General features: G+C 72.9%; 47 protein-coding genes and 2 pseudogenes. 32 read left to right on the forward strand and 17 right to left on the reverse strand.

What is annotated here, in order from left to right:
* The first annotated feature begins 379 nt into the window (after nt 1-379).
* The gene (locus ACIRQY_RS00115) at nt 380-1,729 is read left to right on the forward strand and encodes a nucleobase:cation symporter-2 family protein (protein WP_403922243.1); all 1,350 of its coding nucleotides are present in this window, start codon (nt 380-382) and stop codon (nt 1,727-1,729) included.
* Between the two features lie 191 nt (nt 1,730-1,920).
* On the opposite strand, the gene ACIRQY_RS00120 is transcribed toward ACIRQY_RS00115, so the two are convergent.
* Nucleotides 1,921-2,523, reverse strand: coding sequence for a hypothetical protein (locus ACIRQY_RS00120; RefSeq protein ID WP_403920961.1), 603 nt, complete (start codon nt 2,521-2,523; stop codon nt 1,921-1,923).
* A gap of 155 nt (nt 2,524-2,678) precedes the next feature.
* Between ACIRQY_RS00120 and ACIRQY_RS00125 the strand changes: the two genes are divergently transcribed.
* The 3 genes from ACIRQY_RS00125 (at nt 2,679) to ACIRQY_RS00135 (ending at nt 7,320) form a co-directional block, all read left to right on the forward strand.
* A complete protein-coding gene (locus tag ACIRQY_RS00125; RefSeq protein WP_403920964.1) occupies nt 2,679-3,644 on the forward strand; it encodes a fibronectin type III domain-containing protein in 966 nt (321 codons plus the stop codon).
* A 98-nt stretch (nt 3,645-3,742) separates the two neighbouring features.
* Nucleotides 3,743-5,461, forward strand: coding sequence for a hypothetical protein (locus ACIRQY_RS00130; RefSeq protein WP_403920966.1), 1,719 nt, complete (start codon nt 3,743-3,745; stop codon nt 5,459-5,461).
* A gap of 74 nt (nt 5,462-5,535) precedes the next feature.
* Nucleotides 5,536-7,320 carry a hypothetical protein gene (locus ACIRQY_RS00135; RefSeq protein ID WP_403920968.1) on the forward strand — a complete coding sequence of 595 codons (1,785 nt, stop codon included), beginning with the start codon at nt 5,536-5,538 and terminating at the stop codon, nt 7,318-7,320.
* 208 nt (nt 7,321-7,528) lie between these two features.
* Here the strand turns inward: ACIRQY_RS00135 and aceB are convergent, their stop codons facing one another.
* Together aceB and ACIRQY_RS00145 are read right to left on the reverse strand one after the other, a co-directional pair.
* Nucleotides 7,529-9,151 (reverse strand): malate synthase A, encoded by a 1,623-nt coding sequence (gene aceB / locus ACIRQY_RS00140; protein ID WP_403920971.1) that lies wholly within the window; start codon nt 9,149-9,151, stop codon nt 7,529-7,531.
* Nucleotides 9,152-9,377: 226 nt separating this feature from the next.
* The gene (locus ACIRQY_RS00145; RefSeq protein ID WP_403920974.1) at nt 9,378-10,013 is read right to left on the reverse strand and encodes an NTP transferase domain-containing protein; all 636 of its coding nucleotides are present in this window, start codon (nt 10,011-10,013) and stop codon (nt 9,378-9,380) included.
* A 194-nt stretch (nt 10,014-10,207) separates the two neighbouring features.
* On the opposite strand from ACIRQY_RS00145, the gene ACIRQY_RS00150 reads away from it, so the two are divergent.
* Nucleotides 10,208-10,546, forward strand: a complete 339-nt coding sequence (locus ACIRQY_RS00150; protein WP_351780447.1) for a DUF5955 family protein — start codon at nt 10,208-10,210, stop codon at nt 10,544-10,546.
* 271 nt (nt 10,547-10,817) lie between these two features.
* Here ACIRQY_RS00150 and ACIRQY_RS00155 read toward each other — a convergent pair whose 3' ends face one another.
* On the reverse strand, nt 10,818-11,444 hold the full coding sequence (locus ACIRQY_RS00155; protein ID WP_351780445.1) for a response regulator transcription factor: 627 nt from the start codon (nt 11,442-11,444) through the stop codon (nt 10,818-10,820).
* The gene (locus ACIRQY_RS00160; protein WP_403920977.1) at nt 11,441-12,685 is read right to left on the reverse strand and encodes a sensor histidine kinase; all 1,245 of its coding nucleotides are present in this window, start codon (nt 12,683-12,685) and stop codon (nt 11,441-11,443) included. The genes ACIRQY_RS00155 and ACIRQY_RS00160 overlap by 4 nt, the downstream gene beginning before the upstream one ends.
* Before the next feature lie 111 nt (nt 12,686-12,796).
* Here ACIRQY_RS00160 and ACIRQY_RS00165 point away from each other — a divergent pair, with 111 nt between their 5' ends.
* Nucleotides 12,797-13,876, forward strand: coding sequence for an ABC transporter permease (locus tag ACIRQY_RS00165; protein ID WP_403920979.1), 1,080 nt, complete (start codon nt 12,797-12,799; stop codon nt 13,874-13,876).
* On the forward strand, nt 13,873-14,553 hold the full coding sequence (locus tag ACIRQY_RS00170; RefSeq protein WP_403920982.1) for an ABC transporter ATP-binding protein: 681 nt from the start codon (nt 13,873-13,875) through the stop codon (nt 14,551-14,553). The genes ACIRQY_RS00165 and ACIRQY_RS00170 overlap by 4 nt, the downstream gene beginning before the upstream one ends.
* A gap of 209 nt (nt 14,554-14,762) precedes the next feature.
* Here the strand turns inward: ACIRQY_RS00170 and ACIRQY_RS00175 are convergent, their stop codons facing one another.
* Entirely contained in the window at nt 14,763-15,569 is an 807-nt protein-coding gene (locus ACIRQY_RS00175; RefSeq protein ID WP_351780437.1) for an IclR family transcriptional regulator, read from the reverse strand.
* Nucleotides 15,570-15,908: 339 nt separating this feature from the next.
* On the opposite strand from ACIRQY_RS00175, the gene allB reads away from it, so the two are divergent.
* Nucleotides 15,909-17,243, forward strand: coding sequence for an allantoinase AllB (allB, locus tag ACIRQY_RS00180; RefSeq protein WP_403920986.1), 1,335 nt, complete (start codon nt 15,909-15,911; stop codon nt 17,241-17,243).
* A gap of 1 nt (nt 17,244) precedes the next feature.
* Nucleotides 17,245-18,360 carry an allantoicase gene (gene alc, locus ACIRQY_RS00185; RefSeq protein ID WP_403920989.1) on the forward strand — a complete coding sequence of 372 codons (1,116 nt, stop codon included), beginning with the start codon at nt 17,245-17,247 and terminating at the stop codon, nt 18,358-18,360.
* 166 nt (nt 18,361-18,526) lie between these two features.
* On the opposite strand, the gene ACIRQY_RS00190 is transcribed toward alc, so the two are convergent.
* A complete protein-coding gene (locus tag ACIRQY_RS00190) occupies nt 18,527-19,267 on the reverse strand; it encodes an SDR family oxidoreductase (protein WP_351780431.1) in 741 nt (246 codons plus the stop codon).
* A 246-nt stretch (nt 19,268-19,513) separates the two neighbouring features.
* Here ACIRQY_RS00190 and ACIRQY_RS00195 point away from each other — a divergent pair, with 246 nt between their 5' ends.
* From ACIRQY_RS00195 to ACIRQY_RS00205, 3 genes are all read left to right on the forward strand, one after another.
* Nucleotides 19,514-20,122: a dihydrofolate reductase family protein gene (locus ACIRQY_RS00195; RefSeq protein ID WP_403920992.1), complete on the forward strand. Its 609-nt coding sequence runs from the start codon at nt 19,514-19,516 to the stop codon at nt 20,120-20,122.
* 283 nt (nt 20,123-20,405) lie between these two features.
* Entirely contained in the window at nt 20,406-21,341 is a 936-nt protein-coding gene (locus ACIRQY_RS00200; protein WP_403920995.1) for a DMT family transporter, read from the forward strand.
* An 11-nt stretch (nt 21,342-21,352) separates the two neighbouring features.
* Entirely contained in the window at nt 21,353-21,706 is a 354-nt protein-coding gene (locus tag ACIRQY_RS00205; protein WP_351780425.1) for a hypothetical protein, read from the forward strand.
* 143 nt (nt 21,707-21,849) lie between these two features.
* On the opposite strand, the gene ACIRQY_RS00210 is transcribed toward ACIRQY_RS00205, so the two are convergent.
* On the reverse strand, nt 21,850-22,071 hold the full coding sequence (locus ACIRQY_RS00210; RefSeq protein WP_351780424.1) for a hypothetical protein: 222 nt from the start codon (nt 22,069-22,071) through the stop codon (nt 21,850-21,852).
* 144 nt (nt 22,072-22,215) lie between these two features.
* On the opposite strand from ACIRQY_RS00210, the gene ACIRQY_RS00215 reads away from it, so the two are divergent.
* Genes ACIRQY_RS00215 through ACIRQY_RS00225 form a run of 3 tightly spaced genes read left to right on the forward strand, consistent with a single transcriptional unit; the run spans nt 22,216 to nt 25,289 of the window.
* The gene (locus ACIRQY_RS00215) at nt 22,216-23,427 is read left to right on the forward strand and encodes a sensor histidine kinase (protein ID WP_403920998.1); all 1,212 of its coding nucleotides are present in this window, start codon (nt 22,216-22,218) and stop codon (nt 23,425-23,427) included.
* A complete protein-coding gene (locus ACIRQY_RS00220) occupies nt 23,424-24,101 on the forward strand; it encodes a response regulator (RefSeq protein WP_403921002.1) in 678 nt (225 codons plus the stop codon). The genes ACIRQY_RS00215 and ACIRQY_RS00220 overlap by 4 nt, the downstream gene beginning before the upstream one ends.
* 9 nt (nt 24,102-24,110) lie before the next feature.
* Entirely contained in the window at nt 24,111-25,289 is a 1,179-nt protein-coding gene (locus ACIRQY_RS00225) for a cytochrome P450 (RefSeq protein WP_403921005.1), read from the forward strand.
* 248 nt (nt 25,290-25,537) lie between these two features.
* Here the strand turns inward: ACIRQY_RS00225 and ACIRQY_RS00230 are convergent, their stop codons facing one another.
* Nucleotides 25,538-26,533: a Gfo/Idh/MocA family oxidoreductase gene (locus ACIRQY_RS00230; RefSeq protein ID WP_403921008.1), complete on the reverse strand. Its 996-nt coding sequence runs from the start codon at nt 26,531-26,533 to the stop codon at nt 25,538-25,540.
* A 101-nt stretch (nt 26,534-26,634) separates the two neighbouring features.
* On the opposite strand from ACIRQY_RS00230, the gene ACIRQY_RS00235 reads away from it, so the two are divergent.
* From ACIRQY_RS00235 to ACIRQY_RS00270, 8 genes are all read left to right on the forward strand, one after another.
* On the forward strand, nt 26,635-27,390 hold the full coding sequence (locus ACIRQY_RS00235) for a GntR family transcriptional regulator (protein ID WP_403921011.1): 756 nt from the start codon (nt 26,635-26,637) through the stop codon (nt 27,388-27,390).
* A 98-nt stretch (nt 27,391-27,488) separates the two neighbouring features.
* Nucleotides 27,489-28,508, forward strand: a complete 1,020-nt coding sequence (locus ACIRQY_RS00240; RefSeq protein ID WP_351780412.1) for a sugar ABC transporter substrate-binding protein — start codon at nt 27,489-27,491, stop codon at nt 28,506-28,508.
* Nucleotides 28,505-29,557: an ABC transporter permease gene (locus ACIRQY_RS00245; protein WP_351780410.1), complete on the forward strand. Its 1,053-nt coding sequence runs from the start codon at nt 28,505-28,507 to the stop codon at nt 29,555-29,557. Before ACIRQY_RS00240 ends, ACIRQY_RS00245 begins: the two co-directional genes overlap by 4 nt.
* Nucleotides 29,554-30,348 (forward strand): ATP-binding cassette domain-containing protein, encoded by a 795-nt coding sequence (locus ACIRQY_RS00250; RefSeq protein WP_351780408.1) that lies wholly within the window; start codon nt 29,554-29,556, stop codon nt 30,346-30,348. The genes ACIRQY_RS00245 and ACIRQY_RS00250 overlap by 4 nt, the downstream gene beginning before the upstream one ends.
* 37 nt (nt 30,349-30,385) lie before the next feature.
* Nucleotides 30,386-31,561, forward strand: a complete 1,176-nt coding sequence (locus ACIRQY_RS00255) for an ROK family glucokinase (protein ID WP_351780406.1) — start codon at nt 30,386-30,388, stop codon at nt 31,559-31,561.
* Nucleotides 31,558-32,136: a hypothetical protein gene (locus ACIRQY_RS00260; RefSeq protein ID WP_351780405.1), complete on the forward strand. Its 579-nt coding sequence runs from the start codon at nt 31,558-31,560 to the stop codon at nt 32,134-32,136. The genes ACIRQY_RS00255 and ACIRQY_RS00260 overlap by 4 nt, the downstream gene beginning before the upstream one ends.
* 198 nt (nt 32,137-32,334) lie before the next feature.
* Nucleotides 32,335-33,321, forward strand: coding sequence for a proline racemase family protein (locus ACIRQY_RS00265; protein WP_403921016.1), 987 nt, complete (start codon nt 32,335-32,337; stop codon nt 33,319-33,321).
* Nucleotides 33,318-34,253 (forward strand): ornithine cyclodeaminase family protein, encoded by a 936-nt coding sequence (locus ACIRQY_RS00270; RefSeq protein ID WP_403921019.1) that lies wholly within the window; start codon nt 33,318-33,320, stop codon nt 34,251-34,253. Before ACIRQY_RS00265 ends, ACIRQY_RS00270 begins: the two co-directional genes overlap by 4 nt.
* A gap of 56 nt (nt 34,254-34,309) precedes the next feature.
* Here ACIRQY_RS00270 and ACIRQY_RS00275 read toward each other — a convergent pair whose 3' ends face one another.
* From ACIRQY_RS00275 to ACIRQY_RS00295, 5 genes are read right to left on the reverse strand one after another with little or no spacing between them, the layout of a single operon-like run.
* The gene (locus tag ACIRQY_RS00275) at nt 34,310-35,290 is read right to left on the reverse strand and encodes an ABC transporter ATP-binding protein (protein WP_403921021.1); all 981 of its coding nucleotides are present in this window, start codon (nt 35,288-35,290) and stop codon (nt 34,310-34,312) included.
* Entirely contained in the window at nt 35,287-36,291 is a 1,005-nt protein-coding gene (locus ACIRQY_RS00280) for an ABC transporter ATP-binding protein (RefSeq protein ID WP_403921023.1), read from the reverse strand. Before ACIRQY_RS00280 ends, ACIRQY_RS00275 begins: the two co-directional genes overlap by 4 nt.
* Nucleotides 36,291-37,277, reverse strand: coding sequence for an ABC transporter permease (locus ACIRQY_RS00285; protein ID WP_403921026.1), 987 nt, complete (start codon nt 37,275-37,277; stop codon nt 36,291-36,293). The genes ACIRQY_RS00280 and ACIRQY_RS00285 overlap by 1 nt, the downstream gene beginning before the upstream one ends.
* Complete coding sequence (locus tag ACIRQY_RS00290) at nt 37,274-38,200, reverse strand: ABC transporter permease (protein WP_403921028.1); 927 nt, start codon at nt 38,198-38,200, stop codon at nt 37,274-37,276. Before ACIRQY_RS00290 ends, ACIRQY_RS00285 begins: the two co-directional genes overlap by 4 nt.
* A gap of 12 nt (nt 38,201-38,212) precedes the next feature.
* Nucleotides 38,213-39,955 (reverse strand): ABC transporter substrate-binding protein, encoded by a 1,743-nt coding sequence (locus ACIRQY_RS00295; protein ID WP_403921031.1) that lies wholly within the window; start codon nt 39,953-39,955, stop codon nt 38,213-38,215.
* A gap of 224 nt (nt 39,956-40,179) precedes the next feature.
* On the opposite strand from ACIRQY_RS00295, the gene ACIRQY_RS00300 reads away from it, so the two are divergent.
* From ACIRQY_RS00300 to ACIRQY_RS00335, 8 genes and pseudogenes are all read left to right on the forward strand, one after another.
* Entirely contained in the window at nt 40,180-41,337 is a 1,158-nt protein-coding gene (locus ACIRQY_RS00300; protein ID WP_403921034.1) for an NAD(P)/FAD-dependent oxidoreductase, read from the forward strand.
* Between the two features lie 148 nt (nt 41,338-41,485).
* The gene (locus ACIRQY_RS00305) at nt 41,486-41,800 is read left to right on the forward strand and encodes a (2Fe-2S)-binding protein (protein ID WP_403921037.1); all 315 of its coding nucleotides are present in this window, start codon (nt 41,486-41,488) and stop codon (nt 41,798-41,800) included.
* Nucleotides 41,801-41,948: 148 nt separating this feature from the next.
* Nucleotides 41,949-43,430 carry an NAD(P)/FAD-dependent oxidoreductase gene (locus tag ACIRQY_RS00310; RefSeq protein WP_403921038.1) on the forward strand — a complete coding sequence of 494 codons (1,482 nt, stop codon included), beginning with the start codon at nt 41,949-41,951 and terminating at the stop codon, nt 43,428-43,430.
* Between the two features lie 486 nt (nt 43,431-43,916).
* Nucleotides 43,917-44,828, forward strand: a complete 912-nt coding sequence (locus tag ACIRQY_RS00315) for a dihydrodipicolinate synthase family protein (protein ID WP_351780385.1) — start codon at nt 43,917-43,919, stop codon at nt 44,826-44,828.
* An 85-nt stretch (nt 44,829-44,913) separates the two neighbouring features.
* Nucleotides 44,914-45,918 carry a proline racemase family protein gene (locus tag ACIRQY_RS00320; protein WP_403921041.1) on the forward strand — a complete coding sequence of 335 codons (1,005 nt, stop codon included), beginning with the start codon at nt 44,914-44,916 and terminating at the stop codon, nt 45,916-45,918.
* A complete protein-coding gene (locus ACIRQY_RS00325) occupies nt 45,915-47,300 on the forward strand; it encodes an aldehyde dehydrogenase family protein (protein ID WP_403921044.1) in 1,386 nt (461 codons plus the stop codon). The genes ACIRQY_RS00320 and ACIRQY_RS00325 overlap by 4 nt, the downstream gene beginning before the upstream one ends.
* A gap of 47 nt (nt 47,301-47,347) precedes the next feature.
* Nucleotides 47,348-48,028 carry a GntR family transcriptional regulator gene (locus tag ACIRQY_RS00330; protein WP_403921046.1) on the forward strand — a complete coding sequence of 227 codons (681 nt, stop codon included), beginning with the start codon at nt 47,348-47,350 and terminating at the stop codon, nt 48,026-48,028.
* Between the two features lie 140 nt (nt 48,029-48,168).
* A pseudogene (locus ACIRQY_RS00335) lies at nt 48,169-48,923 on the forward strand (transposase family protein).
* Between the two features lie 114 nt (nt 48,924-49,037).
* On the opposite strand, the gene ACIRQY_RS00340 reads toward ACIRQY_RS00335, so the two are convergent.
* The gene (locus ACIRQY_RS00340) at nt 49,038-49,391 is read right to left on the reverse strand and encodes a hypothetical protein (protein WP_403921049.1); all 354 of its coding nucleotides are present in this window, start codon (nt 49,389-49,391) and stop codon (nt 49,038-49,040) included.
* A gap of 494 nt (nt 49,392-49,885) precedes the next feature.
* On the opposite strand from ACIRQY_RS00340, the pseudogene ACIRQY_RS00345 reads away from it, so the two are divergent.
* A pseudogene (locus ACIRQY_RS00345) lies at nt 49,886-50,074 on the forward strand (tyrosine-type recombinase/integrase); the annotation flags it as partial.
* Nucleotides 50,075-50,198: 124 nt separating this feature from the next.
* Here the strand turns inward: ACIRQY_RS00345 and ACIRQY_RS00350 are convergent.
* The gene (locus tag ACIRQY_RS00350; protein WP_403921051.1) at nt 50,199-50,744 is read right to left on the reverse strand and encodes a hypothetical protein; all 546 of its coding nucleotides are present in this window, start codon (nt 50,742-50,744) and stop codon (nt 50,199-50,201) included.
* Nucleotides 50,744-57,490 (reverse strand): RHS repeat-associated core domain-containing protein, encoded by a 6,747-nt coding sequence (locus tag ACIRQY_RS00355; RefSeq protein WP_403921053.1) that lies wholly within the window; start codon nt 57,488-57,490, stop codon nt 50,744-50,746. The genes ACIRQY_RS00350 and ACIRQY_RS00355 overlap by 1 nt, the downstream gene beginning before the upstream one ends.
* Between the last annotated feature and the right edge of the window lie 181 nt (nt 57,491-57,671).

The following is a 57,671-nucleotide window of genomic DNA, read 5'->3' on the forward strand; positions in this document are numbered from 1 at the left end:
CGGGGGGGGGGGCCCCCCCCGGGGCCGGGCCCCCCCCCCCCGGGGGGGGGCCGCGGCGGGGGGCCGCCCGGGGCCGGCCCCCCCCCCCCCCCCCCCCCCCCCCGGGACGGTGACCCACGCCCGCACCCCCCGTCGGGCACCCGTACCCCGCGCCGCACCCCTCCGCGCGCGCACCGCGCCACCCCCGCACCGAGCCGCACCTCGTGCACCCCGCACCGCATCGCACCACCTCCCTGACACCCGCGTCACCGCCGACGCGTACCCGACCGGAGGAACCGCCGTGGCCGCAACGCCCCAGGTTCGCAATGCACAAGACGCAGGCTCCGCCCCCGACGACCACGAGACACATCCGGTCGACGAGAAGCTGCCCCCACTGAAGATGCTCACCAGCGGCCTCCAGCACGTGGCCGCCATGTACGCGGGCGTCGTCGCGCCGCCCCTGATCGTCGGAGCCGCCGTCGGCCTCTCCGGCACCGAACTCACCTTCCTGACCGGCGCCAGCCTGTTCACCGCGGGCCTCGCCACCTTCCTCCAGACCCTCGGCGTCTGGAACATCGGCGCCCGGCTGCCCTTCGTCAACGGCGTCACCTTCGCCGGAGTCGCGCCGATGCTCGCCATCGTCGACACCACCGGCGACAAGACCGACGCCCTCCCCGTGATCTTCGGCGCGGTCATCGTCGCCGGAGTCCTCGGCTTCATCGCCGCCCCCTGGTTCTCCCGGCTGGTGCGGTTCTTCCCGCCGGTCGTCACCGGCACCGTGATCACCCTCATCGGCGTCTCGCTCCTCCCCGTCGCGTTCGGCTGGGCCCAAGGGCCCAACCCCAAGGCCGCCGACTACGGTTCGACCACGTTCCTCTCGCTGGCCGGCATCACCCTGGTCGTCGTCCTGCTGCTGCGCCGCTTCACCCGGGGCTTTCTCAAGCAGATCGCCGTCCTCGTCGGCCTCGTCATCGGCACGCTGATCGCCATACCCTTCGGCGTCACCGACTTCTCCCCGGTGATCGAGGCGGACGTCGTCGGCTTCCCCACGCCGTTCCACTTCGGCGCCCCCCAGTTCGCCCTCGCCGCGATCATCTCCATGTGCGTGGTCATGCTGGTCTCCATGACCGAGTCGACCGCCGACATGCTGGCCCTCGGCGAGATCGTCGAGCGCCCGGCCGACGAGAAGACCATCGCGGCGGGACTGCGCGCCGACACCCTCGGCTCCGCGATCAGCCCCCTCTTCAACGGCTTCATGTGCAGCGCCTTCGCGCAGAACATCGGCCTGGTCGCCATGACCCGCGTCCGCAGCCGCTTCGTCGTCGCCTGCGGCGGCGGCTTCCTGGTCCTGATGGGCCTCTCCCCGGTCGCCGCCTCGCTGATATCGGTCGTCCCCCGGCCGGTCCTCGGCGGCGCGGGCGTCGTCCTCTTCGGCTCGGTCGCCGCCAGCGGCATCCAGACCCTGGTCAAGGCCGGTCTGGAGAAGGACAACAACGTCCTCATCGTCGCCGTGTCGCTGGCCATCGGCATCATCCCGATCACCAAGCCGGACTTCTACCACGCCTTCCCGGAGACCGCCAAGATCATCCTGGACTCCGGCATATCCACCGGCTGTGTCGCCGCCGTCCTGCTCAACGTGGTCTTCAACCACCTGGGCAGGGGCCGCGACGACGACGAGGTCACCGCCCCGATGGAACCGGGCGAGGAGATCTCCGGGGCCCGCACCTCGAAGGCGGCGCACGTCCACTGAACCCGCCCGCTCACCACCCGCCCCGGGTCCCGCGCACCCCGCCGGACCCGGGGCCGGGGTGCGTACGGCTCCGTACGGACCTCCGGTCCCGGAACCCACGCCCCTGGGACCGGCCCGCGCCGCGCACCGCCCCTCCCCGGCCCCGTGCCGCCGCCGCGCGCCGCCCGCCCGCCAGGCACCCGTCCCGCCGCTCACCCCTCCACCGCGATCCGCCGTCGGCACTCCCGGGCCAGCGCCGGATAGGCGGCGGCGATGGCCTCGTACAGCCGCCTCCGGAGCAGCCGTTCGGCCTCGCCGCGTCCCGTCTCCCCGTACAAGCCGTCGAGCAGGGCCTCGTACCGTGACAACGCCTGCCGCAGATAGCTCACCTGCCATCGGGTGAGTGACTCCCGGGACATCGGGGGCGGGGCGGACTCCCCGTCAGGTCCGGGGCTCCGGGCCGTCAGGAGCCGCCGGTGGCGCACCGCCCGCCGCTCCAGCTCGGGCCCCGGCAGCCGGGGCACCTCCACGGGCTCGGCGCGGACGGCGGCCAGGACGGCGGCCCGGCGCCGCTCGGCATGGGCGAGCGCGGCGGCGGACCGTCCGGGGGCGAGGGCCGCACTCCCGGCGAACTCGGGGGTCCGCTCCACTGTCTCGACCCGGGCGAGGAGATAGAGCCGGACCGGGGTGAGGGACCAGCGGCGCGGGTCGCGGCCCTGCACGTCGGGCGTGCCGAGCAGGTCCCGCACCATCGCGTCGCTCCAGCCCCGGCGCCGCACTCCGACATGCGTCACATAGATCGTACGGTCCGTCATGATTCCCCCTGGATCGACTACGGAGAGTGATATTCCCAGTGAAGCGCACCCCACTGACAACGCCCGCGCGCCCGACCCCGCCGACGCCCCCTTGTCGGAGTCGGCCCCCGTGTGCGATATAGGTCTGGACCATTCCGAAGGATGGAGGCCGGCCCGTGCAACGCCCGCTCGCCGCAAGCCTGTTGACGACCCTCGTGCTCAGCCTCGCCCTCGCGGGCTGCTCGGCCGCCGCCGCTCCCGAGGTCAAGGACACCGGACCGCCCACCGCCCCGACCGGCGTCACCGCCACGGCGGGCAGTTCGCGCACGGTCCACGTCATGTGGAGCGCCGCCACCGACGACCGGGCCGTCACCGGCTACACGGTCTACAGCGAGGGCCGCAAGGTCAAGGACCTGCCCGCCACCACCCTGATGACCGATGTCGTCGGGCTCGTCCCCGCCAGCACCCACCGCTTCGCGGTCCGCGCCCGCGACGCGGCGGGCAACGTCTCGCCGCCCAGCGCCACGGTCACCGCCACCACCCTCCCCGCCGCCGCCGAGGACCGCACGGCCCCGACCGCGCCGACCGGACTCCGGGTCGCCGCCGACGGCAGCCGCGCCGCCACCCTCCACTGGCGTCCGGCGAAGGACGACACCCGGGTCACCGCCTACGACGTCTACCAGGCCGACACCCGCATCCACACCGTGCCGGGCACCGCCACCACCGCCCATGTCACCGGGCTCCGGCCCGGCACCGCCTACGCGTTCACGGTCCGCGCCCGCGACGCGGCCGAGAACTCCTCCCCGGACAGCACCCCCGTGGACCTCACCACGGCCCCCTCGCCCGGCGCCCCCGCGAACACCGCCCCCGCCGACCTCGTCGTCACGGCGGCCCGGGGCGAGATCACCGTCACCTGGCTGCCGCCCGTCACCGGAGCCCCCGTCACCCACCACCAGCTGGACCTCGACGGCCGCTTCGCCACCACGATCGTCTGGGGCAACGCCCCGCCCTCCGGCCGGGCCACCTACACCTTCCCGGTCCAGGACCCCCCGGGCACCCGGTACACCCTCACCCTCCGCGCCCAGCTCCCCGACGGCACCTGGGGCGACTTCTCGGCGCCGAGGACGGTCGTCGTGCGCTGACACGGGAGGGCGCACCTGGCCGGAAATGCGCCCTTTCGCTCCGGACCGCCGCCGCGCACCCTGCGAACAGGGGATGCGACGGCCGCTGGGGGGCGCCGATGTCCGAGCCGATGTCCGGATCGCCGAGGAGACACCACGAGGGCCCGCCCTCGGGCACGCCGGACCACCCGTCGACGGAGGCGGACGGCGGCCGCCCGGCAGCGGGCCCCGCCGAGCCGCCGCTCTATGTGCCCGCGCTGCCCGCGCGACCGAGCGCGCTCGACGCGTACGACCTCCTGCCGACCCGGGCACGCGCGTGCGTGACGCCCCTCTGGACCGTGCCGCCCCCGGGCGGCGGGAGCCGCGCCCGCGGCGCCCGGCATCGCCACCCCCGCCCGGCCCCCCGGCCGCACCCCGACCTCAACCCCGACCCCGACCCTGATCTCAACCCCGACCTCAACCCCGACTCCGACCGCCACCCCGCCCCTCGTCCCGGCCGCGTCGACGACCACCTGAGGGCGACCCTGGAGCGCATCGAGGCCGTCCAGCGCGGGCGCCCCGCCTGGGTCGACGCCTTCCACACCGAGGGCGGGACGGGACTTCCGGCCGGAGACCTCCTCCGGTACGGCCGCCCCGGCAGCCCGCTCCGGCCGGTGACGGGTGTCGAGCGTCCCGCCCGGCAGCAGACGGCCACCGCCGAGACCGCTCTCGGGAACGGCGACGGCCTCGGCGTACGCGTCCCCCTGACGGCTCCGCCCGGCGAGGCCCTCCGGGACGCGGCCCGGCGCCTCCTGCGGCGCGTCGCCTTCGCGCACTGCCCGGTGGACCTGCTCCTGGACCTGCGTTCCGTCCTCGACGAGCACCATCCGGCGGAGAAGTGGGCGCTGCGGGCCCTGGACCTCCTCGTCCCGCTCCACCCCTGGCGGACCGTCGTCCTGCTCGCCGGGTCCTTCCCGCACGCGTACCCCGGGGCGTACGGGGCTCCGCTGGCGGAGGCCCACCGGTTCGACTGGGACCTCTGGCACATGGTCGTGGACGGGCCCGAACGCCCGGCCGTCCCCGTGGTGTACGGCGACTACGGCGCCGACCACGCGGGGAGCGCCGACCGGCCGCCGAGGGCCGACGGCGGCGCCCCGTGGGGGACCGTGCGCTACACGATGGAACGCACCTTCGTCCTGGCCCGGGTGCCGACCCGGGGACCGGACCACGCGGACGCGGTCCGCGCCTCGGCCCGGGAGATCGTCTGCGCGGAGGGCTTCCGGGGCGGCCAGTTCAGCCGGGGCGAACGCTGGCTCCTCGCCTGCGCGTCCGGAGCGCGGGGAGGGAACGGCGGGAGGGAGCCCGGTCCGTGCGATACGGGCGGCGCCGACCCCTGGGGCGAGCCGCTCGCCGGTGAGCGTCCCCCCGGAGCCGCCGGTGCGGGCTCCGGCCCGCCCTCCACACACACCCCCGCCCCACCCCCTACGGAATCCCCCGCCCCGCACCGTAGAGAATCCCCCGCCCGGCCCCCTACGGGACCCGGCGCCGCCTCCCGTACGGAATCCGATGGCGCCCGTACGGGACCCGGTATCGCATCCGGCGACGCCCCTACGGGCCGGGGCGCCGCGCCCCGTACGGGACCGGGGGCCCCACCCCCCACCGGACCCGCGGGGGCGTCCCGTACGGGACCCGTCGGCCCGCCCGGCGCGGAAGCCGTTGGCCTGCCCGCGGCCGAGCGCACGCGCGGGTCCTCCCGCGCCGCCGGCACCGGCGGTCCCGGGATCTGGCTCCGCGTCGGACACCTCCAGCACATGGCGCAGGTCGTCCGCGCCCTCCGCCGACGCCTCCCGGACGCCTGAGACGGGCGGCCCCGCCCCGCCGCCCAGGACCGCCCTGCGTCCGATCCGTCCCCCTTCGAACTACTCTGGGAAGCGTGGCCGAGACCGTTCTCACCAACATGGGGCTCGACAGTTTCCTCGACGGAACCGCCGAGCACCGCGATCCCGTCTTCACACGGGCCGCCGAGGCGGTCCTCGGACTGCTCGCCCTCCGGGGCGCCGACCGGGGGAGCGGGGTCCCCGAGCCGACGCCCGTCCTGGTGCGGCAGCTGCTCGTGGAGGACCTCCCGACGTTCGTGTACGCGGCGCCCGGCGACCTCGCCGTCTACCCCGCCGTCCTCACCCGGCTCGCCGCCCGGTTCGACGGCACGGGCGAGCCGGTCGCCGCCGTGCTCCGGGAGTCCGCCGCCGACTTCGAACGGGCCATGACCGACCCGGGCAACCTCACCTGGCACCGCTGGTACGCCTCCCTGCTCCGCACCTGCGGCGCGGACCTCCGCGACCCCGAGGACGTCCGGCGCAGACTCGCCGCGCTCGACGGCGCCCCGCTCCCCGACGGCGTGCACCGCGCCGACCTCATGGGGCGGACGGCCCTCGCGGACGTCCTCCTCTCGGAGGCGCTCACGCGCGCGTACGTCCGGGACGCCGAGACCCCGCCCACCGCCGGTCCGCTCCTCACCGACCACGCCGTCGCCACCGGCATCGGGCGGGTGGCGGGCGGGCTCCTGGACCGCTGGACCGCCGCCGGGCTCGCGGAGCAGCTCTCGGGGCCGTACGCGCGCTTCGCGCCGGGGCCTGACGACTTCCCGCACCTCGTCCTGGCCGATGTGCTGCTCGACGAGCACCTCGACGACCACGGTGATCCCGCCGTTCCCGCGCCCCCGCCGCCCGCGATCGAGCCCGGGCCGGTCGAGGCGGACGCCGACGCCCTCGTCGGCGCCGTCGAGGAGCTGTCCGAGGAGGAGTTCGAGCCCTACGGCGGTGAGGCGCCGCATCTGCTGTACGTGGTCTACCGGCGGGGCTGCGCGGCGGAGTCCGTGGCCCGCAAGGCCGCCGAGTACGAGGACTGGAGCGTCGATCCCGCTCTGGAGGACCTGCCCGTCCCGGTGCCGGACGGGGTGCCGGACGCGTACGAGGTCCCGCCGCTGCCGGAACTGGCGCGGCTCCTCGGCGCCGTCGGGCCGACCGAGGAGGACCGGGCCCGTCTGGAGCGGCCCGCCCGTGATCTCGCCCGGGTCCTCGACCGGCTCGCCGTCACCGGTCTCGCCTTCCGCGCCGGGGACGCCTTCGGGCTCACTCCGCGCGGCGCGGGCGCCGTGCGCTATCTGCTGAGGGTGCGGGGCGTGGCCGCCCCGGACGCCGCCGAGGTCAGGACGTGGCCCGCGCCCGCCGTGGTGGCCGCCGCCACGGGCTGGCCCGGCCGCGTCGCCGCCAGGGTGCTCGCGGACTGGCTGCACGCGCGCGGGGACACCGCCGACGCCTGGTCGGCGCTGCTCGGCGCCCTCGGCACGGTCCACGCCGGAACCTCCGGAGCCGCCGCGGTCCGTGGTCTGTTCGCCGTCCTGGACACCCGGAACGCCCCGCCGGACGCCCTGCGGGACGCCGTCTCCGACCCGGTGATCGGCGCGTACGCCCATCGGGCCCTGCGGGCCCGCGACGAGCCCGACGACCCGCTCCGGGTACGGACCTCGGCGCGGGCGCTGTTCGTCCTGGACGGGCTCCCGGCGAAGAAGGGGCCGCTGGAGTCCCGCCGTACGGCCTTCGACGCGGCGGCGGCCGACTGGCCGGGCGGTTCGGCGGCCCTGCTGCGGGCGATGACGGCGGCGGACCCGCACGAGACCGCGCGCGTCCTCGGCCCCCTCGGCCTGACCCCGCCGTGAACCGCCACCGGTCGGCTGGCGGTTCGGCGCGCCGGGCGCCGGTGGCCGGGCCCACCCCGAACCGCCGCCCTTCGCCCAGGGCGGGCGGCTCCGTCCCGCAGTGACTCCCCCCGCGCCGCCGGACGCGGGTGGCCCCGCCCCCGGCACGGTGTGCGCCGGGGGCGGGGCCGTCGTTCCGCGGGCCGTGACCGGCCGGTCGGCCGTACGGTCAGCCGACCAGCTGCTCGTACGCGGGCAGCGTCAGGAAGTCCGCGTAGTCCGCGTCGAGCGAGACGCGAAGCAGCAGGTCGTGGGCCTGCTGCCACCGGCCCGCCGCGAAGGCCTCCTCGCCGATCTCCGCGCGGATCGCGGCGAGTTCCTCGGCGGCGACCCGGCGGGCCAGCTCCGGGGTGGCGGGCTCGCCGTTCTCGAAGACGACACCCGCGTTGATCCACTGCCAGATCTGCGAGCGCGAGATCTCGGCGGTGGCCGCGTCCTCCATCAGGTTGAAGATGGCGACCGCGCCGAGACCGCGCAGCCACGCCTCGATGTAACGGACGCCGACCTGGACGGCGTTGCGCAGACCGTCGTAGGTGGGCCGGGCGTCGAGGGAGTCGATGGCGATGAGGTCGCCGGCGGCGACGGACACGTCCTCGCGGAGCCGGTCCTTCTGGTTCGGCTTCTCGCCGAGGACCGCGTCGAAGGAGGCCATGGCGATCGGGACCAGGTCGGGGTGGGCGACCCAGGAGCCGTCGAAGCCGTCGCCCGCCTCGCGGTCCTTGTCGGCCTTGACCTTCTCGAAGGCGACCTTGTTGACCTCGGCGTCCCGGCGGGACGGGATGAAGGCGGCCATGCCGCCGATCGCGTGCGCCCCGCGCTTGTGGCAGGTGCGGACGAGGAGTTCGGTGTACGCGCGCATGAACGGCGCGGTCATCGTGACCGCGTTGCGGTCCGGCAGGACGAACTTGGCGCCGCCGTCACGGAAGTTCTTGACGATGGAGAAGAGGTAGTCCCAGCGGCCCGCGTTCAGCCCCGCCGCGTGGTCGCGGAGCTCGTAGAGGATCTCCTCCATCTCGTACGCGGCCGTGATGGTCTCGATGAGGACCGTGGCGCGGACGGTGCCCTGCGGGAGGCCGACGTGGTCCTGGGCGAAGACGAAGATCTCGTTCCAGAGGCGCGCCTCCAGGTGCGACTCCGTCTTCGGCAGGTAGAAGTACGGGCCCTTGCCGAGGTCCACGAGCCGCCGGGCGTTGTGGAAGAAGTACAGGCCGAAGTCGACGAGCGCGCCCGGCACCGGGCTCCCGTCGAGGACGAGGTGACGCTCGTTCAGGTGCCAGCCGCGCGGCCGCATGACGACCGTGGCCAGCTCCTCGGCGGGCTTGAGCGCGTACGACCTGCCCGAGCGGGGGTCCGTGAAGTCGATCTTCCGGGCGTACGCGTCGATCAGGTTGAGCTGGCCCAGGATCACGTTCTCCCAGGTCGGCGCCGAGGCGTCCTCGAAGTCGGCGAGCCAGACGCGGGCGCCGGAGTTGAGCGCGTTGATCGTCATCTTGCGGTCGGTCGGACCGGTGATCTCGACCCGGCGGTCGTTCAGGGCCGCCGGGGCCGGTGCGACCTTCCAGGAGTCGTCGGCGCGGATCGCCGCGGTCTCCGGCAGGAAGTCCAGGGTGGACGTGCGGGCGATCTCGGCGCGCCGCTCGGCCCGGCGGGCGAGGAGCTCGTCCCGGCGCGGGGTGAACCGCCGGTGCAGTTCGGCGACGAAGGCCAGGGCGGCCTCGGTGAGCACCTCTTCCTGGCGCGGCAGGGGCTCGGCATCGACGACGGCCAGGGGGGACGGCGCTGGTGCGGACATGAACTGTCACTTCCTTCAGCGGACTTCACGGGCGGTGCCTGGCGGCCGCCGGGCGTCACGGTTCGGCACGGAGTGCCACGGGTGCCGGGATACGGCCGCGAGCGCCTCCTGAACCGGCAGGCGCTTCTGATCAGTGGATACTAGTTTCCTCATGGTGGAAGTTCAATGGTTTGTTGATGTCGAGATTCTCAGGATCGACACACCATGGCGCGCGGTGCCGGACCGCTCACTCCAGGTGCGCCAGGTCCGCCTCCGTGTCGATGTCGTACGGCTCGGCCACCTCCGAGCAGTCCACCGGAGCGATGGCGTCCCGGTGCGCCGCCAGATAGTCCCGCGCCCCCCGGTCGCCCACCGCGCGCTCGGCGATCCCGGCCCAGTGCTCCGCCCCGAACAGCACCGGATGCCCCCGGACCCCGTCGTACGAGGCCGCCGCGAGCGTCCCCCGTCCCGCGTACGCCCCGAGGACCCGGGCCACCGCCGCCGCCCCGATCCCCGGCTGGTCGACCAGGAGCACGAGCGCCGCGTCCACCCTGCGCGGATCGGCCGCCAGCGAGGCGAGCCCCGCCCGCAGCGAGGAACCCATGCCCTCGGCCCACTCCGGGTTGTCCACGAGCACGCACCCCGGCAGCTCCGCCCGCTCCCGTACGGTCCTGGCGGAGGCGCCCAGGACCACGTGGACCACCTCGCAGCCCGCCGCCCGCAACGCCCCCGCCGCGTGCTCCACCAGCGGTCGGCCCCGGTACGGAAGGAGCGCCTTCGGCCGCCCGCCGAGCCGCCGCCCGCCCCCGGCGGCCAGCAGCAGGCCCGCGACCACAGGGGCTCGTTCAGCCGTTCGGTCATGCGTGGTTGTCGTGGTTCTCATGGGAACTGCATACCTCATCAGGCAGAACGCGCCCCCCGCCCGAATCACCCCCGCGAAGGGTGGTGCGCCGGGCGCACGAAGGAGTTAACTGGCCCCCGCGCCCCCGGCGCCCGACCGTTGTCCGGGGGCTCCCGGGGTGCCCGGACAGTTCGGGCGGTGAGTTCCGCGCACGGAACGGCGCGAGGGGGAGAACCATGTTGCGAAGCGTGGGGCAGACGAGGCGAGTGACCGGCGAGGGCGTGGACCCCAGGGTGGCCGAACTGCGGTCCGCCGTGTCCCGGCTCCGCCGCGAACTCGCCGCCCACCGGCTGGAGTTCGCCGACCGGGGCATCGCCGAGGACGAACTCGCCGCACTCGACGCGATGGCGCTCAGCGGCGCCCCCGAGGTACGGCGGCTGCGCCGCTCCCTGCTGCTCGTCGCCGGTTCCGTCGGCTCCGTCAGCGCCCTCGCCGGGGGTCTCGCCGGGGTCCGCCGCGCGGTGGAGCTCTTCGGCCCGCCCCCCACCGGCCCGACGGGCCGAGCCGGGGTCTGAGGGCCGGTCCCGGCAGGGGGCCCGGAGCGGCGAGCGCCGGATTCCGTACGGGCCCGACGACCGATCCCGTAGGGGTGCCGGGAGGGGGCCCGCGCCGGAAGGTCCGCTGCGGAGACGGGCGCGGCCCGGCTCCGCGAGCGGCGCCGGGACCTGCCGACGACCAGCCGTCGGCCCGGAGCGGCCCCACGACCTGCCGCCGACCCAGAGTGGCGCCATGACCGGCCGTCGGCCCCACGATCGGCCGCCGGTCCGGTCCCACCCCCGTACCGCCCTACCGTCTGATCAGCCGCCGTGCCGTCGCCGTCGCCACCGCCGCCGTCCGGGAGTCCACGCCCAGCTTCGCGAACACGTGCACCAGGTGCGACTTCACCGTCGCCTGGCTCAGGAACAGCGCCTTGCTGATCTGCTGGTTCGACAGTCCCTCGCCGACCAGCTGGAGCACCTCCAGCTCCCGTTTGGTCAGCGCCTCCGCCGGGGTCCGCATCCGGTCCATCAGCCGGTGCGCCACCGCCGGGGCCAGCGCCGACTGCCCGGCCGCCGCCGTCCGCACCGCCGCCGCCAGCTCCTCCGGCGGCGCGTCCTTCAGGAGGTAGCCCGAGGCGCCCGCCTCCACCGCCGCCAGGATGTCCGCGTCCGTGTCGTACGTCGTGAGCACCAGCACCTTCGGCCCGCCCGGCGCCGAGGTGATCGCCGCCGTCGCCTCCGAACCGTGCATCCCCGCGCCGAACTGCAGGTCCATCAGGACCACGTCCACGCCCCCGGCGGCGGCCAGCTCCACCGCGCGCTCGGCGGTCGCCGCCTCCGCGACGACCGCGAAGTCGGGCTCCGTGTCGAGGACCGCGCGCAGGCCGGCCCGGACCACCGGATGGTCGTCGGCGAGGAGAAGACGGATGCTCATACGAGTGCTCCAGCGGGAAGGGGGAGGGAGACGGCGACCGCCGTGCCCTGGCCGGGCGCCGACTCGACGGTGAACGCGCCGCCGAGGGACTCCGCGCGCGAGCGCATCGCCGGGAGTCCGAAACCGCCGTCGGACGAGGGACGCACGGCCCCCGGGTCGAAGCCCGCGCCGTCGTCGACCACGTCCAGGGTCACGGACGAGTCCATGAACGACAGCGTGATCTCCGCCCGTGAGGCGGCGGCGTGCCGCACGGTGTTCCCGAGCGCCGACTGCGCGATCCGCAGCAGCGCCACCTCGTAGGGGGTGGGCAGCTCGACGGGCGTACCGCTCACCGAGAACCGCACCCGGGGCCCGGCGGCCGTCGCCCGCACTTCCGGGGCGGCCTCCGTCCCGTACGTCCCGGACATCGCGCTCACCCCGTACGCCCCTGGCCCCCCGTCCGTCCCGTCGCACAGCCGCTCCAGGGCGGCCGCCAGGGAGCCGTGCTCCAGGTCCGGCGGCGACAGCGCACGGACGAAGCGCCGGGCCTCCGCCAGATTGTCCTGCGCCGCCCGCCGCGCCCGGTCGATGTGTCCCGCCGCCGGGGAACCGGGCGGCAGCGTCCGCTCCGCCGCCCGCAGCAGCAGCTGGATCGAGGACAGGCCCTGCGCCAGCGTGTCGTGGATCTCCCGGGCCAGCCGCTCCCGCTCGGCGAGCGTCCCCGCGTGCCGCTCCGCCGAGGCCAGCTCCGCCCGGGTCGCCAGCAGCTCCTCGATGAGCCGCCGCCGCCGCTCGCTCTCCCGGTACAGCGCCTGGTAGCCGAGGACCGTCGCCACCGCGACCGCCCCGCCCAGCAGCGGCCCGATGAACACGCCCGGATTGAGCGGGGCCCCGTGCCCCACGTACGAGAGGATCGCCGCGCCCGCCGTCAGCGCCACCGAGGGCAGCGACCAGCGCACGGGCAGCAGGTGCAGCTGGAGGAAGTACAGCGGGAACGCCACCCAGAGCGCCTCCGGCGTCAGCCAGAGCATGACCAGCCAGGACGCGCCCAGGACCGCCAGCCAGCCGGCCGCCGCCCGCTGAGAGGTCCGCACCGGCCCGAGGTGTGAACCGGCCGCGTAGACCGCCCCCGTCACCGCCGCCGCCACGGTCCCGGCCGCCGAGTGGGCGCGGACCGCCGCCAGGACGAGGAGGCCCGCCATCAGCAGATGCAGACAGAGCCGCAGCACGAACGGGGCGGGGGTGAGGGAACGCGGACGCATGGTCCCCCAGCGTAGGCGGGGCCGGACAATACCGGCTCAACCGAAAGATTGACCGCGGGGCCATCCGGCGCGCGATGCCCCCGCCGCCCCGCCGGGACCACGCTGGTGAGCATGTTCGTGGCATGGAGAGACCTCAGGTTCGCCAAGGGGCGGTTCGCCCTCATGGGCACCGTGATCGTGCTGATCACCCTGCTCGTCGGATTGCTGTCGGGGCTGACCGCCGGGCTCGCGCGGGAGAACATCTCCGCGATCACCGGCCTGCCCGCCGACCGGCTGGCCTTCGCCGCGCCGCCGTCCGGGCAGTCCGCCTCGTTCACCAACTCGACGGTGACCGAGCGGCAGTGGCGGGCGTGGGCGGAGCGGCCGGGAGTGACCGCCGCCGAGCCCCTCGGCATCCGTACGCTCAACGCCGCCGCCGGGGACCGCACCGCCGCCGTCTCCGCCTTCGGCTCCGAGCCGGGAGCGGGACTCGCGCCCGGCACCGTGGGCCCCGGCAGGGCCGTCCTGTCCCTGTCGGCGGCCGGGGAACTGGGCGTCTCGGCGGGCGACGCCGTCCGGCTCGGCCCCCTGGAACTGACCGTCGCGGCCGTCGCGGGCGACGCCTCGTACAGCCACACCCCGGTCGTCTGGACGTCCCTCGACGACTGGCAGAAGTTCGGCCACAGCGGTACGGGCCCGGAGGAGCAGGCCACCGTCGTCGCGCTCAGCGGGAACGGCGGGACCGACTGGGCGGCCGGGGACAAGGCCCTCGGCACCGAGGCGCGGACCCTCGACGGAGCGCTCACCGCCATCGGCTCCTACCAGGCGGAGAACGGCTCGCTCCAGCTCATGCGCGGCTTCCTCTTCGCCATCTCCGCGCTGGTCATCGGGGCCTTCTTCACCGTCTGGACCATCCAGCGCAGCGGTGACGTCGCCGTCCTCAAGGCGCTCGGGGCCTCCACCCCGTACCTCCTCGGGGACGCCCTCGGGCAGGCCGTCCTCATGCTGACCGCCGGGACGCTCCTCGGCACCGCCCTCGCCGTCGGCATCGGCGCGCTGGTCAGCGGCGGGAACGTGCCGTTCGTCCTCGAACCGCTCACCGTCCTCGGGCCCGCCGCCGTGCTCGTGCTGCTCGGCGTCCTCGGCGCCGCCCTGTCCATCCGGCGGATCACCGCCGTCGATCCCCTCACCGCCCTCGGGAGCGCCCGATGAGCCTCGTCCTCGACGCCGTCACCCTCACCTACCCCGACGGCGACGGGCGGCTGACCGCCCTCGACGCCGTCTCCCTCGACGTCCCCGCCGGGACGCTCACGGCGGTCGTCGGACCCTCCGGTTCCGGCAAGTCCAGCCTGCTCGCCGTCGCCGCCACCCTGGTGACCCCGGACCGGGGCCGGGTCGGGATCGCCGGTACGGACACGGCGACGCTGGACGCCGCCGGGCGGGCCGCGCTGCGGCGGGAGCGGATCGGGATCGTCTTCCAGCAGCCCAATCTGCTGCCCTCCCTGACGGCGGCCGAACAGCTCCAGGTCATGGCCCATCTCTCCGGCCGCCCGCCGAAGGAGGCGCGGAGCCGGGCCCTCGCACTGCTGGACGCGGTGGGTCTCGCCGATCTCGCGGGGCGCCGCCCGCACCAGCTGTCCGGCGGCCAGCGCCAGCGCGTCAACATCGCGCGGGCCCTGATGAACGAGCCCTCGGTGCTCCTCGTCGACGAACCGACCAGCGCACTCGACCACGAGCGTGGCGGGGCGGTGGTGGAACTGCTCGCCGGTCTGACGGGGGAGCGCGGCACGGCGACCGTGCTCGTCACCCACGACCGTACGCACCTCGCCCGCGCGGACCGCGTGGTCACCGTCCAGGACGGCCGTCTGACCGAAGCCGTCACGGCCTGACACCGGTCACGGTCCGGTGCCGGTCACGGTCCGGTGCCGGTCGCTCGCCCCGCGCCGGTGGGGGCTCGCGTCGTTCACGCGCCGCGCCGGACGCGCCCCGCGCCGGACCCGGCCGGGTCCGGGCGTCCGGCCGGGGAGTCCCGGGCGGTTCGGGGCGGTACGGCTCCGTCTCGAACCGGGGCGGTGCGGTGCGGAGTCGTACCGGCGTCTCAGGCTCCCGTGCCGCCCGAGGTGTTCGCCAGGGCCGCCGAGAGCTCGCGGGCGACCTGCTGGAGGATCGGGACGATCTTCTCCGTGGCCGCCTCGGTCACCCGGCCGGCCGGGCCCGAGATCGAGATGGCCGCCGCGGTGGGGGAGTCCGGCACCGGCACCGCGAGGCAGCGGACCCCTATCTCCTGCTCGTTGTCGTCGACCGCGTAGCCGGTCTCGCGGACCGCGACGAGCGCGTCCAGGAAGCCGTCCGGCGTGGTGATGGTCTTCTCCGTCGCGGCGGGCATACCGGTACGGGCCAGCAGCGCGCGGACCTCCTCCGCCGGAGTGTGCGCGAGCAGCGCCTTCCCGACACCGGTCGAGTGCGGCAGCACCCGGCGGCCGACCTCGGTGAACATGCGCATGGAGTGCTTGGACGGCACCTGCGCCACGTACACGATCTCGTCCCCGTCGAGCAGCGCCATGTTGGCCGTCTCGCCGGTCTCCTCGACGAGCCGCGCCAGATAGGGGCGGGCCCAGGTCCCGAGGAGGCGGGAGGCGGACTCGCCGAGCCGGATGAGCCGGGGACCGAGCGCGTACCGCCGGTTGGGCTGCTGGCGCACATAGCCGCAGGCGACCAGGGTGCGCATCAGCCGGTGGATGGTGGGCAGCGGCAGTCCGCTGCTGACGGAGAGCTCGCTCAGCCCGACCTCGCCACCGGCGTCGGCCATCCGCTCCAGAAGGTCGAAGGCACGCTCAAGGGACTGGACGCCCCCGCTCGCGGCGGGCTTGGCGGCGTCGGTGGTGCTGGCGCTGGACGTCGGCACGTCAACGGTCCTTTCGGGGCAGGCGGGCAAGGCAGCAGCCTACCGGGCGCCCCCGGCCGGGGCACACGGTCCCGGGGTCGGCGTCCGAGCCGGTCAGGGGGTGTTTGTCCGGTGTGGCCGACGGTCCGGGGCGGTCCGGGGCGGTCCCGCATGTGCGGAGCTACGTTCTACTCTACGAAATTTACATTCCACTTCGTGGAAACCGCCAAGCGGGGTCCCGGCGGGCCCGGTGGTGGAGGCGTGCCCTTGACGGCATGTCTCCGGAAGTGAAGACTCCTTCAACAGTTCGTTGAATTCCTGACGGCGGATTCCGCCGAAGCACCGGAAGAAGGGGTACGGGTGGACGTCGACCTGGTCCTGCGCTCGACACGCGTCATCACCCCCGGGGGGACGCGCCCGGCGTCGATCGCCGTCTCCGGAGGGACGATCGCGGCCGTACTGCCGTACGACGCCGGGACGCCCCCCGGCGCCCGCCTCGAGGACGTCGGCGACGACGTGGTCCTGCCCGGACTCGTCGACACCCATGTGCATGTGAACGACCCCGGCCGCACCGAGTGGGAAGGCTTCTGGACCGCCACCCGCGCCGCCGCCGCGGGCGGGATCACCACCCTGCTCGACATGCCCCTCAACTCGCTGCCGCCCACGACCACCGTGGCCAACCTGCGCGTCAAGCGGGAGGTCGCCCGCGCCAAGGCCCACGTCGACGTCGGCTTCTGGGGCGGCGCCCTGCCCGACAACGTCAAGGACCTGCGCCCGCTGCACGACGCCGGGGTCTTCGGCTTCAAGTGCTTCCTCTCGCCGTCCGGCGTGGAGGAGTTCCCCGAACTCGACCAGGAGCGCCTCGCCACCTCGCTCGCCGAGGTCTCCGGCTTCGACGGTCTGATGATCGTGCACGCCGAGGACCCGCACCACCTCGCCGCCGCGCCCCAGAGGCCCGGTCCCGCCTACGCCGACTTCCTCGCCTCGCGGCCCCGGGACGCCGAGAACACCGCGATAGGGAACCTGGTCGACCAGGCCCGCAGACTGAACGCCCGCGTCCATGTCCTGCACCTGTCCTCCGCCGACGCGCTGCCGCTGATCGCCGCCGCCAAGGCCGAGGGCGTCAAGATCACCGTCGAGTCCTGCCCGCACTTCCTCACCCTCACCGCCGAGGAAGTACCGGACGGCGCCACCGAGTTCAAGTGCTGCCCGCCCATCCGCGAGGCAGCCAACCAGGACGCGCTCTGGCAGGGCCTCGCCGACGGCACGATCGACTGCGTCGTCTCCGACCACTCGCCCTCCACCACCGACCTGAAGACGCCCGACTTCGCGTCCGCCTGGGGCGGCATCTCCTCCCTCCAGCTCGGCCTGCCCGCCATCTGGACCGAGGCCCGCCGCCGGGGCCACACCCTGGAGGACGTCGCACGCTGGATGTCCGAGGGCCCCGCCCGGCTCGCCGGACTCCACCGCAAGGGCGCCATCACGGCCGGACGCGACGCCGACTTCGCCGTCCTCGACCCGGACGCCACCTTCACCGTCGACCCCGCCGAACTCCAGCACCGCAACCGCATCACCGCCTACGCGGGCAGGACCCTCAGCGGCGTCGTCACCTCCACCTGGCTGCGCGGCGAGCGGATCGCCGACCGGGGCACCCTCACCGGGCCCACCGGCCGCCTCCTCGAAAGGACCACCTGACGTGTCCGCGATACCCGCCTTCACCGGTGACGCGAGCCCCTACGGCGGCGGCGACCCCTACGCCGACTACCGCAGCGCCGACTTCCCCTTCACCCGGTACGCCGACCTCGCCGACCGCCGCCTCGGCGCGGGCGTCGTGGCCGCCAACGACGAGTTCTTCGCCGAGCGCGAGAACCTGCTGAAGCCCGGGGCCGCCGAGTTCGACCCCGAGCACTTCGGCCACAAGGGCAAGATCATGGACGGCTGGGAGACCCGCCGCCGCCGGGGCGTCTCCGCCGCGGAGCCGCACCCCACCGACGACGACCACGACTGGGCCCTCGTCCGGCTCGGCGCCCCCGGTGTCGTCCGGGGCGTCCTCGTCGACACCGCCCACTTCCGGGGCAACTACCCGCAGGCCGTCTCCGTCGAGGCCACCTCGCTGCCCGGCTCGCCGTCGCCCGAGGAACTCCTCGCCGACGACGTCACATGGACGACCCTCGTCCCCCGCACCGCCGTCGGCGGCCACGCGGCCAACGGCTTCGCCGTCGACGTCGCGCGGCGCTTCACCCACCTGCGCGTCAACCAGCACCCCGACGGCGGCATCGCCCGCCTCCGCGTGTACGGCGAGGTCGCCCCCGACCCGGCGTGGCTGGGCGTCCTCGGCACCTTCGACCTCGCGGCCCTGGAGAACGGCGGCCAGGTCGAGGACGCCTCCGACCGCTTCTACTCCCCGGCGACCAACACCATCCAGCCCGGCCGCTCCCGCAAGATGGACGACGGCTGGGAGACCCGCCGCCGCCGTGACAAGGGCAACGACTGGATCCGCTACCAGCTCGCCGCCGAGTCCGAGATCCGCGCCGTCGAGATCGACACCGCCTACCTCAAGGGCAACAGCGCGGGCTGGGCCGCGCTCTCGGCCGCCGCCCAGGACTCCGAGGAGTGGACGGAGGTCCTGCCCCGGACGCGCCTCCAGCCCGACACCAACCACCGCTTCGTCCTCGACGTCCCGGCGGTCGGCTCGCGCGTCCGCGTCGACATCTACCCGGACGGCGGCATCTCCCGCCTCCGTCTCTTCGGCTCCCTCACCGACGCCGGTACGGCCCGGCTCGTCGCCCGCCACCAGGAACTGGGCGGCTGACCTCCCTCCCGGCGAGTACGTCGGGCCCCGTTCCCAGCGGCGCCTCCCGGGCCCGGCTCCGACGCGGGTCCGGCCCGGGGAGGCCTGGCGGGCCCGGCTCCGGATTCCTCCCGAGGGCCCGGCCCGGCCGGACCCGGCCCCAGGCCGCGCGGGGGGCGCCCCGGCCTCAGGCCGCGTGCCCCCCGTCCACCGAGAACTCCGCGCCCGTCACGTACCGGCCCTCGGGGCCGGCCAGGAAGGCCACCATCGCGGCCACCTCCTCCGGGGTGCCGAAGCGGCCGAGGGCCGTCAGGGCCCGCTGGCCGTCCGCGTACGGTCCGTCCGCCGGGTTCATGTCGGTGTCCACCGGACCGGGGTGGACCAGGTTCGCGGTGATGCCGCGCCCGCCGAGGTCCCGCGCCAGCGCCTTCGTCAGACCGGTCAGCGCCGCCTTGCTCATCGCGTACAGCGTCCCGCCCGGCCCCGGCACCCGCAGGGCCATGCAACTGCCGACCGTGACGATCCGCCCGCCCTCGGGCAGATGCGCGGCCGCCGCCTGCGACGCGAGGAAGACCGCCCGGACGTTCACCGCGAGGACCCGGTCCACGTCCGCGAGCGACAGGGACTCCAGCGGGCCCAGGACCCCGACGCCCGCGTTGTTCACCAGGACGTCGAGACGGCCCAGCGCGTCCACCGCCCAGTGGACCGCGCCCGCCGCGTCCCCGGCGTCGGCCGCGTCCGCCCGCAGCGGCAGCGCCCTGCGGCCGGCCGCCTCGATCCGCGCGGCGACCTCCTTCGCGCCCGTCTCGTCCCGGACGTAGGTGAAGGCGACGTCGGCGCCCTCCCGGGCCAGCCGGACGGCGGTGGCCGCGCCGATGCCCCTGCTGCCGCCCGTCACCAGGACCGCCGTTCCGTTCATCGTGGACATCCCGAAACCTCCGTGGAAGAAAAAGCCAGTAGTGGTTGCGAGTTCAATGAAATGCCTCCGGGCCCCCCAGCGCTGGCGGGTATCGGACGCCGACCCGAAGACTGGAGGGGTGGATGTCGACGTCGACCCGAAGACCGGAGGGGCGGACACCGATCCGAAGACTGGAGGGGCGGACACCGATGACTTTCGCCGGGCCTGCCGGTCGTAAGAGATGAGAAGTACGGGACCGATACGAAAGGCGCCACCATGGCCACGCTCAGCCTCACCCAGTTCCTCACCCTCGACGGCGTGCACCAGGCCCCCGGCGGCCCGGAGGAGGACGCCAGCGGCGGCTTCGCGCACGGCGGCTGGTCCGTGCCCTACAGCGACGAGGACTTCGGCCGGTTCATCACCGGGATCTTCGCCCGGCCGACCGCCTTCCTCCTCGGACGGCACACCTACGAGATCTTCGCCGGGTACTGGCCGCAGCGCACCGACGCCGCCGACCCCGTCGCCACCAAGCTCAACGCCCTCCCCAAGTACGTCGCCACCACGACCCTCGACTCCGCCGACTGGTCCGGCACCACCCTGCTGCGCGGCGACGCCGTGGCCGAGGTCACCGCCCTCAAGGAGCGCACCGAGGGCGAGATCCAGATGCACGGCAGCGCCGGACTCGCCCGGACCCTCCTCGACCACGACCTCATCGACACCCTCCACCTGGCCGTCCTGCCGGTGGTCCTCGGCTCGGGCCGCCGCCTCTTCTCCGACGGAGTCCGCCCCACCGCCTTCCGGACCACGGAGACGAGCGTCACCAGCACGGGCGTCGTCCTCCTCACGTACGAACGCGAGGGCCGCCCCTCGTACGGCAGCTTCTGAACCCGGTGCGGCGGCTTTCGAGCTGAGGCCCGGAGCCTGACGTGCGGCGCCCGAGGCCCGGCGCCTGAGGCCCGGCGTCTGACCCCGGCGCCCGAGTCCCGGTGGGCGGGGTCCGGCGGCCGGGGGCCGGGCCCCCGGCCGTCCGATCATCACGATCCGGCAGTCCCGGACCGGGGACGGCGGAAGGGTGTAGTCACCACGCGCCGACCCCGGTACCGTGATCGCTCCGAGTGCGAGCCGCAGAAGTCTCCACCCCTTCCGATGAGTTGGAGACCGGCCCGAGATGGCAGCTTCGTCCTCCTTCGCCGCCCCCATGCCGCTCGGCGCCCCCCGCCGGGCCTGGCTCACCGACCTGCCCGTCCTGATCGTCGCCGTCGTCTGGGGCGCCAGCTACCTCTCGGCCAAGGGCATCACCACCAGCCACACCGTCATCGCGGTGCTCGTGCTGCGGTTCGCGGTCGTGCTGCCCGTCCTCGTCGTCGCCGGATGGAGCAGGCTCCGGGCGCTCACCGCGCCCCAGTGGCGGGGCGCCGCCACCCTGGGCCTGATCCTCGGCGGGATCTTCCTCCTGGAGACCTACGGAGTCGTCCACACCTCCGCCACCAACGCGGGCCTGATCATCAGCCTCACCATGATCTTCACCCCGCTCGCCGAAGCCGCCGTGACCCGGGTCAGGCCGCCCCGCGCCTTCCTCGGCGCCGCCGCGCTCTCCGTCACCGGCGTCGTGCTCCTCACCCAGGGCGGCGGCTTCACCGCGCCCTCCACCGGCGACCTGCTCATGCTCCTCGCCGCGCTCGCCCGTACCGTCCACGTCCTCGCCATGTCCCGGATCAAGGCGGTCCGCTCGGCCGACTCGCTCTCCCTCACCACCGTGCAGCTCGGCTCCGCCGTCGCCGTCTTCGCCGTCATCGCGGCCTTCCCCGGCACCGGCGCCGCCCCCTGGACGGTCGCCCTCGACTTCGGCCCCCGCGAATGGGCCGGACTGCTCTTCCTCTCCGTCTTCTGCACCCTCTTCGCCTTCTTCGTGCAGATGTGGGCGGTCCGCCGCACCTCCCCGTCCCGGGTCAGCCTGCTCCTCGGCACCGAACCGCTGTGGGCCGCCGCCCTGGGCATCGCCGTCGCCGGTGACCGCCCCGGCGTCCTCGGCCTCGCGGGCGCGATCCTCGTGCTGGCGGGCACCACATGGGGCCGCCGGGCCGCGGACTCCACCCCCGGGTAGGTTCTACGGCCATGCGTTCACTCCCGTACGACAACGCCTTCCGCGCCCGCGCCCGACGCACCCAGGGCTGGGGCCTCGGGCTGCTCGCCGTCGCCGCCCTCGGCTGGGTCTGGCTCGCGGTGCTCCTCCTCACCCCGTACGGGCCCGAGGACGGCGGCAGCCCCTGCCCCGCGCTCCTCACCAGCTCCTTCGCCCACGACGAGAGCTGCGTCGAGGAACGTGACTGGCCGCTGCTCCTCGGCCTCGCGGGCGGCACCCTGCCCTTCGCGGTCGTCGGCGCGGTCCTCTGGACCACCGGCTCGGTCTCCCACCGCATGTCCGAGCACCTCGCCGAGGTGACCCGCCTCGACTCGGCCAGCACCTGACCCCCGGACCGGGTCCGGCGTGCTTCCGCCCGCGACCCGGTGGACCGGGACCGGCCGGGCTTCCGCACCCGGTCCGGCAGCCCCGGGACCGGGACCCGCGGGCTCTCGTACGTACGTGATCCGGCAGCCCCGGTCCGCGCCCGTCAGGACTTCCGCACCCGGTCCGACACGATCATCAGGACCACGCCGAGAACCATGATCACGATGTTGGCGAACAGCTCCCGGCCCTGGAGGAACTCCACGTTCTCGGTCAGGAACCGGGTCAGGCCCATGAACCGGAACCAGCCGTCCGTCAGCTCGCGCACCACTCCGGCAGCGCCGAAGGCCGCGAGCAGGAAACCGGTGACCTCAAGAAATCGCTTCATGGGGTGATCATGACCCGGTCGGGGGAACGCCCGCGTCCGCCTCCCGTCCACGCCACCGCTACCGAAGTACCGACTCCCGCGACTTCGGTACCGTCCCCGCCGCTCGTGCCCGGCGCCGGGCCCCCGGCCGCATACATTGCCGCTATGACACGTACGGACCGGCAGCGCTGGCTGTTCCCCTCCCACCTGGTCGAACCGGGCGGGAGCGGGGCGCCCCGGCCCCGCCGTACCGTCCGCGACTGGATCGTGGACACCACGCTCTTCCTCCTCGCCGCCTTCTTCGGTCTCCTCGTCGTCGACGGCAGCGCCCCTTACACCAGCGAGACCGTCGCCTTCGTCGACCAGCTCCTCGGCGCCGCCGCCTGCTGCGCCCTCTGGCTGCGCCGCCGCTGGCCCGTCGGACTCGCCGTCGGCCTCTCCCTGGTCAGCGTCGTCGAGCCGGTCGCCGCGGGCGCGCTGCTCGCCTCCCTGTTCAGCGTCGCCGTGCGGCGGCCCTTCCGCGAGGTCGCCTGGATCGGCGGCCTCGCCACCGCCGCCTCCGTCGCCCAGGTCTTCGTCCGGCCCGACCCCACCGTGAACGTCGGCCTCGGCCTCGCCATCGGCTTCGTCCTCATCCTCCTCGTCACCGCCTGGGGGATGCTCGTCCGCTCCCGCCGTCTGCTCGTCGAAGCACTCAGGGAACGCGCCCGCCGCGCCGAGGCCGAGGCCGGACTCCGCGCCGAACAGGCCCAGCGGCTCGCCCGCGAGGCCATCGCCCGCGAGATGCACGACGTCCTCGCCCACCGGCTGACCCTGCTCAGCGTGCACGCCGGAGCCCTGGAGTTCCGCCCCGACGCCCCGCCCGAACAGGTCGCCCGCGCCGCCGGAGTCATCCGCGACAGCGCCCACGAAGCCCTCCAGGACCTCCGCGAGATCATCGGCGTCCTGCGCGCCCCCGACGACGGCGACGGCGGCCACCGCCCCCAGCCCACCCTCGCCACCCTCGGCGCGCTGATCGACGAGTCCCGGGAAGCCGGGGCGGACGTCGTCCTCGACACCACCGTCGACGACCCCGCCGCCGTGCCCGCCGCCACCGGCCGCACCGTCTACCGCATCGCCCAGGAAGCCCTCACCAACGCCCGCAAGCATGCCCCCGGCACCACCGTCACCGTCACCGTGCGCGGACGCCCCGGCGAAGGGCTCACCGTGGACGTCCACAACCCGGCACCCGCCGGACCCGTCCCGCACGTCCCCGGCTCGGGCCAGGGACTCATCGGCCTCACCGAACGCGCCGCCCTCGCCGGCGGCCGACTGGAACACGGCTCCGCCCCCGGCGGCGGGTTCTCCCTCCACGCCTGGCTACCGTGGCCCCCATGACCATCAGGCTGCTCATCGTCGACGACGACCCCCTGGTCCGCGCGGGCCTCACCCTCATGCTCGGCGGCGCCGAGGACCTGGAGATCGTCGGCGAGGGCGCCGACGGCCACGAGGTCCCCGCGCTCGTCTCCCGGTACGCCCCCGACGTCGTCCTCATGGACATCCGGATGCCCCAGGTCGACGGACTCACCGCCACCGAGCTCCTGCGCGCCCGGCCCGGCGCCCCCGAGGTCGTCGTCCTCACCACCTTCCACGCGGACGAGCAGGTGCTCCGCGCGCTGCGCGCGGGCGCCGCCGGATTCGTCCTCAAGGACACCCCGCCCGCCGAGATCGTCGCCGCCGTCCGCCGGGTCGCCGCGGGCGACCCCGTGCTCTCCCCGGCGGTCACCCGTCAGCTCATGACCCATGTCTCGGGACGGCCGGGGCGGCCCCCGAAAGCCGCCGCGGCCGGGCGCCTCGCCGAACTCGCCGACCGGGAGCGGGAGGTGGCCGTCGCCGTCGGCCGGGGCCTGTCCAACGCCGAGATCGCCGCCGAGCTCTACATGAGCGTCCCCACCGTCAAGACCCATGTCTCCCGGGTGCTCGCCAAACTCGGCCTCAACAACCGCGTCCAGATCGCCCTGCTCGTCCACGACGCGGATCTCCTCGACGGGGAACGGGACGGCACCCCGTAGGGTGGAGCGATGTCCGTCATCGAACTGGGGGAGTACGGCGCGGACTTCACCGCGAACCCGTACCCCTTCTACGCGAAGCTCCGCGAAGCCGGACCCGTCCACGAAGTACGGGTCCCCGACGGCTTCCAGTTCTGGCTGGTCGTCGGCCACGAGGAGGGGCGGGCCGCGCTCGCCGATCCCCGGCTCGCCAAGTCCCCGTCCGTGATCGGCGTACGGCCACCGGAGGAGGACGTCATCGGCGTCCACCTCCTCGGCGCGGACGCCCCCGACCACACCCGGCTGCGCCGCCTCGTCACCGGCGAGTTCACCGCCCGCCGCGTGGAGGCCCTGCGCCCCCGCGTCGAACGCCTCGCCTCGGAACTCGCCGACGCGATGGAACCCTCGGGGAGCGCCGACCTCGTCGACGCCTTCGCCTACCCGCTGCCGATCATCGTCATCTGCGAACTCCTCGGCGTGCCCGCGGAGGACCGCGACACCTTCCGCCGCTGGTCCAACGAACTCGTCACCCCGGCCGACGAGCGCAGCATGGAAACCGCCATGAAGGAGTTCGCCGGATACCTCGACGAACTCATCGAGGACAAGCGCGCCGCCGGACCCGCCGACGACCTGCTCTCCGGGCTGATCGCCGCCCGCGCCGAGGACGGCGACCGGCTGTCCCTGCCCGAACTGCGGGCCATGGCCTATCTGCTGCTCATCGCCGGGCACGAGACCACCGTCAACCTGATCGCCAACACCGTCCGCAACCTGCTCACCCACCCCGAGCAGCTCGCCGCCCTGCGCGCCGACCCGACGCTCCTCGACGCCACGATCGAGGAGTCCCTGCGGTACGACGGGCCGGTGGAGACCAGCACCTTCCGCTTCACCCGCGAGCCCGTCGTCATCGGCGGCCGGGAGATCCCGGCCGGACAGTACGTCCTCGTCGGCATCGGCGCCCTCGACCGCGACCCCGCCCGCTTCCCCGACCCCGACCGCTTCGACGTCCGCCGGGAGACCAAGGGCCACCTCGCCTTCGGGCACGGCATCCACTACTGCCTGGGCGCCCCGCTGGCCCGCCTGGAGGGCCGTATCGCCCTCAGGACCCTCCTGGACCGCTTCCCCGGCCTGGAGCTCGACCCCGGGGCCGCCCCCTGGGAATGGATCCCCGGCCTCCTCCTCCGAGGCGTCCGCCACCTCCCGGTCCGCTGGTGACCCCTCCCCGGGGACGGTCCGCCAGGACCGGCGACCCCTCCCCGGGGACGTCCAGCGGCACCGTGGACCGCCCCTAGGGCCTGTCTGACAATTCCCGCCTGCCGCGCGACGCCATGCACGCACTCTCGCCGCACCGGCCCCAGACCCACGTACATCCAGTACGCGGGCCTGGGGCAGGCACGCCGAGAGCACGCACCTGACGCCGCGCGGCCGCCCTGCGGGCGACGCCGCGAATTGTCAGACAGGCCCTAAGGAGCGTCCACCGGGACCGGCCGCCGCTCCCGCCGGGAGCGTTCGCAGGCCTCCGCGATCCGGAGGGCGGCCAGGGCCTCCGTCCCGTCGCACGGATTGGGGACCTCCCCGCGTACGAGCCGGACGAACGCGTCCAGCTCCGCCTCGTACGCGGGGGCGAACCGCTCCAGGAACCCCGGCCACGGCTTCTCCGGCGCGGCCGGGGCGCCCGGCTCCACCGAGGTGAGCGGAGTGCGGTCGTCCAGGCCCACCACCAGCTGGTCGCGGTCGCCCGCCAGTTCCATCCGCACGTCGTACCCGGCGCCGTTGCACCGGGTCGCGGTCGCCGTGACCAGCGTGCCGTCGTCCAGGGTGAGCACCGCCGCCGCCGTGGACACGTCACCGGCCTCCCGGAAGGCGCCGGGACCCCCGTCCGAGCCCGTCGCGTACACCTCCACGACCTCCCGCCCGGTCACCCAGCGGACGATGTCGAAGTCGTGCACCAGACAGTCCCGGAAGAGCCCGCCGGAGAGCGGCAGGTACGCGGCGGGCGGCGGGCGCGGGTCGGACGTCACCGCCCGTACGGTGTGCAGCCGGCCGAGCCGCCCGGAGCGGACCGCCTCGCGCGCCGCCCGGTACCCCTCGTCGAAGCGGCGCATGAACCCCAGCTGGAGCCGGGTGCCCGCCCCGGCCACCGCCGCGAGCGCCGTCCGCGTGCCCGGCACGTCCAGGGCGATCGGCTTCTCGCAGAAGGCCGGGAGGCCCGCCTCCGCCGCGCGGACGATCAGCTCGGCGTGCGCGGCCGTCGCCGACGCGATCACCACCGCGTCCAGGCCCTCCGCGAACAGGGCCGTCACGTCCGGCGCGGTCCGCACCCCGAGCGCCGCCGCGACCCCGGCCGCGCGGGCGGCGTCCGCGTCCGTGACGACCAGCGTCCCGACCTCCGGGTGCCGGGCCAGCACCCCCGCGTGGAAGCTCCCGATCCGTCCCGTACCGATGAGTCCGATGCGCATGGCCCCACCGTGGAGCCGTGCCGTCCCCGATGTCAAGGATTTGTCAGGACAACCGGACGTCACGACTTCCCGTCATCAACCACCCGGGCTACGCTCCCCCCGTGTCCAAGCAGTCCGGCTCCGCCCTGCCCCCGCTCTCCGTGGACCGCACCAGCCCGGTCCCGCTCTACTACCAGCTGGCCCGGCAGCTGGAGAGCGCCGTGGAGGACGGGACGCTGCCCCCCGGCACCCTCCTCGGCAACGAGATCGACCTCGCCACCCGCCTCGGGCTCTCCCGCCCCACCGTCCGCCAGGCCATCCGCACCCTCGTCGACAAGGGCCTGCTGGTCCGCCGCCGGGGCGTCGGCACCCAGGTCGTCCCCGGCGGCGTCCGCCGGGGACTGGAGCTGACCAGCCTCTACGACGACCTCGACGCCGCCGGACAGCGCCCCGCCACCCGGGTCCTGGCCGACCGCCTCGAACCCGCCACCGGACCCGTCGCGGCGGCCCTCGGCGTACCGGAGGGCAGCGAGGTCCACTACCTGGAGCGGCTCCGCACCGCCCGGGGGGAACCCGTCGCGCATCTGCGCAACCACCTGCCGCCGGGACTCCTGGACCCCGGCGCCGACCTGGCGGGAACCGGCCTCTACCGGCTGCTCCGCGCCGCCGCCGTGACCCTGCACAGCGCCCGGCAGTCCGTCGGCGCCCGCGCCGCGACCGCCGCCGAGGCCGCGCCGCTCGACGAGCGGGCGGGCGCCCCGCTGCTCACCATGGAGCGCGTCAGCTACGACGACAAGGGCCGGGCCGTCGAGTACGGTTCCCATCTCTACCGGGCCGCCCGCTACTCCTTCGAGTTCCGGCTGATGGTCCGTCCGTAGGCCGGAGCGGTCGGCATGAGGGCCCCCCGGCGAGTGCCACGACCCTCATGACCGATACTGCAATGCACGCAGAAGGACACAAAGGAGGGCACCGCCTCGTGACCAGGCTTCGGACAGCAGGGGTACGCGCCGTCATCGGCGGCGTGCTCGCGCTCGCGCTCACAGGGGCGCTCGCCGGGTGCAGCAGCACCGGCGGAAAGCGGGCGGAGGACGCCCGCAGGGCCGCCGAGGCCCAGGGCAGGGCGGCCGTCGACACCCCCCGCTGGACCTTCGCCATGGTGACCCACTCGGGCGACGGCGACACCTTCTGGGACATCGTCCAGAAGGGCGCCAAGCAGGCCGCCGTCAAGGACAACATCAACTTCCTGTACGCCCACAGCGACGAGTCCCAGCAGCAGGCGCAGCTGATCGACTCGTACATCGCCAAGGGCGTCGACGGGCTGATCGTGACCCTCGCCAAGCCCGACGCGATGAAGGCGTCCGTCGAGAAGGCCGTCAAGGCGGGCATCCCGGTGATCACCGTGAACTCGGGCGCCGCGCAGTCCAAGGCGTACGGCGCGCTCACCCACATCGGCCAGGACGAGACCGTCGCGGGCGAGGCGGTCGGCGAGGAGCTGAACGCGCGCGGGAAGAAGAAGGCCCTCTGCGTCCTGCACGAGCAGGGCAACGTCGGCCACGAGCAGCGCTGCGCCGGGACGAAGAAGACCTTCGACGGCGAACTGGTCAACCTCTACGTCGACGGCACCAACATGCCCGACGTGAAGGCGTCCATCGAGGCCAAGCTCCAGTCCGACAAGGCCGTGGACGCCGTCGTCACCCTCGGCGCCCCCTTCGCGGACACCGCCGTGCAGGCCGCGAAGAGCGCCGGGAGCAAGGCCGAGATCGACACCTTCGACCTCAACGCCAAGGTCGCGGCCGCCCTGGAGGCGGGCACCCTCGGCTTCGCCGTCGACCAGCAGCCGTACCTCCAGGGGTACGAGGCCGTCGACCTGCTCTGGCTGTACCGCTACAACGCCAACGTCCTCGGCGGCGGCAAGCCGGTCCTCACCGGCCCGCAGATCATCACCCGGAAGGACGCGGGCAGGCTCCTGGAGTACGCGGATCGGGGCACCCGATGAGTTCCACCGCCCCACCGTCCGGGATCGACCACGTCGACGAGCGGCTGCTGCGCACCACCCCGCTGAAGAAGCTCCTGGCCCGCCCCGAGCTGGGCTCGGTCGTCGGCGCGATCGGCGTCTTCGTCTTCTTCGCGGTGGCCGCCGACAGCTTCCTGCGCCCCGCGAGCCTGGGGACCGTGCTCTACGCGGCCTCCACCATCGGCATCATGGCGGTCCCGGTCGCCCTGCTGATGATCGGCGGCGAGTTCGACCTGTCGGCGGGCGTGCTGGTCACCAGCTCGGCCCTGGTCTCGTCGATGTTCAGCTACCAGATGACGGCGAACGTCTGGGTCGGGGTCGGGGTCTCGCTGCTCGTCACCCTGGCCGTGGGCGTCTTCAACGGCTTCATGCTGACCCGGACGAAGCTGCCCAGCTTCATCATCACGCTCGGCACCTTCCTCATGCTGACCGGTCTGAACCTGGGCCTCACCAAGCTGATCAGCGGCACCGTCTCCACCAAGACCATCGCCGACATGGAGGGCTTCTCCTCCGCCCGCGCGCTCTTCGCCTCGCAGGTGACGATCGGCGGGGTCGAGTTCAAGGTCACCGTCCTGTGGTGGCTGGCCCTGGTCGCGCTCGCCACCTGGATCCTGCTCCGCACCCGCTTCGGCAACTGGATCTTCGCGGTCGGCGGCGGCGCCGACGCGGCCCGCGCGGTCGGCGTCCCGGTCTACCGGACGAAGATCGGCCTCTACATGGGGGTCGCGTTCTGCGCCTGGATCTCGGGGCAGCACCTGCTGTTCTCCTTCGACGTCGTCCAGTCGGGCGAGGGCGTCGGCAACGAACTGATCTACATCATCGCGGCGGTCATCGGCGGCTGTCTGATCACCGGCGGCTACGGCTCCGCCATCGGCTCGGCGGTCGGCGCCCTGATCTTCGGCATGACCAGCAAGGGCATCGTGTACGCCGAGTGGAACCCGGACTGGTTCAAGTTCTTCCTGGGCGCGATGCTCCTCCTGGCGACCCTGCTGAACGCCTGGATCCGCAAGCGCGTGGAGGCCACCAAGTGACGACCGGCACCCCTCCCCTCGTCGAGCTGGACGACGTCAGCAAGTACTACGGGAACATCCGCGCCCTCGAAGGGGTCTCCCTGGAGGTCCGCGCGGGCGAGATCTCCTGCGTCCTCGGTGACAACGGCGCGGGCAAGTCCACCCTCATCAAGATCATCGCGGGGCTGCACCGGCACGACGCCGGAACCTTCCGCATCGAGGGCGAGGAGGTCACCCTCGCCAACCCGCGCGACGCCCTGGACCGGGGCATCGCCACCGTCTACCAGGACCTCGCCGTCGTCCCCCTGATGCCGGTGTGGCGGAACTTCTTCCTCGGCTCCGAGCCGACCAGGGGCTCGGGCCCCTTCAGGCGCCTCGACGTCGGTCTGATGCGGGACACCACCCGTGAGGCGCTGCTGCGCATGGGCATCGACCTGCGGGACGTGGACCAGCCCATCGGCACCCTCTCCGGCGGCGAGCGGCAGTGCGTGGCCATCGCCCGCGCCGTCCACTTCGGCGCCAAGGTCCTGGTCCTGGACGAACCGACCGCCGCCCTCGGCGTCAAGCAGTCCGGGGTGGTCCTGAAATACGTGGCCGCCGCACGTGACCAGGGCCTCGGCGTGGTCCTCATCACGCACAACCCGCACCACGCCTACCTCGTCGGCGACCGCTTCGTCCTGCTGAAGCGGGGCGTGATGGCGGGCAGCCACACCAAGGGCTCCGTGACGCTGGACGAGTTGACCCGGCAGATGGCCGGCGGCAGCGAGCTGGAGGACCTGCGCCACGAACTGGAACGGCCCTCCGCGACGTAACGGCCCCCACACACCCCACCTGGCAGAATCGGAGCCGATGAGTACCTACCGTGACCTCGCCCACCGGGGCTCCGCCCGCGGCACCGTGCTGCGGACCGTCGGCACCCGGGAGCGGCGCTCCCACCTGACGGCCCCCCGGGTGCCGACCGTCGGCATCGACATCGGCGGTACGAAGGTGATGGCCGGTGTCGTCGACGCCGACGGCAACATCCTGGAGAAGCTCCGCACGGAGACCCCGGACAAGTCGAAGAGCCCCAAGGTCGTCGAGGACACCATCGTCGAACTGGTCCTCGACCTGTCCGACCGGCACGATGTGCACGCGGTGGGCATCGGCGCCGCCGGGTGGGTGGACGCCGAGCGGGCCACGGTCCTCTTCGCCCCGCACCTGGCCTGGCGGAACGAGCCGCTCCGCGACGCCCTCCAGGGCCGTCTCGCCGTCCCCGTGATGGTCGACAACGACGCCAACACCGCCGCCTGGGCCGAGTGGCGCTTCGGCGCCGGACGCGGCGAGGACCACCTCGTCATGATCACCCTCGGCACCGGCATCGGCGGCGCCATCCTGCAGGACGGCCAGGTCAAGCGCGGCAAGTACGGGGTCGCGGGGGAGTTCGGCCATATGCAGGTGGTGCCCGGCGGGCACCGCTGCCCCTGCGGCAACCGGGGCTGCTGGGAGCAGTACAGCTCGGGCAACGCCCTGGTCCGCGAGGCCCGTGAGCTGGCCGCCGCCGACTCCCCGGTCGCCTTCGGCCTCATCGAGCGCGTCAAGGGGAGCGTCCCCGAGATCACCGGCCCGCTCATCACCGAGCTGGCCCGCGACGGCGACGCCATGTGCATCGAGCTGCTCCAGGACATCGGCCAGTGGCTCGGGGTCGGCATCGCCAACCTCGCCGCCGCCCTCGACCCCTCCTGCTTCGTCATCGGCGGTGGCGTCTCGGCCGCCGACGACCTGCTCATCGGCCCCGCGCGGGACTCCTTCCGCCGTCATCTCACCGGCCGCGGCTACCGCCCCGAGGCCCGTATCGCCCGTGCCCAGCTCGGTCCCGAGGCGGGGATGGTCGGTGCCGCCGACCTGGCCCGGCTCGTCGCCCGCCGCTTCCGCCGGGCCAACCGGCGCCGGGTGGAGCGCTACGAGCGGTACGAGCGCTACGCCCAGGTCCTGCGCAACGGACCCGCGGGCCGCACCTCCCGTCCCCCCGAGGACCCCGCTTCATGACCGTGCCCCACCAGTCCACCCCGCCCCGCCCGCCGAGGGAGAGGATGCCCGAGGACCGTCGGCACATGATCCGCCGCCGCTGGCTGACGGCGGTCATCATCGTGCTGCTCGTCGGCATCCCCGCCGGGTACCTCGTCATCTCGGCAGGTCAGAGCCGGGACAGCGGCCGGGACAAGGAGCGGGAGTCCTCGGTGACCGGGCTCCAGGAGAACTGGCCCTCGCAGATGAAGCGCCGGGTCTTCGAGGTCCCGGTCCCGTCCGGGGCGTGGGGCGTCGCCTACTACGAGACCAGCAACTGGAAGACGAGCCGGCTGTACGTGGAGTTCAGGACGACCGCGTACGGGCTCGACGCCTTCCTCGCCGAGTCGGGCACCAGCCGCGCGGCGCTCACTCCCGGCCGGATCACGGTGGGGGAGCGGGAGGCGGAGATCGCCGGGTGGAGCTTCGCCGAGGGCATGGACTGGGCGGGGACCACGGTGACGCGCGAGGAGCCGCGTCCGACCACCCACATCACGGTGGATCTCACGGACCCGGCGTTCCCCCGGGTGTACGCGGTCTCGTCGACGAACCCCTGAGCCTGCGGTGACGCGGGGCGACCGAAGGGTCCCTGGGGGTTGTCTGTGCAATGTCACATTACTATGCTGCGTACATGGGTCCGGCGCGGCCGACGCACCCGCCGTGCGCACCACGACCGGACCGCCCCGGGCCGGCCCTCCACGGGGGAGGGCCGGCCCGTTTCCCTCCCCGTTCCCGCACCCCGGAGGCCGTCCTTCGTGAGCACCATCCCGTACACGGTCCGCACCACCGACTACCACACCGCGGGCGAGCCCTTCCGGATCGTCCACACGGACCTGCCCCCGGTCCCCGGCGACACCGTCGCCGAACGCCGCGCCACCGCGCTCGGCCCCGGCGGCACCGGCACCGACCCCCGCCCCGGACCCCTCGACGACCTGCGCCGCCTGCTCTCCCGGGAACCACGGGGCCACGCCGGGATGTACGGCGGCTTCGTCGTGCCGCCCGACGACGACGGCGCCCACTTCGGCGTCCTCTTCTGGCACAAGGACGGCTACTCCACCGCCTGCGGCCACGGCACGATGGCCCTCGGCGCCTGGGCCGTCGACACCGGACGCGTCCCCGCCCCCGACGACGGCACCGTCCCCGTCCGCGTCGACGTCCCCTCCGGCCGGGTCACCGCCACCGTCCACCGCGCCGGGGGACGCACCACCGCCGTCACCTTCCGCAACGTCCCCGGCCGCGTCCTGGCCCGCGAGGTCCCCGCCACCACCACCTTCGGCACCGTCCGCGCCGACCTCGTCGACTCCGGGGCCCTCTACGTCTCCGTCGCCGCCCGCGAGCTCGGCCTCGGCGTCTCCGTACCCGCCCTGCCCGACCTCGTCCGCGCCGGGCGGGAGATCCGCGCCGCCCTCCCCGGGCACGACGTCTACGGCGTCATCCTCCACGAGGACCTGCCCGACACCCCCGAAGGCCCCGCCCAGCGCAACGTCACCGTCTTCGCCGACGGCCAGATCGACCGCTCGCCCTGCGGCTCCGGCACCTCCGCCCGTCTCCTCCTGCTCGGCGACGACGGCCGGATCGCCCCCGGCGGCACCCTGCACCACGAGTCCGTCGTCGGCACCGCCTTCACCGGCCGCCTCCTCGCCCACGGCATCACCGAGGTCACCGGAACCACCCACCGCACCGGGGAACACACCTTCCTCCTCGACCCCGACGACACCCTGGGAGCAGGATTCCTGCTGTGACCACACCCCTCGTCCTCGACGCCGCCGCCACCGCCCGGCTGCTCGGACCCGCCGCCGCCACCGACGTCCTCGCCGACGTCCTGCGCGCCGGATTCGACCCCGACGCCGCACCGCACCGCACCTCCGTCCCCGTCCCGGCGGGCGAGCTCCTCATGATGCCCGCCGCCTTCGACTCCTACGCCGGAGTCAAGATCGTCGGAATCGCCCCCGGCAACACCGCCAGGGGACTGCCCCGCATCACCGGCTCCTACCTCCTCCTCGACGGCGCCGACCTGCGCCCGCTCGCCCTCCTCGACGGACCGGCGCTCACCGAACTGCGCACCCCGGCCGTCTCCGCCCTCGCCGTCCGCGCCCTCACCCCGGCCGACCGGCCCCTGCGCCTGCTCCTCTTCGGCTCGGGACCGCAGGCGTACGCGCACCTCGATGCCGTCCTGGCCGTACGCGAGGTCGCCGAGACCGTGGTCGTCGCCCGCAACGAGGCCGGGGGCCGCGCCCTCACCGGATACGCGCGGAACCTCGGCGTCCCCGCCCGCACCGGCACGCCCGCCGACGTCGCCGGGGCCGATCTGGTGGTCTGCTGCACCACGGCCCGCGAACCGCTCTTCGACGGGACCCTGGTGGCGCCCGGCGCCACCGTCGTCGCGGTCGGCTCGCACGAACCGGAGGCCCGGGAGACCGACACCGCGCTCGTGGTCCGCTCCGAGGTCTATGTGGAGGCCCGCTCCGCGGCGCTGCGGGAGGCGGGCGACCTCCTGGTGCCGATGGCCGAGGGCGCGATCGGCCCCGGCCACGTCACCGGCGACCTCGCGGAGCTGGTGACCGGCCGTCGGCCGCCCCGGGAGGACCGCCCCCGCTTCTTCAAGAGCGTGGGCATGGCCTGGGAGGACCTGGCCCTCGCCACCGCCCTGTACCTGGCCGCCCGCGAGGGCTGAACGCACCGGTGCCCCGGTCCCGCCGCACGGCGGGACCGGGGCACTTCGGCGCGGGCTCAGGGGCCCTCGGGGAAGTGGCAGGCGACCTCCCGCGCCTCGCCGGGCGCCGCGATCCGCAGCGGCGGCGCCTCCGTCCGGCAGATCTCCCGCGCCTTGGGACAGCGCGGATGGAAGGTGCAGCCCGGCGGGGGAGCGGCCGGGCTCGGCGGGTCGCCGAGCAGGGTGATCCGCTCCCGGCGCCGCTCGGCCGCCGGGTCCGGCAGCGGCACGGCGGACAGCAGCGCCCGGGTGTAGGGGTGCGCGGGGGCCCCGTACACCCGTTCCTTGGTGCCGATCTCGACGATCCGGCCGAGGTACATGACGGCCACCCGGTCGCAGACCCGTTTCACCACGGACAGGTCGTGGGCGATGAAGAGGTAGGCGAGGCCGAGTTCGCGCTGGAGCCGTTCCATGAGGTTGACGATCTGCGCCTGGACGGAGACGTCGAGGGCGGAGACCGGTTCGTCGGCGACCACGAGCCGGGGGCCGGTGGCCAGGGCGCGGGCGATGCCGATGCGCTGGGCCTGCCCGCCGGAGAACTCGTGGGGACGGCGGTCCACGTGCTCGGGGATGAGGCCCACCAGCTCCATCAGCTCCACGGCCCGTTTCCGCGCCGAGGCCGCCGACTCGCCCTGGACGAGCAGCGGGTCGGAGATGATCCTGGCCACCGTCTGGCGGGGGTTGAGGGAGGAGTGCGGGTCCTGGAAGACCATCTGGAGGTCGCGGCGGAGCGGCTTCAGCGCCCGCTGGGACAGCCGGCTGATGTCCCTGCCGTCGTACGTGACGCTCCCGGACGTCGGTTCCAGGAGCCGTACGATCGCCCGGCCGGTGGTCGACTTCCCGCAGCCGGACTCGCCGACCAGGCCGAGCGTCTCGCCCTCGGCCACGTCGAAGCCGACGCCGTCGACGGCGCGGACCGGGGCCGAGCCCCGGCGGCGGCCCGGGAACGTCATGACGAGGTCCCGCACGCTGAGGAGGGGCGGGGGGCTGGTGGTCATCGGGCGGCGCCTTCGTACGCGGGGAAGTGGCAGGCGGTCCGGTGGCCCTCCGGACCGCCGGGGAGGGGGCGTTCCTCCCCGCAGCGGGCGCGCTCCCCGGCGGTGCCGGCGGCGGCCCGGGGACAGCGGGGCGCGAACGCGCACCCGGGTGCCGGTTCGAGCAGGGACGGCGGGCTGCCCGGGATGGCCCGCAGCGGGACGTCGTCGGGGTCGTCGAGCCGGGGCAGCGAGTCGAGCAGACCCTGGGTGTAGGGGTGCGCGGGGGACGCGAACAGGGCGTCCACCGGGGCCTGTTCGGCGGCCCGCCCGCCGTACATCACGAGCACCTCGTGGGCGACCCGGGCGACCACCCCCAGATCATGGGTGATCATGACGACGGAGAGGCCCCGGTCCTGCTGGAGACGGGCGATCAGGTCCAGGATCTGGGCCTGCACGGTGACGTCGAGGGCGGTCGTGGGCTCGTCGGCGATGAGCAGGTCGGGCTCGCAGACGAGGGCCATCGCGATCATCACGCGCTGGCGCATCCCGCCGGAGAACTGGTGCGGGTACTCGCCCGCCCGGCGCCGGGGCTCGGGGATGCCGACCTCCGCGAGCGCCGCCACGGCCCGCTCGCGGGCGGCGGCGCGCCGGGAGCCGAAGTGGACCCGGTGGTGTTCGGCGACCTGCTCGCCGACGGTGTAGTAGGGGTGGAGGCTGGACAGCGGGTCCTGGAAGATCATGGCCATCCGGCGCCCGCGCAGGGTGTTCAGCTCGCGGTCGGGCAGCCCGACCAGTTCGCGCCCGGAGAGGGTGACGGAGCCGGTGACCTCGGCGCGGGTGTGCAGGCCCATGACGGCGAGGGAGGTGACCGACTTGCCGGAGCCGGACTCGCCGACGATGCCGAGGGTCCGGCCGGGCGGCACGTCGAAGGAGAGGGAGTCGACGGCCCGGACGGGGCCGCGCTCGGTCGGGAAGGTGACGCTGAGGTCCCGTACCGACAGGAGGGGGCCGGGGTCGGCCATCAGTACCTCACTCGCGGGTCGACGACGGCGTACAGCAGGTCGACGGCCAGGTTGGCGACGACGATGAAGGTGGCGGCGAGCAGGGTGACGCCGAGGACGACCGGCTGGTCTCCGGTGGACAGGGCGCCGTAGAAGAGGCGTCCGACGCCGGGGAGTCCGAAGATGGACTCGGTGATGACCGCCCCCGCGAGCAGCCCGCCGAGGTCCATGCCGAAGATGGTCAGGATCGGGGTCATTCCGGCGCGCAGGCCGTGCTTGACGACCACGGTCCGGCGCGGGAGGCCCTTGGCGCGGGCGGTGCGGATGTACGGCTCCGCCATGCTCTCGATCATCGAACTCCGGCTCTGCCGGGCGTACATGGCGGCGTAGAGGAGGGCCAGCGCCAGCCAGGGCAGCAGCAGGTTGGAGGCCCAGGAGAGCGGGTCGGTGCCGAACGGCACGTACTGCGGGTAGGGGAGCAGCCCGGTGGTCCTGATGAAGCCGTAGATCAGCATCACCGAGGTGAAGTAGACCGGCAGCGAGGCGGCGGCGACCGCGCCGACCATCAGGGCCCGGTCGGTGAGGGTGTCCTTGCGCAGGGCGGCGGTGACCCCGGCGGTGAGCCCCAGCAGCAGCCACAGGGCGGCGGCGCCGAGGGCGAGCGACGCGGAGACCGGGAGCCGGTCGACGAGGAGTCCCCAGACGTCCTGGCTGTTCTCGTACGAGTAGCCGAGGCAGGGGAAGTCGCAGCGCAGGGCGTACTGGCCGGTGCCCAGGGTGCGGCCGGTGAAGATGCCGGTGACGAAGTCGGCGAACTGGCGCCACAGGGGCGCGTCGAGGCCCATGTTGGCGCGGATGGCCTCCAGCCGTTCGGCGCTGCACGACTTGCCGCAGGCCGCGGCGGCGGGGTCGGAGGGCAGGACGTAGAAGATGGCGAAGGTGACGGCGGCGATGGCGACGAGCACGCCGAGCACACCGAGGAGACGACGGCCGAGGTAGGCGGTCACGCGCCGCCTCCCCGGGGGTCGAGGACGTCGCGGAGCGCGTCGCCGAGCAGGGTGAAGGCGAGCACGGTGAGGAAGAGGCAGAGGCTCGGGACGGCGAAGTACATGGGGTCCGTGTCGTAGTAGGCGACGCTCTCGGCGATCATCTGGCCCCAGGAGGGGGTGGGCGGGCGGACGCCGACGCCGAGGTAGCTGAGGGCGGCCTCGGTGGCGATCATCCCGGGGACGATGAGCGTGGTGTACGCGATGACCGGCCCCGCGACGCCCGGGAGGATCTCGCGGACGAGGATGCGCCAGGGGCCCGAGCCGCCGACGCGGGCGGCGTCGACGTACTCGCGGTGCTTGAGCGAGAGGGTCTGGCCGCGGACGACGCGGGCGATGCCGGGCCAGCCGAAGAGGCCGATGACGGCGGTCATGAGGACGATCCGGTTGACGTCCCGGGCCACCGACATCATCGCGATCATGAAGATGAGGGAGGGGAAGGACATGGTGAGGTCCATCAGGCGGGAGAGCACGGTGTCGGTCCGGCCGCCGAAGTAGCCCGCGGCGATGCCCGCCGCCGTCCCCGCGACGACCACGATGGCCGTCGCGGAGAAGGCGATGAGCAGGGACACCTGGGCGCCGTGCACGACCCGGGCGAACAGGTCGCGCCCGGTGACGGGTTCGACGCCGAGCCAGTGCTCGGCGGAGACCCCGCCGAGCGGCCCGAGGGGCAGGCCGCCGAGGTAGGGGTCGATGGCGCTCCTGTCGAACTCGTCCGGGCCCCAGCCGCCCAGCGGGGCGATCAGCGGGGCGGCCACGGTGAGGAGGGCGAGGAGCGCGACCACGCCGAGGGAGAGGCGGGCGGCGGGGCGGCGGCGCAGTTCGGCGCGGACGAGCCTGAGGGCGCCGTCACCGCGTGCGGGAGGTGCGGAGGTGGTGGTCATCGGGCCCGGTTCTCAGTTCGCGCTCTTCGAGGGGTCCTTGAGGCCGACCGTCGCGTAGTCGAGCTGGCCGCCGTAGGAGATGTGGCCGAAGGCTCCGGCGACGTTGGTGCCGATGAGCAGGGGCTTGCGCTCGACGACGGCGGGCGCGGTGGGCGCCTTCGCGAGGATCTGTCCGTCGAGCTCCCGCCAGGCCTTGCCCGCCAGGACGGCGTCGGGCATGGCCGCGATCTGGTCCATGCGCTTCATCGTGGCGTCGTCGCGGAAGAGCGAGTGGTTGCCGGAGTTGCCCTTCTCCTTGATGTACCGGCCGTCGAAGACGAAGGGCAGGAAGGTCGAGCCGGACGGGTAGTCGGGGCACCAGCCGGTGTAGACGAGGTCGGTGCGGCTCTTGGTGTCGCCGATGGTGTCGTAGAAGGCGGACGGGTCGACGGTCTCGATGGTGACCTTGATCCCGGCGCGGCCCAGGGACTGCTGGACGGCCTCGCCGACGGCCTTGTCGCCGTTGGAGACGGTGAGGGAGGTGCTGAAGCCGTCGGCCTTCCCGGCCTCCTTCAGGAGCTGCTTGGCCTTGTCGACGTCGCCGGTGAGCGGGATGCCGAGGGTGTCGGGCTGCTTGCCGCCGAAGAGGAAGCCGGGCATGAGGGCGGTGGCGGGGTCGTTGAGCGCGGGGCCGCCGGAGGCGGTGAGGACGGCCTCGCGGTCCAGGGCGTACTGGAGGGCCTTGCGCACCCGGACGTCGTCGAAGGGCGCGCGGCCGGTGTGCATCTGGACCATCTCGGTACAGCTGGTCGACTCGGCGAGCAGGCGCGCCCGGACGGCGGGCACGGTGAGGACCTTGGGGGTGGACTCGGGGCGGAGCTTGTCCCAGGGGACGGCGGAGGCGTCGGGTCCGGTGGAGGCGACGAGCCGGTCGTCGATCTGGTTGGCCTTGAGGCCCATGGTGACGACGATCCTGTCCGGGTACGCCTTGCGGACGGTGTCCGTGCCGGGGCTCCAGTGCGTGTTGCGGACGAGGACCAGCTGCTTGTCGCGGGCGTAGCTCTCGATCTTGTACGGGCCGGAGGAGAAGGGCCGGTTGTCGTACTGGGGGCCCTTGTCCTGGGCCGGGGGCACGGGCGCGAAGGTGGGCAGGGTGGCGGCGTAGGGGAACTCGGCGAAGGGGGTGCGGAGTTCGAAGACGACGGTCCGGTCGTCGGGGGTCTTCACGGAGGCGAGGTGCTTGCCGGTGGCGGGGCCCTGGTAGCCCTCGGCCCCGGCGAGGTAGCGGGCCGCGTAGTCGGGGCCGCCGGGCAGGTCGGGGGAGAAGGACCGTTCGACGTTGTGCTTGACGTCCCGCGAGGTGATCGGGGTGCCGTCCTCGTACTTCAGGCCGGGCTTGAGGGTGAAGGTCCAGGTCCTGGCGCCGTTGGAGGGGACGCCGAGGTTCTCGGCGAGGTCCGGGACGAGCTCGCTGCCCCGGGGGCCGGCCGCGGCGCGGTAGGTCACGAGGGTGCGGTAGAGCAGGCGGGTGCCGAAGTCCATGTCGCCCATGACCCAGTTGCGGGCGGGGTCGAGATGGGTGAAGTCCTGGTTGGACAGGACGGTGAGGGTGCCGCCCTTCTGCGGGGTGCCGCCGAGGACCGTGCCGAGGTTGGCGGTCGCGGGGTTCCTGCCGGGGCGCTCGCCGCCGGTCTTCGCGGCGCCGGAGCAGCCGGTCGCGCCGAGGGCCAGGGTCGTCACCAGGGCGGTGGCCAGGGTGCGGGTGCGCTTCTTCATGGGTGGTCACTCCGGGGAGCAGGGGGACAGCCGCGGGCCAGGGTGTGCGCCGAGGTGCGAGCTGGAATGTGACCGGTAACATAGTAATGTGAAATTGCACTGACAAGGCATCGGGAAGGACGTTACGGATCCGTGTCCGGGGGCCGTTCCCCGGCCGCCCCGTCATCGGAGATGCTCCGTTCCGGGGTCTTGGCAGGTCTAGTGCAATGTGAAATATTACTGCCGTGCCCACGAGAGAAACCTCGGACGTCATCGTCATCGGCGCCGGCATGGTCGGCGCAGCCTGCGCCCACTACGCGGCCCGCTCCGGCCTCACCGTCACCGTCGTCGACCGCGGTCCCGTCGCGGGCGGCACGACCGGTGCGGGCGAGGGCAACCTCCTGGTCTCCGACAAGGAGCCCGGCCCCGAACTCGACCTGGCCCTCCTGTCCACGGCGCTGTGGACCGAACTCGCCGACCGGCTCCCGCCGTCCGTCGAGTACGAGGCCAAGGGCGGGCTCGTGGTCGCCTCCGGGGAGACCGGGATGGACGCCCTCCGCGTCTTCGCGGCCCGGCAGCGGAAGGCCGGTGTCGTCGCCCACGAGGTGCCGGGGGACCGGCTCCACGATCTGGAGCCCCATCTCGCACCGGGCCTCACCGGCGGCTTCCACTACCCGCAGGACGCCCAGGTGATGCCCGCCCACGCCGCCGCGCGGCTGCTCGGCGGCGCGGGCGGCCGGGTCCGGCTCGCGCTCGGTGAGGAGGTCACCGCGCTCCTCACCGGCGCGGACGGAGCGGTCCGCGGGGTACGGACCGCCACCCGCGAACTCCACGCTCCCCACGTCGTCAACGCCGCCGGGACCTGGGGCGGCGCCGTCGCCGCGCTCGCCGGCGTCCACCTCCCCGTCCTGCCCCGCCGGGGCTTCGTCCTCGTCACCGAACCCCTGCCCCGCGTCGTCCGCCACAAGGTGTACGCCGCCGACTACGTGGCCGACGTCGCCAGCGGCTCCGCCGCCCTCCAGACCTCCGCCGTCGTCGAGGGCACCCCCGCCGGGCCCGTCCTCATCGGCGCCAGCAGGGAACGCGTCGGCTTCGACCGGAGCCTGTCCACCGAGGTGCTCCGCCGCCTCGCCGCCGGGGCCACCGCCCTCTTCCCCGTCCTCGGCACCGTACGGGCCATCCGCGCCTACCCCGGCTTCCGGCCCTACCTGCCCGACCACCTGCCCGCCGTCGGACCCGACCCGCGCGTCCCCGGCCTCCTGCACGCCTGCGGACACGAGGGCGCGGGCATCGGTCTCGCCCCCGCCACCGGGCAGATCGTCGCCGCCTGCCTCACCGGCACCGCGCCTCCCCTCGACATCCACCCGTTCCGCCCCGACCGCTTCCCCGCCCCCGGGGTCTGACCGCTTCCCCGCCCCCGGGGTCTGCCTCGCGCACCCGCCTCCGTGGCCCGACCCGCGCAGCCGACCCGCGCACCCTTCCCGTAGCCCGACTCACGCACCCGTCCGCGCGGCCCGTCCCGCGCACCCCGTCGCCCCGAGAGGAGGGCCCGTGTCCCGTACCCCCGCCGACCTGGTCGGAGCCCGCCCCGAGCCGCCGTTCGAGATCACCTTCGACGGCCGCCCGGTCACCGTCCTGCCCGGCCAGACCGTCGCCGCGGCCCTGTGGGGCGCGGGCATCCTGGCCTGGCGCACCACCCGCGACGGAGGACGGCCGCGCGGCGCGTTCTGCGGCATCGGCCAGTGCTACGACTGCCTCGCCACCGTCAACGGCACCCCCAACCGCCGCGCCTGCCTGGTCCCGGCCCGCCCCGGCGACACCGTCACGACCCAGGAGGGCCACGGCCATGACCACCTCGGCGTCTGAGAACGGGGGAGCGGGCACGACGGCGGACGCCTCGGCCCCCGACACCACGGATCCTGTCGCTCCGGCCCCCGACACCACGACTTCTGTCGCTCCGGCCCGTGCCACGGCACCCGTTGTCGCGGCCTCCGCCGCCACGGCACCTGTTGTCGTGGCCCCCGCCACCGCGGCCTCCGTCACGCCGCCGCCCGGCACCTCCGCCCCCCTCCGGGACCTCGTCGTCGTCGGGGCCGGGGTCGCCGGGCTCGCCGGGGCCGTCGCCGCCGCCGAACTCGGCCTCTCCGTAGCACTCCTGGACTCCTCCACCCAGCCCGGCGGCCAGTTCTACCGGCATCCCGCGCCCGCCCTCGGCGCCGTCCGGCCCGAAGCGCTGCACCACGACTGGTCCGCCTTCACCGACCTGCGCCGCCGCCTCGCGGGCAGCGGGGCCGAGCACCTGACCGGCCATCACGTGTGGTCCGTCGTACGGGAGCCCGACGGCACCTGGACCGCGCACGCCCTCACCGGCGCCGACGGGGCCGACGAGGCGCCCGTACGGATCAGGGCCCGCGCCCTGCTCCTCGCCACCGGGGCCTACGAACGCCAACTGCCCTTCCCCGGCTGGACCCTGCCCGGCGTCGTCGGCGCCGGAGGCGCCCAGGCCATGCTCAAGTCCGGGCTCGTCCTGCCCGGCCGCCGCGTCGTCGTGGCGGGCAGCGGACCCCTGCTGCTCGCCGTCGCCTCCTCCCTCGCCGCCGCGGGCGCCCGCGTCCCCGCCGTGGTCGAGGCGGCCGGGTACCTGCGGTACGCCCGGACGCCCCGCGCCCTCGTCACCAACCCGCACAAGGCCGTCGAGGCCCTGACGCACGGCGCGGCCCTGGTCCGCCACCGGGTGCCGGTACGGGCCCGCAGCGCGGTGACCGAGGTGCACGGCACCGACCGGGTGGAGGCCGTCACGGTCTCCCGGCTGGACCGCGACTGGCGGCCACTGCCGGGGACGGGCCGCCGGATCGTGTGCGACGCCCTCGCGGTCGGGCACGGGCTCGTGCCCCAGATCGAGCTGGCCACCGCCGTCGGCTGCGCCACCCGCGCCCTGCCCGACGGGACCCTCGGCCTCGCCCTGGACGAGTCCCAGGAGAGTTCGGTGCCGGGGCTGTGGGCGGCGGGGGAGACCGGCGGCGTGGGCGGCGCGGAACTCGCCCGCACCGAGGGGGAACTGGCGGGCCGGACGATCGCCGCCCGTCTCCTGGGGCGCCGCACCGGGGGTCCCGCCGTGGGCGCGCTGCGCCGCCGCCGGGACCGGATGCGCGCCTTCGCCGACGTGATGTCCGCCGCGCACGCCCCGGGGCCCGGCTGGACCGGCTGGCTGACCGACACGACGGACGTCTGCCGCTGCGAGGAGGTCCCGGCGGGCCGCGTCCGCGAGGCGGTCGACGAACTGGGCGCGCGGGACGCCCGTACCGTGAAGCTCCTCACCCGGGCCGGGATGGGCTGGTGCCAGGGCCGGATGTGCGGGACGGCCGTGGCCTGTCTGGCGGCCCAGGGAGGAGCCCCCGAACCGCCCGCCGAACGCCGTCCGCTCGCCGTGCCCGTACCGCTGTCGGCGCTCGCGGCGCTGGACGCCCCTGCCGAGCCACCGCCCGTGACCAGGTAGGACCCTCGCGGGGCGGCAGCTCCCGGGGGTTCCGCCGAGGCCTCAAGGAGCACCGGTCCGCTGGGATCGTGGAGCCCACCCACCCGGGAGTCCGCCGGGATCGCGCGGAGGGCACACGTACCCGAGGCCCTCACGGAGCCGTCTCCCGAGACCCGGGGAGACCTCCCGGCGGCGGTCCTCGGCGAAGCCCCGGCGGAGCGCAGACGCCCCCGCGAGGCCGGACGCCCCCGCGAGGCCGGACGGCAACCGTCCGGCCCCAAGGGTCGGGCCTACCCGTCCGACCCCTCAACGACCAGCCGATACCCGTCGAGACCGGCGAGTACCGGCCACAACCCCCCGTCCCGGTGCGTAACCGGGCAGGGGCGTACGAGTCCCACCGGACCCCCGTCCGGCCCCGCGGGGAAACCTCGAAAGTCCATGGAAACCCCTTGCGGGCTTCCCTACCTCCCCTAGTAAAATGTCACACCTTACAGAAAGGTCGTCGAGATGAACGCCACCACCGCCTGGACCACCGAACACCCCTGGCGCGGAATCATGGTCGCCACCACCCTGCCCTTCAGGGAAGACCTCTCCGTCGACTACGACGCCTACGCGGAGCACGTCGCCTGGCTCATCGCCAACGGCTGCGACGGCGTCGTCCCCAACGGCTCCCTCGGCGAGTACCAGACCCTCACCCCCGACGAGCGCTCCCGGGTCGTCCGCACCGCCGTCGAGGCCGCGGGCGACGGCGCCCGCGTCATGCCCGGCGTCGCCGCCTACGGCAGCGCCGAGTCCCGCCGCTGGGCCGAGCAGGCCGCCGAGGCGGGCTGCGGCTCGGTCCTCCTGCTGCCGCCCAACGCCTACCGCGCCGACGAGCGCGCCGTCGTCGCCCACTACGCCGACGTGGCCCGGACCGGCATCCCGGTCGTCGCCTACAACAACCCCATCGACACCAAGGTGGACCTCGTCCCCGCCCTCCTCGCCAGGATCCACGGCGAGGGCTCGATCGTGGCCGTCAAGGAGTTCAGCGGCGACGTCCGCCGGGCGTACGAGATCGCCGAACTCGCCCCGGAGCTCGACCTCCTGATCGGCGCCGACGACGTCCTCCTGGAACTGGCCCTGGCCGGTGCCGTCGGCTGGATCGCCGGCTACCCCAACGCCTTCCCCGCCAGCTGCGCCGAGCTGTACCACGCCGCCGTCACGGGCGACCTCGCCACCGCCCGCTCGCTCTACTCCTCGCTGCACTCCCTGCTGCGCTGGGACTCCAAGGTCGAGTTCGTCCAGTCCATCAAGCTCTCCATGGACATCGCCGGACGCAAGGGCGGCGGCTCCCGGCCCCCGAGGCTCCCGCTCGTCGGCGCCACCGAGGCCGCCGTGCGCACCGCCAGCGAGAAGGCCGTAGCCGACGGCCACCGCTGACGACCCCGGCCGCCGGGCCGGTCGCCGGGGACACCCCCGGCCACCGGCCGCCCGGCCGTCCCGCCCGCCCACCGAAAGGAACTCCGTGCGTACGCGTCACGTCTTCCACGCCGTCGACTCCCACACCGAGGGCATGCCCACCCGGGTCATCACCGGCGGCGTCGGTGTCGTACCCGGCGCCACCATGGCCGAGCGCAGGCTCCACTTCATCGAGCACCTGGACCACCTCAGGACGCTCCTGATGTTCGAGCCGCGCGGCCACGCGGCGATGAGCGGCGCGATCCTCCAGCCGCCCACCCGCCCCGACGCCGACTACGGGGTCCTCTACATCGAGGTGTCGGGCCTGCTGCCGATGTGCGGCCACGGCACCATCGGGGTCGCCACCGTCCTCGTCGAGACCGGCATGGTCCCGGTGACCGAACCCGTCACCACCGTGCGGCTCGACACCCCGGCCGGTCTCGTCTCCGTCGACGTCCTGGTGGAGGACGGCGCCGCGAAGTCCGCCACCTTCACCAACGTGCCCGCCTTCAGCGTCGCCCTGGACCGCGCCGTGGACGTCCCCGGCCTCGGGAAGGTCGGCTACGACCTCGCCTTCGGCGGCAACTTCTACGCCTTCGTCTCCCTCGACGAGCTCGGACTGCCCTTCGACCGCGACCGCAAGGACGACCTCCTCGCCGCCGGACTCGCCGTGATGGACGCGATCAACGCCTCCCCCGACCGGCCCGTGCACCCGACCCGGCCCGAGATCGCCGGACTCAAGCACGTCTACCTCACCGCCCCCGGCTCCGACGCCACCCACTCGCGGCACGCCATGGCCATCCACCCCGGCTGGTTCGACCGCTCCCCGTGCGGCACCGGCACCAGCGCCCGCATGGCCCAGCTGCACGCCAGGGGCGAACTCCCGCTCGACCGCGACTTCGTCAACGAATCCTTCATCGGCACCCGGTTCACCGGCCGCCTCGTCGCGGACACGGAGGTCGGCGGCCTGCCCGCCGTCGTCCCGACCGTCACCGGCCGCGCCTGGATCACCGGCACCGCCCAGTACTTCCTCGACCCGGACGACCCCTTCCCCGGAGGCTTCCTCCTGTGACCACCGACGCATCCACCCTCGTCTCCCGCAACCCGGCCGACCCCGACGACATCGTCGTGAGCCTGCGGGCCCCCGGCGCCTTCGCCGCCGCCGACGCCGTCGAACGGGCCCGCACCGCCCAGCCCGGCTGGCTGCGCGGCGGGGCCGCCGCCCGCGCCGCCGCCCTCGGTGCGGTCGCCACGGCGCTGGAGGCCGAGGCCGGGGAACTCGCCGCGCTCGCCGTCCGCGAGGTCGGCAAGCCCCTCACCGAGGCCAGGGCCGAGATCGCCCGCGCCGCCGCCATCTGGCGCTACTACGCCCAGGCCCCCTACCAGCCGACCGGCGCCGTCCACGAGACGGCGGCGGGCGCCGGGCTGCTCCTCAGCCGGCGCCGCCCGTACGGCGTCGCCGGACTCGTCACCCCCTGGAACTTCCCCTTCGCCATCCCGAGCTGGAAGGCCGCCCCGGCGCTCGCGGTCGGCAACGCGGTCGTCCTCAAGCCCGCCCCCGAGGCCACCGCCTGCGCACAGCGGCTCGCCGAGATCATCGGACGGGCCCTGCCCGAGCGGGTGTTCACCCTGCTGCCCGGCGGCGCCACCGAGGGCAACGCGCTCGTCTCCGCCGCCGACGTGGTCTCCTTCACCGGCTCCACCCCCGTCGGCCGGGCCGTGGCGCGCGCGGCGACGGCCCGGGGCATCCCCGCCCAGGCCGAGATGGGCGGACTGAACGCGGCGATCGTCCTGCCCGACGCCGACATCGGCAGGGCCGCCGCCCACATCGCCGCCGCCGTCGCCGGGTTCGCGGGCCAGAAGTGCACCGCCACCAGCCGGGTCGTCGCGGTCGGCGCCGCCCTCGAACCGCTCCGCGAAGCCCTCGCGGAGGCCTTCCGGGCGATCCGGGTCGGCGACCCCGCCGATCCGGCCACCGTCTGCGGTCCGCTCGTCCACGAGAGCGCCCGTCACCGGGTCGCCGACGCCTGGCAGGGCCTCTCCGCCCTCGCCGGCGCCACCGTCCCCGACGCCCCCGGCTGGTACGCGGCCCCGACCCTGGTCGAGAAGGTCCCGCCGGGCCACCGGCTGCTCAACGAGGAGGTGTTCGGGCCCGTCGCGGCCCTGCTGCCCGCCGACGACCTCGCCCACGCGGTACGGATCACCAACGCGGTGCCGTACGGCCTCGTCACCTCGGTCCACACCGGGAGCCTCGACGCGGCCCTGTACGGTCTTGACCTGCTCGACACCGGCATGATCCGGGTCAACGCCCCTTCCACCGGCGTCGACTTCCACCTGCCGTTCGGCGGCTCCAAGCAGTCCGGACACGGCCCCAAGGAGCAGGGCGGGGCGGCCCTGGAGTTCTACACCTCGTCCCGGACCTACACCCTGGCACCCGAGGGCGCCGCGACATGACATCGTACGGTGGTGAAGGAGACCGAACCGAAGGGACCACCACCGTCATGGGGCACCTGACCCACCGCGACCTGAACGCCTCCCGAGAGCGGCTGCGCGACCAGGTCGCCCATGCCCTGCGCGCCGCCCTGATCTCCGGCGAGCTGCGTCCGGGCGTGGTGTACTCGGCGCCCACCCTGGCCGAGGACTTCGGGATCTCCGCCACCCCCGTCCGCGAGGCGATGCTCGACCTGGCCCGTGAGGGCCTGGTCGAGCCCGTCCGCAACAAGGGCTTCCGGGTCACCGAGGTCGACGAGCGGGACCTCGACCAGTTCACCGAGATCCGCGCGCTCATCGAGATCCCGACGGTCGTCCTCGTCACCCGCACCGCGGCCCGCGAGGACCTGGAGGCCCTGCGGCCCGTCGCGGAGGAGATCGTGCGCGCCGCCCGCGACCACGACCTCATCGGCTATCTGGAGGCCGACCGGCTCTTCCACCTCACCCTGCTCGGCCTCGCGGGCAACGAACGCCTCGTCGAGACCGTCGGCGACCTCCGCAAGCGCTCCCGCCTGTACGGGCTCACCGCCCTCGACGAGCGCGGCGACCTCATCCCCTCGGCCGAGGAACACCTGGAACTCCTCGACCTGATGCTCGCCGGGGACGCCGAAGGCGCCGAAGCCTGCATCACCCGCCACCTGGGCCACGTCCGCTCCCTGTGGGCCGTGGGGGACGAGACGCCGGGCAGGTGAGCCGGGCCTTCGGGCCTGCTTCACCCGATCAGTGGGCACGCTGATCGGGTGACGGGGCGTGTGCGGTCGGGGCGTGCAACGGACAGGGCTCCCGTGCCGTTGAGAGGTGTTCGACGTCTCGACTCAGCAGTACAGGAGCCCTGTGGGTCCCGTGTCCTGCCGCACTCGACCTACCCCACGCCCTGATCGAGTGGGTCACACTGCTCGTCGTCACCTGTGAGGGTGACAGGCGGTGCAGACTCCCTCCGCACCGCCGTGCGCTGGCCGCACTCGTGTACCTGTGCCGCCACGACACCCCCGCCCGTCTCGCGGCGGCCTTCAGGACATCCGTCGGCACCGCCCACGCCTGCGTTACCTCCGTCACCAGCCTGCTCGCAGCAGCCTCCGGGCCCACTGAAGACGCTGCGCGAGCACGATCCGGACTTCGTCCTCCTGGACGGCACACTCGCAGAGTGCGACCGAGTTGGCGACGGCCGGGCCGACTACTCGGCAAAACACCAGCGGCACGGTGTGAACGTGCAGGTCGTCACCGACCCAGCCGACGAGATCCTGTGGCTGTCGCCGGCAATGACGGGCCGGACCCACGACCTGACGGCAGCCCGCATCCACAAGATCCTCCGGATCTGCGAACGCCAGGGCGTCCCGATCCTCGCCGACACGGCCCACATCGGTGCGGGCGGCTGGGTCACCACCGCTCAGCGCCGCTCGACAGGAGATGAACTCACTCTCACCGAGCGGACCAGGAACCGGGTCCTGTCCGGGGCCGGCCCGTGCACACGTCGAACGAGGCATGGAACGGCTCAAGTCCTGGCAAATCTCCCGCAGATCCCGCATCAGCCCCAGCCGCATGGGCGTCATCACCGAAGCCGTCCTCACCCTGGAGAGACATCGCTGAAAATGCTCGCTGTTCCACATCTGGGTCAGCGCAGCGGTCGCAGGCAAAGAGACTCCGACGGAGGCGAAGAAGCCGCCCACGGGCTGTGAGCGGCTCTTCAGAATTCTCTGCTGGTCAGGTAGTGGGCGAAGCTCCTACGCGCAGAAATTCACTGTAGATTCGATGCAGCAGGGCCGCGTATCGATAATGGGAGTCGGCGACTTCTCGCTCTTCGGCCGTCATGCCTTCGCTGAAACATCTCAAGCGAGACATGACCCCTTCGAGTAACCCCATGACGTCCGCGTGGCTCGGCCTGAATATCCCCTCGTCCACAAGCAGGATCACCTGGGTCACATGTCCGTCAGCGAGAGCCAGATCGCCATGGATGAGCGCGAGGTTCTCTCCCGCGTGCAAGAGATTCCCGCCGCGGCGCAGGCTGGGGAACGGCAGGCGTCGCCAGAGAGCGTAGTCCTCCATGAAATCCGACAACGGATCATCCTCTCACCGGTCCGCGCCGTATTAGAATGTCACAGCTCTTCCATCGGGACCCATGACCCCGCCCTCCCCTAGGTAGGGGTCCGAGTATTTTATCCGCGCGCACTTTCCGCCCGCGGTTCCGCTCCAAGGGTTGTCACGTCCAGCGAAAAAGCCTCCGATACGCATGGCTGCGCATCGACCGCATCACCACCTTCAGCGAGGATCTGCTGCTCCTTGTGGTCGTGATCGACGAGGTCGCCAACTATACCCGCCACTCCGACCGTAAAACTCGCGAACGCTTCGAGGGCCAACTGCTGGTCATCGTCGGGCAGGGCGCCAAGTTTGGCGTCCGGCTCTGGCTGATCACGCAAAAACCGTCGGCCGACATGCTGTCCACTGCGATGCGCATGAACCTCTCGGCGCGTATCTGCCACTGGGTCGACACCGTGGAGGACTTCCTCCACCTGTTCCCGGACGGCCGGGAGCTGGAGGTCAGTGCGGCGGACCGACACTCGGCAGCGACTCTGCTTTTGGAGCAGGGAGTCGAACTCGTCGTCATCAAGGAGCTCCTCGGCCACGCCCACATCGGCGCAACTGCCACGATGTACGCCCACGTCCGATTCCGCCTCCAGTGCCAAGCCATCGACGCTCTCAGCAACGCCCTCCGATCCCTTGGAGACGGCACCGCCGAACTCGACGACGGCAACGATCCGCCGCTTCGTGCAATACCCATCCGCTGGCGTTGCCGTCAACTGTTGCCGTCAAGACGCCACGAAGCCCCGCCAGAATTCGTTCTGGAGGGGCCTCTTGGTTAGCTACTTACGGAAGGGAAGGAAAGACTTCTTCCCACGCTTTCAACCGCCCGTCGACCTCTCCTTTGGACGCCAGTCTCGCGAGACTGAGAGCAGGCGAAACGAGATTTTTGACAGCCCGCAGAATTCGAATCTGCGCAATGTCGAGAGAGCGCCAATCGACCGACAGGTTGCGAGCCTCATCGGCCGACATCGGAAGCTCTTGAAATAGAAGATCGATCAGATGGCCCGGATTCAGAATGTCAACTTCGACATTCGGCGGAACCTGCTGAAGGAGTGCTACAGAGAGATTGAGGCGGCGAATCACGCTCTCGCGCTGATCGATAGAGCCCGAGGTCACCGCAGCTTCGAGAGCGTAGGCCAGCGCCGACGAAGAGGCGGCCCAGGACTCCGCCTTAAGGGAGCCACACTCGTCAGTGAGGCGCATCGTCATGAGTTCAACGACCCCGAGCCACTGTCCATGCCCCAGGTCAGAGATTGCCAGAGCGTGTGCAGCCAGGACCTCGGAGAGCGACCGCAGGTCGAGCGATGACAGATCATCAAGTCTGCTCATCAGAAGTGAACTCCCGCCGCAGCGAATGCATCCCTGCCGATTTGCAGACTCTCGCTAGATGGCAGGAAGTGACCGCTATGGTTGTTGATATCCAACCCGAAGAACCCGTCTCCCGATGAGCCAGCGATATCAGCCTCGCCGGCAGCACGGACCGGTGAACCTCGGCTGAGAACCGAGTGTGAAATCTCTTGGCCGTTGACGAACTTCGGAATGATCACGAGACTCCCGTCCTCCTTAACTGCCCACTTGATGGCCCCGGAACTCACTGCGGAGTCAAATCCGGCAGACCCAGGGCCGGACGGCGTTACGCCCAACCTTTCCCCTAGGGCCAGCTCCCTATCGAGAGTTCCTGGCATCGTATTGGGGAAAAGGTCGCACCCACTATTGTGTACCAGCACCGGGGTCTGGCCAGCGAGCACATAGTACGTGTGGATTCTGTCGACCGTCAGGTCGAATGTCCGCTGCTGCTTCGTGTAGTGGCGGACCGCGGTGACTTCGGCGGTGGTGCCGTCGGGGGTGCGGAGGGTGATGCCTGCCGTGGCCGTGCCCGCGTCGATCCACTTCTTCAGGTTCGTGGACCAGAAGGGGTGGGTGTCCGTCGCGGCGAGCTTCGTGCTTCCCGTCGCGGTCTTCACCGTGAGTTCGGTGAAGTCTTTGTCCTCTTCGGTGCGGATGACCTTGAGGACCTTCTGGCCGCGTGTCTCTCCGGTGTCCGGGTCGGTGGCCAGGACTGTGTCGCCTTCGGTGATGTCCTCGATGTTCTTGGACGATCCGTCGGCGAGCAGGACCTTGGTGCCGGGGAGGAAGCTGTGCTTCCCGACCGGGCATGTCTTGCCCGCGACCTCGGCCGCGTCCTCTATTTTTTCGCCGCCCTTGAGTCCCTTGAGGAGCTTGAGGCCCTTGAGTGGCTTGAGGAGGGGAACGTCGGTCGCTGCCCATGCGCATTGCGAGGCGGCTCCGTCGCCGAAGCAGTCGGACCACGCTTCAACGTCGGGAAGGACGACGGCACCGATGACCGGGCCGATGTACCGGCTGTAGAAGGTGACGGGCGGGGGCGGGTTGTCGACGAACTTCATCTGTGTCGACTTGCCGCGGCCCTTGGACGTGGCGCGGTCGGACCAGATGGTCTGCGACGCCTTGAACGTGCCGATGTTCTGTCGGTAGCGGTAGCTCCAGCCGCCACTGCGGTCGAGGAACCAAGTGCTGCCTTCGGAACCGTTGTAGTGGCCCGACCCGGTTGTCTCTCGCTTGTCGTTGTAGTCGGCTCCGCCGACGGGGCCGTCCGGGCGGAGGCCCGTCGGGTCGCTGAAGGAGACGGGGTTGTTGTTGCCGTAGCTGTAGCCCTGGGACTGCTGGGGGTCGTTCAGGTCGAGGATGGGGTCGACGCTGATGAATCGGCCGATGGCGGGGTCGTACTCCCGGGCGCCCAGGTGGGTGAGGGTGGTGTCGGGGTCCTTGGTGCCGCCGACGAAGCCCTTGTCGCCGATCCAGTCCGGGGACTGGGTGCCACGCGGTCCGCCGAAGATGGTGGTCCTGCGGTGGGTGACGGTCTGGGTGGCGTTGGCCGCCACCTGGGTGGTGCCGGTGCCGTGGTGGTCGTTGAGGAGGAAGGTGAGCTTGCCCCTCTTGTACATGGCCACCCCGCCGTAGTAGCGGGTGCCGGTGACCGTGCCGTTCTTGTCCCGGTGGAGTTCGTTGCCCCCGGGAAGGTAGAGGGTGGTGCCGGTGGAGTCCTTGCGCAGGAGGCGCTGTCCGGTGGTGTCGTACAGGTAGCTGGTGGTGTCGGTGACCTTGGTGGTGGACTTGAGGTGTCCCTCGTCGTCCCAGACCAGTGACTCCAGGTCGGTGGTGCCGATCTTGCGGGTCTCGGTGTTGCCTGCCGCGTCGTAGGTGTAGGTGTCGGTGCGCGGTTCGGGGCCGGTCTGGGTCACCGAGGGCAGGTTGTGCTTGCCGGCCTGGGGGTCGGTGTAGTTGCGGGTGATGTCCGCGGCCGGTCCCGAGGGGGTTTTGTGCTGGATCTCGGTGTCACGGTTGCCGACCGGGTCGTAGGTGTAGCTGGTCCAGTAGGCGTCCGGTCCGCCGACCACGCTCGCGGACGGGGCGGTGGCGCAGGTGGTGGCGGTGTTGGTCCAGGCTTCGGTGATCCTGCGCAGGGAGTCCAGGGTGAAGCACTGGGTGTCGGTGGTTCGTGCCGTGTCCTGGCCGTTTCCGGTGGTGACGCGGGTGATGTTGCCTGCGGGGTCGTAGGTGTAGGAGTTGTCCTCGACGCGCTGGGGTGCGGTGTCGCGGTCGGTGAACGCGTTGGTGACCTGGCCGGTGTGTTCGTCGTACTGCGTGGTGGTCCACAGGTGCCGGCCGAACTCGCCGTACTCCGTGCGGATCGGGCGGCCGTAGTGGTCGTAGGTCATGTCGGAGACGAGTGTGGCGCTGCTGGTCTCGGTCATGGTGCCGACGGTGTCCAGGAGGCCGGTGACCGCGGTGTAGCCGTTGCTGACCAGCTCATAGGGCAGGTCGGCCAGCTTCGGGTGTTCGACGTCCAGGACCTGGCCGGTGTTGTCGTTGTACGAGGTGTACCACTCGTAGGTGCCTTTCAGGCCGTCCTCGGAGTCCGGGACGGTGAACCTGGTGACCGTGGGCTGGTAGGCGTTGTTGTAGCCGGCGGTCTCGGTGACCCAGGACTTGCCCGCGTCGTCGTTGCGGGTGGCTTTCCAGGGCTGGCCCTTGGCGCCGGTCGGGTCGTAGCTCCAGGTGGCGAGGGTCTTGGTGCCCTTGCTCAGAGAGGTGCGGCGTCCGAGGGCGTCGTACTCGGTGTGGAGCGTGATCAGGCGCGCGTCGGTGACGTCCGTGGGGCGGTCGCCCTTGTCGTACGCCGTGACGGTCTTGCCCTTGTCGGGGTCGACGGCGGTGGTCTGGCGGCCGCGGATGTCGTACTGGTACGTCCACTTGGCGCCGGCCGGGTCCACGACCTTCGCCAGTCGGCCCTTGGTGTCGTAGGTGAAGTTGGTGCTCTGGGAGGTGGTGCGGGCCGCGTTCGTGTACTGCTTGAGTTCGACGGTGCGGTTGAGGGCGTCGACCACGGTCGTGGTGGCGATGCCGCCGGCCGGCGGGACGACGGTGGTCGCGTCACCTTCGTAGGTGGTGGTGGTCCGCTTCTCCTCGTCGGTGTAGCGCTTGGCGATCACCGCCGTGGGCCGTCCGAGGCCGTCGAACTCGGTCTGGGTGGAGGACGGGTACTGGGTCTCCTTGCCGGTCGCCGGGACCGGTTCGGCGGCGCCGGTGGCGAAGTATGTGCCGGAGTTGGTGACCGCCTCGCCGCGGGTGTTGTAGAAGACCTCGGTGATCAGGCGGCCGGCCCGGTCGGGGGACTCCTCCTGGCTCTGCAGCGCGCGCAGCAGGCCGTCCTGGAAGGTGTAGCTGGTGCGGTACTGGTTGTCGTGGCTGAGGGTCTTCACCGTGGTGATGACCGGCCCGTTGTTGCGGAGGAGGTACTCGTACTGGAAGTTGGGCGAGGTGGGGTAGGCGGCCTGGGGCCGGGACGGCAGCCATGCCTTGGTGACCCGGCCCAGCGGGTCGTAGACGGTCGTGGTGACCTTCCCGTTGGCGTCGGTGACCTTGGTGGGCAGGCCGCGCCGCGGCGAGAGGACGGTGGTGACCGTGTGGCTGAGCGGGTTGGTGAGGACGCTCCCGGTCGGGACCTCTCCGGTGGGCGGGGTGAAGCTGCTGCGGCTCACCTTGCCGTAGGTGTCGGCCGAGGCGAGCTGGCGGCCGTAGATGTCGTAGCAGAGCTGGGTGCCCCCGGTGCCGCAGGTGCTGGGTGTGGAGGAGGTCACCTCGTAGCCGTTGCCGTCGCCGTTGATCCGCTCGGACTTGGTGACGAGGCCCTTGGTGGGGGCCGTGTGCAGGGCCAGGCCGTCGTAGTAGGTGCGGACGTCGTCGATCACGTCCGCGGGACGCGAAACGGTCTCGTCGCAGGCCACGGCGACGGTCTCGCTCCGGGACACCTTGTCCAGGATCGTGGAGGTGCCGGTGCGGGCGTAGGTCGTGGTGGTGCACTTCTCGTCGCCGGGCTTGCTGATGTCACCCAGTTCGGAGAGCGTGCTCACCAGACCGTAGGAGTCGAAGCCCTTGACCGTCCGCGTGGTGCGTTCACCACCGGTGACCTTGACCCGGGTCTCCTCGGTCTGGGTGCCGGTCATGTACGCCTCGAGGGCGGTGAGTCCGGGGCGCGTGCGCGTGGCGGTGACGGCCGAGCGCCAGGGCGTGTACGAGGACGCGCTGACGAGGGGGCCGCCGTCGCCGTCGTACGCGGTGGTCTCGCGCAGCATGCCCGCGAACTGCTCGCGGTCGGTGACACCGACGCCGTCGGAGTTCTTGACCGGGACCCCGTCGATGCCGCGGAAGTACCGCGCCTCGGACAGGGTCTTCTTGTCGAAGCCCGCGCCGGTGCGGGTCTGGACGAGGTGGTAGCCGCGGGGAAGGGCGTAGGTGCGGTTGTCCGCCTTGGTGAACTCGTCCTCGCTCTTGGCCCACTCGGCGCCGCCGACGTAGGTGTACTCGGTGACGGTGTCGGGGGTGGCGGAGACGTTGTCGCTCTCCGTGACCCGCTTCACGGGGTAGGTGTTGAACCAGTCGTGCTCGGGCGTCGGGCCGTTGATGATCGTCTTCACCGTGTAGCAGCGGGTGCCGTTGGTGTCGTCGGTCGGCGGCAGCGAGGCCGCGGTGCAGTCCGGGGTGTGGTAGTCGACGCCGATGGCGCCGCCGGACTCCGTGACGATCTGCGACATCCGCATGCGGATGAACGGGGCCAGGTCGTTCCTCAGCTTGTCGACGCGGTTGGGCATCTGCACCGGGACGAAGGTGATCGCCGGGACGTCGGCGACTGCGGTGCCCTCCTTGGCGGTGCGCTTGATCGACTGCAGCCACATGGGGGTGGAGATGCCGTCGCCCGAGGGCGGGAAGGTCTGTGTCAGCTGCCAGGAGTCGACGTCCGCGTAGGCGCCGGAGGTGAGGACCTGCGTCGAGATCCCGGTGAGCCGCATGCTCGACCAGAAGCTCGGCGAGTACAGCCCCTTGCACTCCGTCGCTGTGTCCTTGCAGTGCAGGTCGAGCGGGGTGTCCGGCCAGTTGACGGCGTTGGACACGTCGAAGGTGCAGTTCTTGTCGCAGCGCTCCTTGGAGGTGAAGGTCACCTTGCCCATGGCCTTGGCCGCGTACGGCGCGCTGTCACGGAGGCCGTACTCGATGCGCTCCAGGTAGCTGCCCCGGTCGTACGGCGTCTTCGTCGCGGCCCCGGTGGTGGCGTTGACGTTGCGGCCGTAGTTGTTGGTCTCCTTCTTCCAGAAGTAGGCCATCGCGTTGCCGCTCGGGTCCACGACGTAGTCGAGGTTCCAGCGCCATGCCTGCTGGCACCAAGAGGTGGCGAAGGAGGAAGTGGCGCAGGGCTCACCGGTGTGGTTCCCGAAGGCGGGTGCGCTCAGCGTGGAGTTGGTCACGGTGTTGCCCGTGGCCCACCCGGGGAGCTTGTGCCTGCCGAAGAAGTACTGGGTGCCGTCGAGCGTGGTCACCTTCCAGTACTCACCCTCGCCCGCGATGTCACCCGTGCCCTTGTCGCCGTTGTCGGCGCCGCTGAGCTTCTCGATCTTCTCGCCGCCGTCGGACGTCGGACGCCAGCCCTTGGACGCGTCGAAGACGAGCTCGGTGGTCTTACCGCCGAGCGAGAGGGTGGCGTTGTTGCTGTACCAGCACTGGTCGCCCACCTTGGTGGTGTTGGTGCCACCGGCCTTGTCGTCCTCGCAGGACTTGTACCGGCGCTCGATGTAGCCGGGCTCGTAGCCCCAGCCGTCACCGATCCAGCCCGCCTGGTTGTTGGAGGCGGAGGTGCGGCCGTCGACGGCCTGCGAGCTGTAGCCGAGCGTCACACCGGGCTTGAGACCGCCTGGGACGGTGGGGGTGCTCACCGGGTAGCTCCAGGAGAAGCCGCCCGTGGAACCGCCCGCGCTCCAGGAGCCCGACGGCTCCAGCGAAGTTGCCGCGAAGGAACCACTCGTGCCCGAGGCGCCGGCCGTCGCGGCCAGCACCGTAACCCCCGCCGCTGCCCGAGATGCTCCGGAGACAGCAGGGGGAACCGGTGCGACGGCGCTGAGGGTGCGGCCCTTCGTGTCGTTGACCGTCTTGAGCGGTCTCGCCGTCCGGCATCCAGGCTTCTCGGGAGTCGTCAGCACACAGGACGGCAGCTGGACCAGGCGTAGCCGCGCAGCCCAGTCACCACCGTAGGTGTCCTTGAAGGCTGAATAGTCGAGACTGACGCCCGTCTGACCCGCGATGGAGACCGCATCGGCCCTGCCGACCGTGAACAGCGGACCGTCCACCCCGGCCTTCTGCGCCGTGGCACGGGACTTCACCGAGATCTGAGCCCTGCCCAGAGCTGATGACTTTCTGTCGCCCTGCGACCGGGATGCCTTCGAGACAGCCTCGGGAACCGCGTACACCGACACGGGGAGCTGGTCCACCACCCCCGGGGTGCCGCCCAGCGCGTGTCGCGCGGAGACGCCGACGGTCCTCGTACCGGGCGCCGGCCAGGTGGCGTGGGCCGTGGCCTTGACCCGTCCGATGTCCGGACGTTTGGGTCCCCCTGCCTCGACCAGCTTGACCGGTACGGGTTTCGGCTGCTTCAGGCCCGGCAGCGAAGCGTTGACAGCCGGGTCCTGTTCCGCCAGTGCTAATGAGGTGGACGGTAGCAGTCCCACTGCCATCACCGTGGACAAAGCCACAGCCCACCCTATGGTTCGAAATTTACTCACTTACTCCCACCCCTTTGAGTACAGGTAAAGCCGGTGGAATGTATCAGGGGTGCAGGGTGGTGTCCTCCTCATTTCTCGTCGAATGTGTCCTGTTCTCGAGGTCTGGCCTAATCAGCATATTACTGCC

It is taken from the genome of Streptomyces sp. NPDC101490 (assembly GCF_044767145.1).
Taxonomy (GTDB): domain Bacteria; phylum Actinomycetota; class Actinomycetes; order Streptomycetales; family Streptomycetaceae; genus Streptomyces.

Excerpts from the sequence above, each read along its gene's own strand:
- ACIRQY_RS00260 (WP_351780405.1), top strand. The coding sequence starts at position 31,558 with ATGACCGTGCCCCACCAGTCCACCCCGCCCCGCCCGCCGAGGGAGAGG.
- ACIRQY_RS00290 (WP_403921028.1), bottom strand. The coding sequence starts at position 38,200 with ATGACCACCACCTCCGCACCTCCCGCACGCGGTGACGGCGCCCTCAGG.
- ACIRQY_RS00210 (WP_351780424.1), bottom strand. The coding sequence starts at position 22,071 with ATGAAGCGATTTCTTGAGGTCACCGGTTTCCTGCTCGCGGCCTTCGGC.
- ACIRQY_RS00205 (WP_351780425.1), top strand. The coding sequence starts at position 21,353 with ATGCGTTCACTCCCGTACGACAACGCCTTCCGCGCCCGCGCCCGACGC.
- ACIRQY_RS00200 (WP_403920995.1), top strand. The coding sequence starts at position 20,406 with ATGGCAGCTTCGTCCTCCTTCGCCGCCCCCATGCCGCTCGGCGCCCCC.
- ACIRQY_RS00295 (WP_403921031.1), bottom strand. The coding sequence starts at position 39,955 with ATGAAGAAGCGCACCCGCACCCTGGCCACCGCCCTGGTGACGACCCTG.
- ACIRQY_RS00165 (WP_403920979.1), top strand. The coding sequence starts at position 12,797 with ATGTTCGTGGCATGGAGAGACCTCAGGTTCGCCAAGGGGCGGTTCGCC.
- ACIRQY_RS00245 (WP_351780410.1), top strand. The coding sequence starts at position 28,505 with ATGAGTTCCACCGCCCCACCGTCCGGGATCGACCACGTCGACGAGCGG.
- aceB (WP_403920971.1), bottom strand. The coding sequence starts at position 9,151 with ATGTCCGCACCAGCGCCGTCCCCCCTGGCCGTCGTCGATGCCGAGCCC.
- ACIRQY_RS00215 (WP_403920998.1), top strand. The coding sequence starts at position 22,216 with ATGACACGTACGGACCGGCAGCGCTGGCTGTTCCCCTCCCACCTGGTC.
- ACIRQY_RS00170 (WP_403920982.1), top strand. The coding sequence starts at position 13,873 with ATGAGCCTCGTCCTCGACGCCGTCACCCTCACCTACCCCGACGGCGAC.
- ACIRQY_RS00225 (WP_403921005.1), top strand. The coding sequence starts at position 24,111 with ATGTCCGTCATCGAACTGGGGGAGTACGGCGCGGACTTCACCGCGAAC.
- ACIRQY_RS00130 (WP_403920966.1), top strand. The coding sequence starts at position 3,743 with ATGTCCGAGCCGATGTCCGGATCGCCGAGGAGACACCACGAGGGCCCG.
- ACIRQY_RS00115 (WP_403922243.1), top strand. The coding sequence starts at position 380 with ATGCTCACCAGCGGCCTCCAGCACGTGGCCGCCATGTACGCGGGCGTC.
- ACIRQY_RS00195 (WP_403920992.1), top strand. The coding sequence starts at position 19,514 with ATGGCCACGCTCAGCCTCACCCAGTTCCTCACCCTCGACGGCGTGCAC.
- ACIRQY_RS00220 (WP_403921002.1), top strand. The coding sequence starts at position 23,424 with ATGACCATCAGGCTGCTCATCGTCGACGACGACCCCCTGGTCCGCGCG.
- ACIRQY_RS00275 (WP_403921021.1), bottom strand. The coding sequence starts at position 35,290 with ATGACCACCAGCCCCCCGCCCCTCCTCAGCGTGCGGGACCTCGTCATG.
- ACIRQY_RS00190 (WP_351780431.1), bottom strand. The coding sequence starts at position 19,267 with ATGTCCACGATGAACGGAACGGCGGTCCTGGTGACGGGCGGCAGCAGG.
- ACIRQY_RS00160 (WP_403920977.1), bottom strand. The coding sequence starts at position 12,685 with ATGCGTCCGCGTTCCCTCACCCCCGCCCCGTTCGTGCTGCGGCTCTGT.
- ACIRQY_RS00120 (WP_403920961.1), bottom strand. The coding sequence starts at position 2,523 with ATGACGGACCGTACGATCTATGTGACGCATGTCGGAGTGCGGCGCCGG.
- ACIRQY_RS00145 (WP_403920974.1), bottom strand. The coding sequence starts at position 10,013 with ATGAGAACCACGACAACCACGCATGACCGAACGGCTGAACGAGCCCCT.
- ACIRQY_RS00150 (WP_351780447.1), top strand. The coding sequence starts at position 10,208 with ATGTTGCGAAGCGTGGGGCAGACGAGGCGAGTGACCGGCGAGGGCGTG.
- ACIRQY_RS00155 (WP_351780445.1), bottom strand. The coding sequence starts at position 11,444 with ATGAGCATCCGTCTTCTCCTCGCCGACGACCATCCGGTGGTCCGGGCC.
- ACIRQY_RS00280 (WP_403921023.1), bottom strand. The coding sequence starts at position 36,291 with ATGGCCGACCCCGGCCCCCTCCTGTCGGTACGGGACCTCAGCGTCACC.
- ACIRQY_RS00330 (WP_403921046.1), top strand. The coding sequence starts at position 47,348 with ATGGGGCACCTGACCCACCGCGACCTGAACGCCTCCCGAGAGCGGCTG.
- ACIRQY_RS00230 (WP_403921008.1), bottom strand. The coding sequence starts at position 26,533 with ATGCGCATCGGACTCATCGGTACGGGACGGATCGGGAGCTTCCACGCG.
- ACIRQY_RS00350 (WP_403921051.1), bottom strand. The coding sequence starts at position 50,744 with ATGAGCAGACTTGATGATCTGTCATCGCTCGACCTGCGGTCGCTCTCC.
- ACIRQY_RS00315 (WP_351780385.1), top strand. The coding sequence starts at position 43,917 with ATGAACGCCACCACCGCCTGGACCACCGAACACCCCTGGCGCGGAATC.
- ACIRQY_RS00255 (WP_351780406.1), top strand. The coding sequence starts at position 30,386 with ATGAGTACCTACCGTGACCTCGCCCACCGGGGCTCCGCCCGCGGCACC.